Below are 57,671 nucleotides of genomic sequence, written 5' to 3'. Positions count from 1 at the left end.
TTCAAAAAGGCCGTTACCCACTTTTTCCTGTGAGTAAAAGTAGTGAATTTCCAGCCGATCCGGATGTTGATTCGCCAATTCTTCCAATTCATTTTTAAAAGCGACCTGTTTTTTATTTTTATTTCCGTAGAAAAGGAAAAGACGCGTTCTGGGTTCGGTGTGCAGTATATTTTTGAAATGACTTAAAATCGGTGTAATTCCGATTCCGCCGGCAAAACCTACGATCGTGCGAAATTCATGTGGCTTGGAACTTAATGTAAATCTTCCTCTCGGCTCTGAAACTTCAATAAAATCACCAGTTTTTAAATCTTTAAATAAAGAATTCGCAAAACTTTCTTCGCTGCTTATCTTGATTCCCAACGTTATTTTCTCTTCATAAGGTGCCGAAGTCATTGAAAAGTCCTTCTCTACAACCTTTCCGTTTACGGGAAATTGAAGGGTTACATATTGGCCGGCCTCAAAATGATATTGGGAAGATAATGCTGACGGGATTTCGAATTCGAGCGCAAAGGTACTTTTGGTCAGTTCTTGCTTTTTCGCTAATTTTAGCGGGTGAAATTCTATTGGTCTTGCTTTAGGTAAGAGATTTTCCATAATTATTAAGAATTCAAAAATAATAAAAATAAAATGAAAAAATTGATTTTGGGTGTCGTGTTATGCACTGCACTTTCGGCTTGTAAAAAAGAAGCGAAAGTAAATGAAACGACCGATACAACCGTAACGGACTCTGCCGGCGCAGATCATTCAGCAGCTGCAACGGAAACCGCCTTTCCTTTTAAACATGTTGAATTAAGTGCGGAGGAAAGCACCAAACTGCTGGGCAAAAAAGATAATGATACCTTATATGTAACCAATTTCTTCGCAACCTGGTGTGGTCCGTGTATGAGAGAAATCCCTCATTTTAAAGAAAAAATGGCGGAACTGAAATCGCAGCCGGTTAAATTTACCTTCGTAAGTCTAGATGAAAAAGGCGACTGGGACACGAAAGTGAAAAAGTTTTCAGAGGAGCAAGGTCTGTCGCAAAATGTAGTTTTACTGGACGGATCATTATTAACTCCCGAATTTTTTAAAGCAAACTTTAAAGAATGGGACGGCGGTTCAATTCCTTTCACCTTCATGAGAAAAGGCGATAAAACCGACGAAACCGTTGGAATGATGAGCGCTGAAGCTTTAACTGAAAAGATTAATTCTTTTAAATAATTTCAACCGAAAGTCGCAAAGATTGCTGTAAAACTAAGTAAAATGTATTTTGAAAAGCAGAGGATTTTTATCCTGAACCAGCTTTCAATTCCACATTTCTCTTTTGATAAAAACAGAATTTTTGTGATTTTTTTGTATCTCTAAAAATGTCGGAAAACTTTAAAATCACCGGAATATTCATCATCATCGGAATTCTTATTTCGGTACTTATCAATTTGAATATCGGTTTTATGAATTTAAGTTTTTCAGATTTCCTTTTTTCCGGTTCCGAAAACTCACAGATTGCGCAACTTCGCATCAATCGGGTTTTAGTAATGCTTTTGGCCGGAATTTCCATACCGACTTCGGGATTTTTACTGCAGGAATATTTTCAAAATCCTTTGGCCGGACCATCGGTTTTGGGAATTACTTCTGTGGCGAGCTTGAGTGTTGCTTTTTATATTTTCTTTTCTAAAGATTTTATCTTACCGGAATTTTTGCACAACAGTTTTTTAAGTTTTTCAGCAATTGCCGGGAGTTTATTATTAATGGTAATTCTTTTAGCGTTTTCGGGAAAATTTCAGGATAAATCGTTTCTCATTATTTTCGGCTTTTTAATTTCAGCTTTAGCTGGCGCAGTGGTTTCTATCCTTCAGTTTTATGCTGAAAATCAAAGTCTTAAAAATTATATTCTGTGGAGTTTCGGGGCGAATAACCAGGTTTCTACGAATCAGATTTTAGTTTTAACAATTATCGTAATCATCGGTTTACTGTTAAGTTTTAAAACCATTAAACCATTAATCGGAAATTCTCTGGGAACGGCTTATGCACAAAGTTTGGGCGTCAATTTAAAGCACTTAAAGTTTTTAGTCATTATTTCCTCGTCACTTTTGTCAGCTTCTGTCACAGCGTTTTTAGGTCCTGTTCTATTTATCGGGATTGTGGTTCCGCATTTTTGCAGAATGCTTTTTAATCCTGCGAAACTGTGGCAACAGTGGATTTTAAATATGCTTTTAGGAATATTAATTATGGAATTTTTCTCGATTATATCAGAATCTACGCAATTTCCTTTGAATGTAATTACCTCGTTATTCGGGATACCGGTGATTTTAATGATGATGATGAATAGTAAAAGAGCCAATTCTAAATGATTTAAAATAATCCCACCAATCTTTCATGAAATTAAAAATTACTTTAAAACAAATTATCTTAGCAAATCTTTTATTATTTGTTATAAGTTTTGCGTTTTTAAAATTATCTGATAGTTTCAGATTGACAATTCATTGGATCTACTCATTAGCAAATCTTTGGTGGTTATTTTTTGCATTTCCCTGTACAATGATTTTATCAATAAATAATGTAATTAATTCAGTTTTAAAACGAAATAAAAATCTCAAATATTCATTTTTTAGTTTGCTGCCAATTTTATTATTTACAAGTATTCATATTTATAATTTATGGAAGACAAATTAAAATCTGTGAAATCCGTGAAATCTGTGAGAAATAAATGTTTCTAGAATTAAAAAATACAACAATCGGTTACCAAACTCCTTTAATTAAAGAAGTTAACACTTCTCTGGGCTTAGGTGAAATCTGTCTTTTGATCGGAAACAATGGCGTGGGAAAAACCACTTTAATCAAAAGCATTCTCAATCAAATCGAATTGATAGAAGGCGCTGTTTTAATCAATGAAAAACAAACTCAAACACTTACCTACAAAGAAATTGCCGAGCAGATTGCCGTGGTTTTTTCCAAGTCGCAAATTCCGGCAAATTATACTTTATGGGATTTAATATCTTTCGGGAAATACATTCATTATCCCTATTATTTTGAATTAAACCATACAGACAAACTGGAAATTGAAGAAATCATTGAAAGCCTGAATTTAACGCAATACCGCGACTTTCAGCTAAGTCAGCTGTCGGACGGCAATCTTCAGAAAGCGTTTATCGGAAGAGCTTTAGCGCAAAATTCGCCGATGATTATTTTGGACGAACCTACCACTCATCTGGATGAAGAAAATAAAATCATCATTCTTAAGTTACTGCGGAATTTAGCTAAAACGCAAAACAAACTTATCCTGTTTTCTTCCCACGACTGGCGGCTGGCAAAAGAGTTTGCCGATAAAATATGGCTTATCAGTAACGAAAAACTGCACGCCGGAATTACGGAAGAGATTCTTTTGAAGCATAACGAACTGCTTAATCCTCATATTTTTCATTTCAACGAAGGATTTGTTGCGCCGCAAATTTTCGCTCCGGAATTACACAAAGAAATGCTCTACTCTTTTCTTCAAAAAAACTTCAAAAAAAACCTTTCTGAGTTTAAATTTGTTTTCAGCAATCCTTTCTGGGAGATTTCAACCCATCAAATTCAACAAAAATGCGATTCTTTTGAGGAAATCGCTGAATTTGTTCAAAACCTTCATTAAATCCTTATTTATTCGGTGTTTTCAAAGTACTATGCATGCATAGTATTATGCTTTTCATACCTTTTAACTGACTGATTTCTAGTTATTAACAAAGTTTTAACAGAAAAAATATACTATGCATGCATAATATTATTTATATTTGGATAACCACATTATCTCAATATTATGAACAAAACAAACAATGAAAAGGTTGAGAATATCGATCTTATCTTAAAGTCGACCTGGCTCGCTGTTTCTAAAATGTATTCAGAATTAGCACAGGACCATGATGCCACAGCAGTTCAGGCCTTAACTCTTCTAAAAATTGATCCCAAAGATGGAACCAGAAGTACCAATCTGGGACCTAAAATGGCCATCGAACCTACTTCTTTAACGAGAATTATTAAACTTCTGGAAGATAACGGCTATATCTACAAAGAAAAAACTACCAACGACAAACGCGAAGTCATCATCAAGCTTACCGACAAAGGTCTGAACAGCAGAAATTTATCCAAAGAAGTGGTGGTCAATTTCAACAAAAAAGTAATCGATAAAATCCCTGCTGAAAAAATGGAAATTTTCAAAGAGGTGATGACCGACATTTTGAAAATCGCCAACGAATTAAATAATAAAAAATAAATAGCAATGAAACGAAGAATTAAACACGTAACGGTTCTCGGTTCAGGAATTATGGGTTCCGGTATCGCTGCACACTTTGCCAATATTGGCGTAGAAGTACTATTGCTCGATATCGTTCCTTTTGAACTGACAGAAGCCGAACAGAAAAAAGGTCTTACAAAAGAAGACAAAACCGTACGGAACAGAATTGCAACGGAGAATTTTGTGAAATTACAGAAAGCAAGCCCGGCACTTTTATATTCACCGAAATTTGCCGACAGAATTACCGTTGGAAATTTTGATGATGATTTAGAAAAAATTAAAAAAACCGACTGGATTATTGAGGTTGTAGTTGAAAGACTCGACATTAAAAAATCGGTTTATGAAAAGATTGAACAACACAGAAAACCGGGAACATTGGTTTCTTCCAATACGTCCGGGATTCCGATTCATTTCCTGATTGAAGGAAGAAGCGATGATTTCAAAAAATATTTTGCGGGAACACATTTCTTTAATCCTGTAAGATATTTACCGCTTTTAGAAATTATTCCTACACCGGAAACCGATCCTGAGATCGTTAAATTCTATATGGAATATGGCGCGAAATTCTTAGGAAAAGCTACGGTAGAAGCAAAAGATACTCCAGCATTTATCGCCAACAGAATCGGGGTTTTCTCGATGATGAACCTGCTTCATGAAGTTAAAAATTTAGGCTTAAATGTTTCCGACATCGATAAATTAACCGGTCCGGTAATCGGCCGTCCGAAATCTGCGACGTTCAGAACGGCTGATGTTGTTGGTTTGGATACTTTGGTGATGGTTGCCAATGGCGTTCGTCAAAGCGGAGCCGAAGCCAACGATTTCAACGACGTTTTCAAACTTCCGGATTACATTCAGAAGATGATGGACAACAAATGGTTGGGCTCTAAAACGGAACAGGGTTTCTATAAAAAAGTAAAGAACGCCGAAGGTAAATCTGAAATCCAGGGATTGAATTTAGATACCTTCGAATATGAACTTCAGGGAAAATCGGACTTCCCTACTCTGGAATTAACAAAAAGCATCGATAAACCTATCGACCGTTTCAAAGTTTTGGTTGGTGGCAAAGACAAAGCCGGCGAATTGTACAGAAAATCTTTAGGCGCATTGTTCGCTTATATTTCTCATAAAGTTCCGGAAATTTCGGATGAACTGTACAAAATCGACGATGCCATGCGTGCAGGTTTCGGTTGGGAAAACGGACCGTTCGAAATTTGGGATGCTATTGGAGTTCAAAAAGGAATTGAACTAGCAAAAGAAGCCGGTTATGAAGTTTCTGATTGGGTGAAAAACGTAGAAACGTTCTATAAAGTAAACGAAGATGGTCAAAGTATTTACTTCGATAAAAACTCAGGAAACTATAACAATATTCCAGGTCAGGAATCTTTCATCATTCTTGATAATATCAGAAAAAACAAAACCCTTTGGAGTAATTCCGGATCCTCAATTCAGGATTTGGGCGATGGAATTATCAACTTTGAAATCCATTCTAAAATGAACTCTTTAGGAGGCGAAGTTTTAGATGGTTTGAACAGAGCCATCGACTTAGCCGAAAAAGATTATGATGGTTTGGTGATCGGAAATCAAGGTGCCAATTTCTCCGTCGGAGCGAATTTAGCCATGATTTTAATGATGGCGATCGATCAGGATTGGGATGATTTGAATATGGCCATTGCCTATTTCCAAAAATCAATGATGCGCGTTCGTTACTCTTCAATTCCTGTCGTTGTTGCGCCCCACGGAATGACTTTAGGCGGAGGTTGCGAAATGACAATGCACGCCGATCGAGTTGTTGCCGCAGCAGAAACGTATATCGGATTGGTAGAAACCGGAGTTGGTGTAATTCCTGGCGGTGGTGGTACCAAAGAAATGGCGTTGAGGGTTTCCCGCGAATTCCATGCTGATGATGTAAAAAACAACAGACTTCGGGATATGTTCATGAACATCGCGATGGGTAAAGTGGCCACTTCAGCTTATGAAGCGTATGATATGGGGATTCTTGAAAACCATAAAGATATCGTGGTCGTGAATAAAAACCGTCAGATCGCTGAAGCGAAAAAAGTGGCAAAACTAACCGCAGAATTGGGTTACACGCAACCGATCCAGCAAAAAGTAAAAGTTTTGGGCCGTGACGCATTGGGAATGTTCTTAGTAGGAACCGATCAGATGCTCACCGGAAAATATATTTCTGAACACGATAAACTGATCGCTGACAAATTAGCCAACGTTTTAGTGGGTGGAAATCTATCAGAACCAACCGTTGTTACCGAACAGTATTTATTAAATCTTGAAAGAGAAACCTTCTTACAATTATGTGGAGAAAGAAAAACTTTGGAAAGAATTCAATTCATGTTGACGAAAGGAAAACCGTTGAGAAATTAATTTTCAATTCCTCCGCCACGAAGTGGCAAGATCATAAGCATTGGGTGAAGCCCAATGAAATTAAAAAGTTTTTTTTGAAGCTACGAAGTAGCGTAATCAAATTTAAAAAAATTAAAAAATGTCAAAACAAGCATACATAATTAAAGGATTTAGAACTGCCGTTGGTAAAGCGCCAAAAGGAAGTTTAAGATTTACAAGACCCGATGTCATGGCAGCAACCGTTATCGAAAAATTAATGGCTGCCGTTCCGCAACTCGATAAAAACAGAATCGACGATCTCATCGTTGGAAACGCAATGCCGGAAGCCGAACAGGGCTTAAATGTTGCCCGTTTAATTTCATTAATGGGATTAAACACCGATCAGGTTCCCGGCGTGACGGTGAACAGATATTGCGCTTCAGGATCTGAGGCGATTGCAATTGCCTCTGCAAAAATTCAGGCAGGAATGGCCGACTGTATCATCGCAGGCGGAACAGAATCAATGTCCTACATTCCGATGGGTGGTTACAAACCCGTGCCGGAAAGCGATATGGCAAAATCCAATCCCGATTATTATTGGGGAATGGGTTATACTGCCGAAGAAGTGGCGAATCAGTTTAAAATCTCCCGTGAAGAACAGGATCAGTTTGCTTTTGAATCTCATCAAAAAGCATTGAAAGCAAATGAAACTGGTAGATTTAAAGATCAGATCGTTCCTATTCCGGTAGAATACAATTATCTGGATGAAAACCAAAAAATGCAGACCAGGAAATACGATTTCACGGTCGATGAAGGGCCGAGAAAAGATACGAGTCTGGAAGGTTTGGCAAAATTACGTCCGGTCTTTGCCAACGGCGGATCTGTAACGGCAGGAAACTCTTCTCAGATGAGCGACGGTGCCGCATTCGTAATTGTAATGTCAGAGGAAATGGTGAAAGAACTGGGTCTGGAACCGGAAGCAAGATTAGTGGCTTATGCAGCCGCAGGCTTAGAACCGAGAATCATGGGAATGGGTCCATTGTACGCCGTTCCAAAAGCATTAAAACAGGCAGGTTTAGAATTAAAAGACATCGACCTCATCGAATTGAATGAAGCCTTTGCTTCTCAATCAGTGGCTCTGAAAAAAGAACTCAATCTGAATCCGCATATCCTAAACGTCAACGGCGGCGCCATCGCGCTCGGACATCCACTCGGGTGTACCGGAACAAAACTAACCGTTCAACTCCTCGATGAAATGCGCAAACGCGGCAACATGAAATACGGAATGGTAACCATGTGCGTAGGAACCGGACAGGGAGCGGCTTCGATCTTTGAAATTCTTTAAGTAGACGGATAGATAATAGATGGATAGATAATAGACGGATAGATGATAGATGGATAGATGGATAGATGATAGATTAAAACTTTAAAAAATTTAATTATGAGTGATTTTAAAAGACACAATTTTAAGAAGTTGAAAATTTGGCAAATGGGGATGGAGATCGCAAAAGACGTTTCAGATATTACTGTTTCCTTTCCTTCCTTTGAAAATTTTGGTATGCGGGGTCAAATGGATAGATGCTCTGTCTCGATTCCATCAAATATTGCAGAAGGTTCAAGTAGGACAAATAAATCTTTCAGTCATTATTTAGACATCTCATTAGGTTCCTCATTCGAATTGCAGACTCAACTGTTATTGGCAAATTATAAAAAATATGTTTCAGATGAAAGCACTGCTGTAATTGAGTCTAAAATAGAGGAATTTCAACGGGCAACAATAGTATTTCAAAATACATTAAATCAATAAAAAAGACAAAAAGAAAATAGACGAATAGATAATAGACAAAACAATCAAAATCTATTATCTATCAGTCTATCATCTATTATCTCTAAAAAAAACAAAACAATGAGCGATACAAAAACAACATTAAAAGGCGGCGAATTCATCATCAAAGATATTCCTGCAGCAGAATTATTCAGTCTTGAAGAACTGAACGACGAACAAAAAATGCTTCGTGAATCCCTTCATGAATTTATGGAAAGAGAAGTCATTCCAAACAGAGAACGTTTTGAGCAGAAAGATTATGCTTTGACAGAAGCAACAATGCGCAAACTGGGCGAACTGGGAACGCTGGGAATCGCAGTTCCCGAGTCTTACGGCGGCCTTGGAATGGGCTTCGTGAGCACCATGCTGGCGTGTGACGTTGTTTCCGGCGCCAATGGTTCTCTCGCTACAGCGTACGGCGCACATACCGGAATCGGAACCCTTCCTATCCTTCTTTACGGAACGGAAGAGCAAAAACAAAAATACCTTCCCGCTTTAGCAACGGGTGAAAAATTCGGAGCCTATTGCCTGACCGAACCCGATGCAGGTTCCGATGCCAACTCCGGAAAAACACGAGCAGTCCTGTCCGAAGACGGAAAACATTACATCATCAACGGACAGAAAATGTGGATTTCCAATGCGGGTTTTGCCGATACTTTCACTCTGTTTGCACGGATTGAAGATGATAAAAACATCACCGGTTTCGTGATCAACCGTTCAGAACTGGAAGATCCAAACAGCATGACTTTCGGTGAAGAAGAGCACAAATTGGGGATCCGCTCCTCTTCTACCCGTCAGGTTTTCTTTAATGATATGAAGATTCCGGTTGGAAATCTTTTAGGCGAAAGAAACAACGGTTTCAAAATCGCATTAAATGCATTGAACGCCGGCCGTATCAAATTAGCAGCTGCAAACGTAGACGGACAAAGAAGAATCACCTCGCTTGCCATTAATTATGCGAACGAAAGAAAACAGTTCGGTGTTTCTATTTCAACTTTCGGGGCGATCCGTAAGAAGATTGCAGAAATGTCAACAGGAATATTTGTTTCTGAATCCGGCGCGTACAGAGCAGCAAAAAATGTAGAAGATAAAATTGAAGAATTGGTTACTGGCGGAATGTCACCCGAAAACGCAGAAATGAATGCTTTGGCAGAATATGCGGTTGAATGTTCAATTTTGAAAGTGTACGTTTCCGATTTAACGCAACACATCGCCGATGAAGGAATCCAGATTTACGGCGGCATGGGATTCTCGGAAGACGCTCCAATGGAAGCCGCCTGGAGAGATTCCAGAATAGGCAGAATCTACGAAGGGACCAACGAAATCAACCGCTTGTTAGCCGTAGGAATGCTGATCAAGAAAACCATGAAAGGCGAACTGGATCTGTTGAAACCAGCCATGGCCATCGGAAAAGAACTGATGGGAATTCCCTCATTTGAAGTTCCGTATTATTCAGAATATATGTCTGAAGAAAGAGCGATCCTTCACAACCTGAAGAAAGTATTCTTAATGGTTGCCGGAGCCGCGCTTCAGAAATACATGATGGATATTGAGAAACAACAACATTTATTATTGAATGCCTCTGAAATTCTGAACCAGATCTATATGGCAGAATCTGCAGTTTTAAGAGCAGAAAAACATTTCGACACCGATTCTGTTCAGGCAGCAATGGCGAGACTCAACCTTTACAAAGCCGTGGAAGCCATTACCACCGCAGCGAAAGAAGGAATCGTCTCCTTTGCAGAAGGCGACGAACAGCGCATGATGCTTTCCGGTTTAAGAAGATTTACCAAATACACCAATATGCCAAATGTGGTCGCACTTACCGAAAAAGTAGCTGCTCATTTCGTGGAAAAAGGATCTTACTAGCAATAGTTTGATATGTGGTTTGAACGCTCTGAGAAATCGGGGCGTTCTTTTTTATTTTTAATTAAAGAAAATCAATAATGAATTTTAAATCTGAAGTATTGAATTTACAACAAATAAAAAGTCCTTTTTGATGATTTATAGGAAATTATTCCTATTTTAGCGAAGCAACAATGGATGATGATAACCATACCTATACGGCCAGATTTGGGCGGCTTTGTATGATTGGGTCATACATATAAACAAGTTATAGCCAATGCTAAAAAAGACATCCATACAATACTTACTCGGACTTGGACTGGCACTTTTGACAATACCAATTGTCGAAGGGACGCTTACTGTGCTTCCTGACATTGGTTGGCATTTTATAACAGTTATCTACGTGACAATATTCGTTTTGCAAATCACTTTTTACTACCTGACAACAAACTACAAGTTTGGCTGGACAGCTTTAAGTTTTATTGTGAATTTCATTCTGTGGACATTTGAGCAAGTAGTTATTGAAAAGACTTTTTACGACTCCATTATCTATCCAGGTGAAAACTGGAAAATTGGCGCTTACGTTCTTGGCGGACTGCTTTGGGTGACAAATAAAATTCTTATCGACCAACTCTTAAACCTTAATAAATCTATCAATAGACAGACCAGCAAAATACATGTATAACGTATTTCTCATATTGCTTTTAGCCTCTCCATTGCTACTACTTGCGACATATTATTCACACATTGGTACTAATTGCATACATGACATTTGTGGTTAACTATTCCACGATGAATCAAGCTATTGACAGGACACGATGAATATGGACTTGGGCAACTTGGACTTGGAATTCTATTTATGATAGGACAAGTAATAATTGGCTTTGCTCACGGACTTTTTGTAACACTTAAAAGACGACAAACACAATGACGATTGAAAGAAGCACTGGCTATAACAGGCGTTTGGCTCAATGGCGGGTGACGTGGTTAATTGAACATTTTACCTCGCATCAACTTTTGTGGTGTATTGACAGTTTTGTGCTCCGAAATCCGCCACTGCGCCAAGCGCCAAACCGTTATCTGCAATTCCCCGCTGCGCAAAGTCTCCGACTTTGAGCCATAATACTCTCACTCATCATAATTATTATACTTCCAAAATTCACTTGTTTTCGTAGTATCTATAACCGGATGATCTGCCAATTCTATTTCCAGTAATCCTTTTCCAGTAACGTAATTGCTTGCCCCTCGCTGCGCAAAGTCTCCGACTTTGAGCCACCACAATCTCACCCCTCATCATTATTATATTTCTAAAACTCACTTGTTTCAGTGGTCTCTATAATCGGACAATCTGCCAATTCTATTTCCAGTAATCCTCCCGCTGCGCAAAGCCTCCGACTTTGAGCCACAATACTCTCACTCCTCATAATTATTATACTTCCAAAATTCATTTGTTTTCGTAGTATCTATAACCGGATGATCCGGTCTTGCGCCCCAATAATTCTGCAAATCACACATGCTTTGCCGTACTATAAATGTACCTCACTACTTTTTCAGTTTCATTAAATTCATTATTATCAGCGTTTTTTTTCTGCAGTAAGGTATTTAGCCTCGTGCGCTGATCAAATTTATTTTTTGAAATTTCCCGTTGCAATGTCCCTTAAAATCAGTAATTTGCATCTACCTATTTTCTAAATATAGTTCTCCGCATGTCTAAAGAAATACAACAGTGGTTCACCCAGTCTGTCCCGGAAACTTTAAATAAACTTTCCCTGGATTCAGACAATGGCCTGTCGGAAGCGGAAGCTCTGAAAAGGAAAGAACTTTTCGGGCCAAATGCATTAAAAGCGAAGACGAAAAAACCAGTCTATAAAGTTTTCCTTTCGCAATTAAAAGACTGGCTTATCTATATTCTTTTTGCGGCGGTAATCATCACTGTTTTCATGGGGGAATATATTGATTCCGGCATTATCATGTTGGTTATTCTCCTCAATGCCGCCATTGGAACTTATCAGGAAGTTAAGGCAGGCAAAGCCATTGAGGCGCTTTTGAAAATGTCATCTCCCAAAGCTTTAGTAAAGAGAAATGGACAAACGAAAGAAATCGACAGTGCAGAACTTGTTCCCGGTGATCTTATTATTTTAGATGCCGGTCGGATTATCCCGGCAGATTTGCGTTTGCTGGAAACGGTGAATTTACAGATTGAAGAATCGTCACTCACCGGTGAAGCGGTTCCTGTACTTAAAAATGCGGCCGCCACTTTTACAGATCCCAATTTACCAATCGCTGACCGGGAGAATATGGCTTTTATGTCAACGGTGGTTACGGCAGGTCGTGGCAGTGGAATCGTAGTAGAGACAGGAATGAATACCGAAGTCGGGAAAATTGCTGATCTTCTTGATAACGATTTTCAGATGAAGACTCCGTTGGAAAAAAAATTAAGCGATCTAGGGAAAACTCTGGGGAAAATTGCGGTAGGAATCTGTATCGTCATCTTTGGGATTTCCTGGTTTCAGGGACGGGATCCGGCCGAAATGTTCCTGATATCCGTTTCGCTGGCGGTTGCTTCTATTCCCGAAGGTTTGGCCGCAATTGTAGCGGTGGTACTTTCCATTGGTGTTACCGCCATGTCTAAAAAAAATGCGATTATCCGTAAACTGCCGGCGGTGGAAACTTTAGGTTCCGTGAATATCATCTGCTCGGATAAAACAGGAACATTTACGCTTAATAAAATGACCGTAACCGAACTCTATACCGCAGACGGTTTAGTCCTGTTGGATTTACTTAAAAAAAATACTGTTTCTGATTCCCACCGAAAATTATCTGAAGGGATGATTCTATGTTCAGATGCAACCTTGGAAAATGATGAGGCCACTGGTGACCCGACAGAAATTGCGCTGCTCATTCTGGGCGATCAGATCGGTCTTGACAGAACAGGATTAATAAAAAAAAATGAACGGATTGCTGAGAACCCTTTTGAAAGCAGCCGAAAAATGATGTCGGTTTTGATCAAATCAGGAAATGAGGTTACGGTTTATACGAAAGGTGCCTTAGACAATTTATTAAAACGGGTAACGAAGGTGTATGATAAAGATGAAATAAGAAACATCACCCCGGAGGATATTAAAAACTTTCGGCATGCGGCCAGAAAAATGTCGGACAATGCGTTACGAACACTCGCTCTCGCCTATAAATCTGCTGAAGTGAGCACTCCACGTGATCAAATGGAAAAAGATTTGGTTTTAATCGGTTTGGTGGGAATGATCGATCCGGCGCGTGAAGAAGTAAAACCGGCGGTTAAATTGGCAAAACAGGCGGGTATAAAAACCGTTATGATTACAGGAGATCACAAAAATACGGCTTTAGCCATCGCGAAAAATCTTGAAGTTGCCGATAATATGGATCAGGTGTTGACAGGTCCCGAACTGGATGAATTAAGTGATGAGGAACTACAGCAGAAAGTTGGAAACTACCGGGTATTTGCAAGGGTTTCACCACAGCATAAAGTAAAAATCGTTCAGGCGTTTCAGGCCAACGGAAATGTCGTTTCCATGACGGGTGACGGTGTTAATGACGGTCCGTCGCTTCAGATTGCAGACATCGGCGTCGCTATGGGTATTACGGGAACCGATGTAGCAAAAAACGCGGCAGACATGATTCTCACCGACGATAATTTTACTACCATCGTGGTTGCCATTGAACAGGGAAGAAACATTTTTAATAACATTAAAAAATCGGTCCTGTTTCTGTTGACCTGTAACCTGGGTGAAGTCCTCGCCATGTTTATCCCGCTTTCTTTAGGATGGCCTGCCCCCTTAATGGCTACACAGCTTTTATGGATTAATTTATTAACGGATTCGCTTCCTGCAATTGCTCTTGGAATGGATGCGGGTGATTCTGACGTAATGAACGATAAACCCAGAAAATTCAATGATAATTTCTTTTCTAATGGTGCCGGAATTCAGGTATTTTTAGGTGGACTTTTGATTGGGGCGATAACCATTTTCGCGTTCTGGTATGGATTTTATGAAATGGGATACTCCCCTTTTGATAAAAACATTCCGGAAGAGGTACTTAAAAATTCACGAACTTTAACATTCCTGGTTTTGGTATTTGCCCAACTCTTCTATTCGTTCGGTTTGCGAAACAGTAAAAAACCTTTTTATCAATTTAATATTCTTGGCAACAAATTTTTAAACAGTACACTTCTTTTAGGAATATTCCTGCAGCTGATATTGTTATTTATTCCTGTTTTACGTACTGCGTTCAAGCTCCACATCCCAGACGCAAAAGGTTGGATAGTCGCTTTATCACTCGGTATAATACCATTTATTGTCTTAGAAATTTCTAAAATATTTACACTGAAAAAAAACTAAGTCCATCATTTCATCTCAGATCCCAACAGGTAAGATTTGCAACTTCATTTATGTATATTTGATTAATAAATAAAAAGTGGTGAAAAATGTCTTTCAAAAAACAACAATTCAGCAAACACTTATCGTGCTGGCGCTTGTAATATTAGCGGTTGATGTTTTTGTTTTGCAATATTTTGTGTCGGGTCTTTTTGCCGCTATTACCTTTTATTTTCTAACACGTAAATTATACCGTAAACTGGTCGATCAGAAAAAGTGGAACAGCAATCTAGCGGTTACTTTTATTTTCACCCTGCTCATCATCAGCTTTGGCATTCCCCTCTGGATCTTAATTGATATTTTGGTGCCCCAAATAAATGAGCTGATAAATGATCGGAATACCATTATAGAAAAATTTCAGTCGATACAGGTCTTTCTTGAAAATAATGAATTTCTGCAGCGCTTTGATTTTAAAGTTACACATGAGCAGATCGTACAGCTCATTAATAAAGCGATCTCTGTCATTCCTTCCACCCTCAATGCAGTGGGTCAAATTTTCGCTAATATTTTCGTAGCTCTTTTCATACTGTACTATATGCTGTTGAACACCAGAAGCATGGAAGCTGATTTTAGGGAAATGCTGCCCTTATCGGAGCGGAGTAAAAATTATTTTATAAAAGAAAATGCAGGACTCATCACATCCAATGCGTATGGTATTCCTATCATCGCTTTTGCGCAGGCAGTGGTTGCGATTATTGGTTATTTTATTTTTGATGTAAACAACGCTATTTTTTGGGGGTTACTTACCGGAGCGGCCTCTATATTACCGGTAATCGGCACCATGTTTATCTGGATTCCCATCTGTATATATCAGTTGGCAACCGGCGATATTCACAACGGATTGTTTCTGGGACTGTACTGTCTGATATTTGTGGGTTCTATTGATAATATTTTAAGGTTTACCGTACTTAAAAAAATGGCAGATATCCATCCTCTGATTACCGTCTTCGGGGTTTTGTTAGGTCTTAAACTTTTTGGAATGATGGGTCTGGTTTTTGGACCGGTGCTACTTTCCTTACCGGGTATTCTCTATAAAATTTTTAAAATGGAAACAGGCCAAAGCGAAAATATTAAGCTCACACCCAAAACGGATATTTTGCAAGAAGCATCAACAGATGAAGACCCTACTGCCCTTTAAATGGCAGTCTATTGCCATTATCATCTTCATCCCGCTGACAAAGTCTCTTGCATTAAGCCCCAATAATCTCGCTCATCACCTGCGGACAAAATCTGCGGATACCGAAAAGATTCATAGAAAATTTTTCCTATTTTAGCGAAGCAGTAATCGATCATTATTATCATACAATACGCCCAAATGGGTGGCTTTATATGACTTGACCCCATACCTATAAATAAAGTTTTAATTTTATAAAAGCATTCGCCCAATGAAAAACATTATCCCTTTTCTGCTTTTATTCTCTGTGAACTTTCTGTTTTCGCAAACAACCAGAGTTTATTATCAGTTTACGTATAAACCAAATAAAACTGATACTTTAAAACAAACTGAATTGCAAGTTCTTCTTTTTAATAATGAAAGATCATCATTTCAGTCCTATAAGCAACTCCAGCGGGATTCATTAATTTCTGTTTCTTTAGAATATAAAAACAAAAGTGGAGAATTTTCACACAACGATCAAAATTTTACCAAATCCATTATCAACCAATACATCATTGAAACCAACATAAAGGAAAAATCCTTACAATTCACAGATATTTTAGGAAATCAAATTTCTGCAAGTTATCAGGAAAACCTAAATCTGAAATGGAATCTTGAAAACGATAAAATGGATATTCTAAATATTCCGTGTCAAAAAGCATATACAAATTTTGGCGGAAGAAAATGGACAGCATGGTTTGCATCAGATTATCATTCCAGTTTTGGACCTTACAAATTTTTTGGGTTACCCGGGTTAATTTTGAAACTTTACGATTCGGAAAAAAACTTCGACTGGGAAGTTTACGGAATAAAAAATTACCATGATTCTCAATTGTATGAAAAAAATTATTTTGAACTGCAAGCCTTTCCCACAACTAAAATAGAAAAGAATAAATTTCTAAAAATGGAGCAACAGTTTAAAGAACATCCGATGGGAAATGTAAAAGAATCATTTCCAGATCTTTCAGGGGAAATGTTAAAAGATATTTTAGAACGTGAAAAGAAGGAAATTGAAAAAAACAATTATTACAACAATCCAATCGAAATATAAAAATTACAGCTAATCGACTTTGAGTCATAAATATTTCACTCCTTTTGATTTTTACATTTTCAAAAGTCACTTGTTTTCGAAGTATCTTAATCGGATAATCAGCAAATTGTATTTCCGATCATCCTTTTTCACGTAATGATCTGAACCTGCTGTTAAATAAGTCAGGATAGTCACGGCAATACGGCTGCAAATACATGTTGGTAAAGCAATTTAACCATATCTTTGATTCAGCGACAGCATTGATGCTTAAATATAAAATTTTAATTAAAAATCTATTATAAAATGTATAAACTGTTCTATACCGCTGCTTTTCTCATCTCCTTTCCTACTTTATTTCTAGCCCAGATGGACACCTTATATGTGTATGGTCCGGGCGGTCCTTTTGCTCCCATCAATGAATCTGCCCAGATTTTCGGTAAGAAACATCAACTTTCTGTAAAGGTAGTTGCCGGTCCGGAAGACCATTGGATCGCGCAGGCAAAACAAAATGCAGACCTCATCTACGGCGGCGCCGAATATATGCTGACTTCTTTTGCCATGAAACATCCTGATCTTGTCGATCCTACAACCAGACAGGAACTGTACAAAAGAGGCGCAGCTATCCTTGTAAAACCGGGAAACCCTAAAAATATAAGATCACTGAAAGATCTTACCAAAAACGGTATTGCGGTTTTGGATGTAAATGGTGCCGGACAATTGGGATTGTGGGAAGATCTTGCGGGAAAGCAAAACGCGATTGAAGGAATACAAAAAAACATCAAAAATTCTTTTGCCAATACGGCACTCGGAATTGCAGCCTGGAAAGCGGACCCGACCTATGACGCCTGGATCAATTATGAATCGTGGCATTATCTGTTACAAGACTTTACGCAGGTAGTGAAAATTCCAAAATTTAAAAATGTCTATCGCGGAACGCCCATTGCGCTCACAACCATTTCCAGACAAAGAACAATGGCGGTGCAGTTCATCGATTTTATGCGTTCCACAGAAGGTCACAGCATTTTTAAAAAATGGGGATGGGAATAAGTTCCTATTGGGTTTTCCCTAAAGTTTAACCGCCACAACGGACGCTCCCAAATTTCATCCTCTGGCAAAGCCTTTGAGCTACTATACCTCAATTATCATCATTACCACGAAGCCCCTCATTTATCTATAAACCCACACTCCCCTTTTGTTCGGTCTTTGCTCCACAATCCTTCCTCCTTCGTTCCATATAACGTCCTTTTTTCCGAAGGTCATACGAAGAAGGCAGGACAATGGCAGGACAGACCCAGAAGAGTCTATGCCGAAAGTACGGAACAACTACGGGTTAACCTCAGAAGATTACCATCGATAAAGGGATTAGAAAGAATTAACGGATGAAATAAGGACCTTTCAAATTAAAAACAGTAAAGTTAAGACACTGCTTATCAGTAGATTGTAAAGATAATAAAAATATTTCAATGAAATAAACTGACAGGATTAAACTCATTAAAATAAATACTTTGTCCAATCTCAAAGGGATACCGTCATTATAAAAAAAAGGATTTTTCCCACGGTATAAAGTCCAGAAAGTGGATAGCGGTAACCCCAAAATAATATGCTTTACTGAAGGTCATTGAGAAGAATGTACAGAAATTCTGCACTCCCGGCATTCCTGTGGGTTTTCAACATTTTAAGGAGCAACCTCTTCAATCTTCTTATTTTTTTATAAATTTGAAATGATTCTTAGTAAAAACACGATCATGGGAAAAGTACATTCTTTATTTGAGATCAGTGGAAAAGTAGGTGATTATGTATTTTATGAGCTTAACGGGCAGCAGGTGATACGCAAAGCTCCTTCGAAAAAGAAAGGCCCTAAAACAGAGGCGCAAAAAAGCGTTGCACTGCAAAATACCGAATTCGGAAAGGCCTCTTCTGCGGGAAAAATGCTGCGTGTCGCTTTAGCTGAAGAATGCAGCCAATTACACGACAGATACCTTTATCAGCGGGTTTCGAAACTCATGTTGCGCCTGAAATCCTGCGACGGTGCTCCTATTGGATCGCGTACCGTGCAGGGCGGGCTCACAACGGCAGAGGGTCAAGCTGCGCTGGCAAATTTCCACTTCCAGAAGGTGCAGAAGAATTTTCCCCAACTACTGAATGCGGTTTACAGACAAGGGAATCTTTGTCTCTCTCTTTTCTTTGCTAAGGACGCCGATTTTGCAATCACAGAACTTCAGATCAATTTTGAGACACGAAAGTTCCGGCGCTATAAGCATGGTTTACCCGAAGTTGAAAAGGGTACTCCGTTCAGTCTTAAAAAAGGGTTTCGCCACAAAAAGGGATTTACGGATTTGCTTATGATCTCGGGAGCAGGTTTTTTGCAGGGAGTGGTGGTTACGGCAGACCGTAATAAATAGGAACGCCAGCGGATTGCCAGTCTTTGGTATCGGGCCACACCGGTCTAAGCACGGATTTGATTAGAAATCCCCGCCAACAGATTCGTTATCGTATGATTATTAAAAACAGGAAAGTAGCTTAATCAGCCTTTTCTATAAAAGTAATAGATAAGCGATCCCAAAAACGGCATGAAAAGGCAAACAGCAATCCACAGTAATTTTGCCGACTTCGAATAAGAAGGGTTTTTCAGAATTGCTATAATGCTGATGATAAAAACTACAAGAAACAGAATCAGAAACAGGGAATAATAGACTTGAGTGCTCATGGTGAATTTTTGTCTTCTCCTTTTTTGTTAAAAAACAGAAGGATTGAGAAGCTCTTTTTTAAATCCAACTATTTTAAGATCTTTTTCTCACTTTTTTAATTTTTTCTTATTATTAATACTCAAAATTAAAGCTTTTTTGGTAATATTTATGATATCTGCTGAAGAATTTAATATTTAATCCGGTGCGTAAAGTTCGTCGGCTTTGCCCGTGCAAAAATTCAATCCATTATAAAAGTTTGCAGTGCGTCAATTATAAAAATCTGGATTACTGCAAATTGGAGGCATTTTTGCATTCAGAAAAAGGTATATTAATCAACTAAAACATCACATCATGTGGAAAGAAACCGATGGAAAACTGCAGCAGACTTTTAAGTTTAAAGATTTTTCCGAAGCATTTGCTTTTATGACCAGAGTGGCCTTGGCTGCAGAGAGTATGCAGCATCATCCCGACTGGTCCAACGAATACAATAAAGTAAACATCAGTTTATGCACGCACGACGCAGGAGATATTATTACCGAAAAAGACCACAAACTGGCCAAAGCGATTGACAAGATAATGGCGTAAATTTCTGGTATCTTCTATTTGCAATGAGAATTATTATTGCCTTTAGATTGAATAATGGTAATTTTCCACAGTATAATTTTTGTGGATTCAGGTGAATATTGTTTTAAAGAAAATGATTACTTTTAATAAAATTTAAATCGATGCAGCAAAATATATTTAGTATATTGGGTATTCTGATTTCATTCTTCTCCTATGCACAGAAAATGCCCTATAAAACCATACCCAATCAAAAGGCAGACTCTTTAAATATTTTGAAATTTAAAAACAATTCTACATCCGATAGCCTGTCTTTTCTTTCAAAAAATAAGCGGTCACTTCCCGTTATCAAAATGCCTAATGCAAAACCTAAAGACAGCTCAACCTATTCGGCACTAAAAGGAAAAGCAAGAAATGATCAACCTTACAAAATTTTAAATGCGGTTTCAGAAAATGAAAAAGCAGTTAAAAAGTAAATTTTTATTCCTCTTTGCCCTGATTAATCAATTTCTTTGCTTGCCCAGCAGTCTGTAAATTATCACCACCTAAACATTCGGAAATTACAATAAAATAGGTTTCGCTTCAACTTTCAACAATTTCTAGGTTTTGCTTCCGGTCTAAAACCACCTCTCTTTTTCTAAAAAAAGGAAATTTATTACCTGTTTTGATATTCTAAGGTTCCCTCTAAATCTGCCTATCCCGCACACTTTATTTTCTTTTATCTTTGAAAATCAACAATTTACAATTTCGCCCTTTTTATATTTTCACTATTACCAATTAAATATTTTTTCAAAATTAACTTGGTTTACTATGCGAAACATTGTAACTTCGTATAAGTTTTCTTGAAAAAATAATCCAAGTTTAAAATAATAAGAAATTATTTTTAAATGTAACCTGAAGGATCATTTGAATTTAATATCGAATCATATATTAACTTAAATCATGAAAAAATGAAAACTCTAAAAAGCCTGGCTTTGTCCGGAACAATGCTTTTGTCTGTATTGTTATTTTCCACTCATGTTTCTGCACAGGAACAGAAAACACCGCAGCTTACCGACCCCGAAATTGCCTCTGTAGCGGTAACGGCAAATCAAATTGACGTAGATTATGCTACGATAGCACTGAAAAAGTCTCATAATAAAGACATTACAAACTTTGCTGCTACGATGAAAAGAGACCATAATGCTGTGATTAAAATGGCTGTAGATCTTGTGACGAAATTAAAAGTGACTCCCAAAACGAATGCCGTCACAAAATCTTTATTAGAAACGGCAGCGAAAGAAAAAGCAATCTTAAATGCAAAAAATGGGAGAGCTTTTGATAAAGCATATGTAGACAACGAGGTTTCCTATCATGAATCCACTATCAAAGCAGTAGAAACCATCCTGATACCCCAGTCTAAAAACGCAGAACTAAAAGCTTTGCTTGAAAAAGCAGTGCCTATTTTTAAAACGCACCTTGAGCATGCAAAAATGATTCAGAAAAAATTCAAATAAATGAAAAATGATTTCGAAAAAGAATATTTTCAGAACAGGATCTTCTTTCGTTGCAATCGTTTGTTTACTAAATATAATCAGTTGCAACCCGGGATCCAAAGATACGATACCTGCGGTAAATGATAATTCCATGAGTACCGAAAAAAGCGGAAGCCCAACGTCAGCACCGGCTCCCAAAATGGATTCTGCCGCAGCGAATATGAACACGAATACAGCAGACAGCAATCCTGCATCTGCTCATGTGGTGACCATAGAAAACATGAAATTTAATCCGGCAACGATAACCGTTAAAAAAGGAGATCAGGTAACATTCACCAACAAAGATGTCGTGGCCCACAATGCCACAGAAATACATAACGCATGGGCTTCTCCGATGTTACAGACCGGCCAGTCCTGGACGTTCACTCCCGAAAAGACTTCAGATTATTACTGCACCGTACATCTGGTGATGAAGGGTAAAATTATTGTAAAGTAAGAACCTTTTTACAGGTATTGCAAAAACCGAAGATTAGCTTAAAATCAATAAAAAAATCTCAACATTCAAGGACTTTTCATAATTTCTGGAATCTTTAAAAATACCCATATCAGATTTTATAACAAAAACCAATTTTAATGAAATTGGTTTTTGATTTTTATTGAAGACGAATAGTGATATTGATGCACGAACTAAAAAAAGGTGGTAAGATATTTATTTTCCTTTTAAGAAAGGTCTGGAAGAAAATCGGCTTCAATTCCAAAAACACGTTGAAAGAAAATTAACAATCCTGTTCATATCCTGTCTCATGGAAAAAGCCAGCAGATATTTCAGCTGAAAAAGAATGGGTTCAAAACCATTGGCCAGTTTCAGGAATTCACGCTCCGGAATAATGCCGTAACATTTTTCCTGATGCATAATATTTAGCGCGCGGTCTCCCAACGAAATAGTGATACTTCCTATTTTTTTATAAAAAGTATGCTCGCTGATCTTCACAAAACCATCTTCTAACATTTCAGAAGTCAGTTTATTAAAGAGTTTTTGGCCTTCAGGAGATAAATTCATGATGAGATTTTGAACACTGTAAAATTAGCAAAAACGAAATTAATTAAAACGAAAAATGCATGTCCGTTTTTAAACATCATTAATATTTTTAATTTCGTTGCGATCGAGACAAAGATTACATTTACAAACAAGCTGTTTTCTCCCTTTTTTAGGCGCAAACAGAATATTCAACAACTCCTTAAAAAAAATAAGAACACGTTGGTGAAGTCGTCAAACTTAACAAAAGTACAGAAAAAAAATATTTGTATTGTGGCTACACCTTAAACGAAATTATCATTAAAATTAAATGCTCATTATCCCTGAAATAAAAATCTGGAATTCAAAAATCATCTCTTTCAATTTTAACTAAATTTTAAGGTAAAAAAAAGAGATGAATTTCAATACTTATTTATCTTTGATTATAATTTACAAGAAGATGGCGGAGAAATCAAGACAGGTATTTCAAACCAACAGCGGCAAACGGTACAAAGCTACCCAATGGACTTTACGCATCTTGCTGACTGTTCTTTTATTCATTACTGTGGTTGTAATGATCGCTGTATTAAGGGGAAAAAATCCATCGATGCCGCAACTGAATTCCGTCGGAAAACTGTTTGAATCCAAGATCAATCCTGACAATAAATTTACTTTAGCGACGCCTCTGAACAAAAAATTTAAAGGTTTTAAAGATTTCCTGCAGAAAAAAATTATGGATGAAAAAACAGCAGCCCGAACAATCAATACCAAATTGATCCGGGCGGCATTTTACGTTCCATGGTCGCCTACTTCTCTCTCGGATCTGCGGGCCAATGGAAGCAGACTGAACACCATCTATCCAGAATGGTTTTTCATCAATCCCAAAACATTTCAGTTGGATTCCCGCATCGACAAAGAGGCGCTTTCTGTAATGAAACATTATGGATTAAGCATTCAGCCGATCCTCAACAATTTTATTTCTGTACCCGGGAAACAGGGGAATTTTAGTGGAGAACTGCTGCATACTGTACTGCACGACCAAAGAATCCAAAACCAACTGATTGCCCAAATTATAGCCACTTTGAAAGCCAATCAACTTCATGGCATCAACATCGATTTCGAGGAACTGAAAGAAAATTCTGATGAGCATCTTAACGCTTTCATGAAAAATCTGTATACCCAGTTCAAAAAAAACGGTCTCATCGTCTCCATCGATATTATGCCGGATAATAACGACTATAGCAGTAAATATTTAAAGGATTATACCGATTATTTTATCGTGATGGCGTACGATCAGTTCAATGACAACTCGCAGGCAGGTCCCATCAGCGACCAGAAATGGATTGAAAAACAAATCGACCAGATTGCAAAGGATGTTCCTTCAGAAAAATTGATTCTTGGTCTGGGGGCTTACGGACGACAGTGGATTACCGATGAAAACGGAACCCGGACAGAAGACATTACTTATGGACAGGCGATTGACCGGGCAAAAATTTCCAGATCCGCTATTGCTTTTGATAACAATTCCTACAACCTTCATTATGCTTATAATTTCTCCGGAAGCAGCGATGAACCTGCCTCTAAAAACAGTGTCTGGTTTACCGATGCAGCGACCACTTTTAACATCCTTAGATTTTCTGATGACTCCCGGAATGCGGGAACAGCAATATGGAGATTAGGCAGTGAAGATCCCAGAATATGGTCTTTTTACCCGAGGGATTTAAGTTCTGAAAGTTTGCAAAAAAATCCTTTTAATTATTCTGTCTTAGAACTAATTCCGCCAAATTTCAATTCAAAACCCACCTCCATCGGCAGTGGCGAAATCATCAATATCCTGTTTTCTCCGCAACAGGGCCGTACAAAAATAGACATCGATAAAAATGAAAACCTGATTGCCGAAGAGCAATATTCCCAGCTTCCTTCCGGGTTTTTATATGAGAAATTCGCAGAGGACAGCACTAAAATCGGCCCGGGTCATAAAATTATTTTAACATTCGATGATGGTCCCAGTGCAGAATTCACCCCTAAAATACTGGATATTCTGGAGCGGGAGAAAGTCCCGGCTACCTTTTTTTTGATTGGAGAAAATGCTGAGGCCAATATTCCTCTGGTTCAAAGAATCAAGCACAACGGTTTTGAAATAGGAAACCACACTTTCACTCACGGAAATCTTGCCAAAATGTCTCCCCAAAGAGCGGCACTGGAACTGAAAACTACCCGGGCGCTCATCGAATGCATTACCGGAAAATCTACGGTTTTATTTCGGGCACCTTATAATGCCGATTCCGAACCACAGACGTATGAAGAACTGGAACCTTTGGCCCAAAGTAAAAAAGACAATTATATCGCCATCGGAGAAAGTATAGATCCCAATGACTGGGATCCTAAGATGAATGCCGATTCTATTGTGAACAGAACCATCCGTTTTGCTAATCTAAATAATGCAAGTATTATTCTGCTGCACGACGCTGGCGGCGATACCCGACAGCCCACCGTAGATGCGCTCCCAAGAATTATTAAATATTTCAAAAGCAAAGGATGTAAATTTACTACCGTTGCAGATTTGATGAATGTGCCCGAATCCGAATTGATGCCGCCCATAAAAAGAAGCTGGAAAAATGACCTCAATTTCTTTTTTGCCTCAGCAAGTTACTGGATCGGTCAGATGATTTACGCCCTGTTTTTAATCGGCATTATTCTATCGATTTCAAGAATGATTTTAATGGCAATTTTAGCTTATCTCCAAACTAAAAAAGAGAAAAAACTATTATCGGAATTCACGGGAATGCCAGATTATCCAAAAGCCAGCATCATCGTACCGGCCTATAATGAAGAGGTAAATGCTATACGAACTGTAGAATCATTACTCAACCAGGATTATCCCAATATCAATATTGTTTTTGTAGATGATGGCAGCAAAGATCAAACTTTTGAAAATGTAGTAAAGGCTTTCGAAGGAAATCCAAAGGTAAAAGTTTTTACCAAACCCAACGGAGGAAAAGCCTCTGCATTAAATTTTGGAATAGCAGAAACCGATGCCGAATTCGTAGTGTGTATCGATGCCGATACTCAGTTGAAAACCGATGCCGTTTCTCAACTGATGATGACTTTTTATCTGGAAGGAAAACCTCTCGAAGTCGGTGCAGTGGCCGGAAATGTAAAGGTGGGAAATGAAATTAATATGATTACCAAATGGCAAAGTATTGAGTATATCACTTCTCAGAATTTTGACCGCCGTGCATTTTCATTATTAAATTGTATTACCGTAGTTCCCGGAGCACTGGGCGGATTCCGCAGAAAAGCAGTCCTGGAAGCCGGCGGATTTACCACCGATACTTTAGCTGAAGATTGCGACTTAACCATGCGGTTGCACAAGTTGGGCTATCTCGTTGAAAACTGCAACAATGCCATTTCCTATACCGAAGCGCCTGAAACCATGAGTCAGTTTCTGAAACAGCGTTTCCGGTGGAGTTTTGGGATTCTGCAGAGTTTCTGGAAACACCGCGATGCTATTTTCAGAAAACAGTATAAAAACTTTGGAAAGGTGGCTTTGCCCAACATATTACTGTATCAGCTTTTATTGCCATTTCTGGCTCCGTTGGCAGATTTGCTGTTGGTAGTAAGTTTAATATTATCGGGATTTGGATTGATCGTTGCAGATCCTACCCATATTATTCTGTACTACATTATCTTCTCTCTGGTAGATATCGTAGGAGCAGCTCTGGCTTTTGCTTTCGAAAAGGAAAAATTCAGCAAACTGATCTGGATGATTCCCCAACGGTTGGTTTACCGCCAATTGATGTATTACATCCTGTTCAAATCCGTTAGAAAAGCAGTGAAGGGAGAAATTCAAAACTGGGGTGTTTTGAAAAGAACCGGGAATGTAAAAACAGCGTAACATATTGATTATAAATATTGAAAAGTTGATACTAAAAATGTAACTTTGGTTTAAGTTTTTTTTAAAAGGTGGTTAATTTCATGTTAAAGTAGATTCACCACTGTTCTTTGGATTAATATTTTCTGTTGAAAAATCTTAAATGAAAGACCATGAAACCAAGAATTATTATTTTGATATTTCTCAATATCGTTTATCTTCCTGTTGATGGTCAAAATTTAAATTATCCTGAAGTATGGACTTTAGAAAACTGTATCATTTACGCTAAGAATAATAATATTTCAATCTCCTCCCTGCGTCTTTCCAAAAGCGCTGCAAATCAGGATTTATTACAGGCAAAAGCAGCCAAATACCCGAATCTGAACGGCAACGTTTCCCAGGGACTTTTCGCGGTGAATGGAAATGATGGTCTACACATCCAGGGACTGAATACCCAAAGCATTGGAGCCAGTTCTTCGATGACGCTGTACCACGACAATTACCTTAAAAACAATGTTATTTCAAAAGACCTGTCAACACAGTTGGCAGATTTATCGGTGCAGGAAAGTGAAAATAATATTACACTGAGCGTCACCCAGGCGTTTTTAAATATTTTGATGGCTCAGGAAAATATAGTAGCTCTGCAAAATCTATTAACGACGACGAAGATTCAGTTAAAACAGGGAACACAACTATATAACGCAGGAAGCATTTCTAAATTGAATTTCCTGCAGCTTCAGTCGCAACATTCGCAGGACGAATACAATTTAATCGCCGCCCAAAATAATCTGAGAACTGATCTGGTCAATTTAAAGCAGCTGCTGCAGTTGCCGACTTCGTACAATTTCCAGATCTCTCCTCCTCTGGAGATCATTGTAAGCAATGATGTTAAACCTCTGGAAATTGTTCAAAGTATTGCCCAAAACCAACGACCGGAAGTGAAGTATGGCGAACTCAATATCGAAAACTCAGCACTTTTACTGAAAATGGCAAAATCGTTCATTAAACCTACGCTGAGCATTTCCGGAAATATTTCAACAGGTTATTCTCAGGGAAACGGAAGTTATTTCAGCCAGCTGGCAAATCAGTTTTACCTGCCAGTGGGCTTAAGTCTGGGAATTCCCATTTACAACAACCGCATATATAAAACGGCTGTAGAAAAATCTAAAATTGAAATTCAACAGGCTCAGTTAGCTTTGGAAAATACCAAAACCATACTGAACCAACAGATTGAACAAGCCTATATCAACCTTCAGAATTCGCTTTCACAATACGAATCTGCAGAAAAACAAATGCGTATCAATGAACAGACTTACGCGATAGTAAACGCGCAAATGAAGTTAGGTGCCATCGATTATGTTCAGCTGCAGCAACAAAAACTGATTTATATTCAGGCACTGCAAAATTATTTGCAGGCAAAATATACCGCAGTTTTCAATAAGCAGATTTATGAATTTTATATGGGACAGCAAATTAATTTATAAAACACTTATAATGAAAAATAAAAAATGGCTGCTTGGGGGAATCCTTTTTTTACTTTTAGGAATTGGTTTTTGGTACTATTTCAAAAAAAGTGAAGCAGTGAAAATCCAGCTCAACACTGTGAAACCTATCATTGGCGATATTACAGAAACGATCACTGCGACAGGAACGATTCAACCTGTCGATACGGTCGCTGTCGGAACTCAGGTTTCGGGAACCATCAATAAAATTTATGTTGATTTTAATTCTCAAGTTAAAAAAGGGCAGCTTTTAGCGACTTTAGATCCTTCTCTATTGCGGGATCAGTCTCTACAAATTGCGGGAACTCTGGCCAGCGCCAAAAGCAATCTGGTTTTCAATCAAACGGCTTACAACCGCCAGGCAGCGTTGTACAAGGTAGGTGCGATCAGCAAAGCAGATTTTCAGTCTGCACTCAACCAATATAATGCGGCAAAGGCACAAATATCTGCCATTACTGCTCAGTTGTCTGCGGCGAACACCAATTTATCATATACCAAAATTTACTCCCCGATTGACGGCACGATCTTATCCAGAAATGTGAGCGAAGGCCAAACCGTGGCAGCGAGTTTCAGTACGCCAACATTATTCAGCATTGCGAAGGATTTAACAAAAATGCAGGTGCGTGCCTCCATTGATGAAGCGGATATAGGAAATGTAAAAACCGGACAGAATGTAACGTTTACCGTAGATGCTTTTCCGGATCTTAATTTTAAAGGAAAAATTGTCGAAATCCGTTTACATCCAACCGTTTCCGCCAATGTGGTCAATTACATAACGATCATCAATACCGAAAATTCTGAACTAAAATTAAAACCAGGAATGACGGCGAATATTGCTGTAATTACGAGCGATGTGCCGAAAGTAATGAAGATCCCGGTACAGGCGATTACCTTTAAACCAGATTCTTTAGTAGCAAAAAATTATAAAATTAATACTCCGTACCCTTCAGTAAAGAAAAAACAATGGAATGGTCAGAAACCTGCGGCCAATAAAAATAAGTCTAAAGAGGAAGCAACAGTGTGGGTTTTAGCCGCCGATCAGTCTCTTACTATGAAAAAAATTAAAACAGGAACCTCTAATGATACCGATTTGCAGGTTATTTCAGGTTTAAGTTTAAACGATAATGTTATTACCGGTTATAAAACATTGACCAAAAAATCAGGCAGTGCCGCCAAAAGTCCGTTTTTGCCACAACGATCCGGAGGCAACAGACCTGGCAGTGGTGGCGGACCAAGATAAACTATAATAAAATGGCAAAAACATTAGAAATTATCGATGTTAAAAGAGATTTTGAAATGGGTGAAGAAACCGTTCATGCTTTACGGGGCGTAAGTTTCAGCATAGAAGAAGGTGAATTTGTAACCATCATGGGCCACAGCGGTTCGGGAAAAACTACGATGCTCAATATTTTAGGCTGTCTGGATAAACCTACGGAAGGAGATTATTTTCTGGATGGCGTGAATGTGAAAAATTTAGACAAAGACCAGCTCGCCCGCTTAAGAAACGAAAAAATAGGTTTTGTTTTTCAATCTTACAATTTACTGGCCAGAACTTCAGCATTGCAAAACGTGGAACTTCCGCTTCTGTACAATCCAAAAATATCCAGTCAGGAAAGATATGAGCGTTCTGTAAAATCCCTGGAAACCGTAAAATTATCAGACCGGATCCATTATCTTCCGAACCAGATGTCGGGTGGGCAGCAACAGCGGGTTGCCATTGCCAGAGCTTTAGTGAACCAACCTGTAATGATTTTAGCCGATGAAGCCACCGGAAATCTGGATACCAGAACGTCCTATGAAATTTTGACTTTGATACAGGAACTTAACCAACAGGGGAAAACCATCGTCTTCGTTACGCATGAACCTGATATTGCGGTATTCAGTTCAAGAACGATTACTTTGAAAGACGGAAAAGTGATTAAAGATCTGAAAAATGAAAATATTAAAAATGCAAAAGAAGCACTGAACAGTCTGCCGGTAGAAATGGATGATAAAACGTAAAAGATGAAACTTTCAAATTTATTTAAAATTGCCTGGAAAGCCATTCTTCGAAATAAACTTCGGGCTTTTCTGACCATGCTCGGAATTATCATCGGTGTAGCTTCTGTAATTGCGATGACCGCGATTGGTGAAGGTTCCAAAAGAAGCATCAGCAGTCAGCTTTCTTCCATGGGATCCAACATGATCAACATCCGGCCTACCAGTAACGTGAATGTTTCCGGTGGTGCGAGAATCGGTGCATCAGGATTGCAAAGTTTAAAAACGACCGATATAGAAGCCATAATAAAGGGAGCTCCAGATGTTTCCTACGTTTCTCCGGCAGTACAAACGAACGGGCAGTCGATTAACGGATCCAATAACTGGCCTACCCAACTTCAGGGCGTGAATGCAGATTATTTTAAAATCCGCGACTGGAATCTGTCAGAAGGTGCTTTTTTCACTGCTAAAGATGTTGTGGCTTCTAATAAAGTTTGTTTAATTGGCCAAACCATATTATCCAATTTATTTCCAGGTGGGGACGATCCTATCGGGAAAGTGATTCGGTTTAATAAAATTCCGATGACCATTATCGGTGTGCTGGAAACCAAAGGTGCCAATACTTTTGGCCAGGATCAGGACGATATTATCATAGCGCCTTTCAATACGGTGCAGCGCAGATTTTTGGGAATTGATTATGTTCAGACCATTTATGCCTCTTCGACCAGCGAAAGCACTTCTTCACAAGCATCTGATGAGATTTCACAGATTCTCCGGAAACAACACCATCTTTCTGCTGACGGAAGTAATGATGACTTTTCGGTGAGAACACAGGCCGAACTGATTGCAACCATGAGTTCTACAAGCCAGCTCTTAACCGTTCTGTTATCCGCAATTGCAGGAATCTCGCTTTTGGTCGGCGGAATCGGGATTATGAACATTATGTACGTTTCCGTAACAGAAAGAACCAAAGAAATTGGTTTGCGGATGTCCATTGGTGCGCGCGGTAAAGATATTTTATTTCAGTTTCTCATCGAAGCCATTATGATCAGCGTGACGGGCGGCGTCATCGGCGTAATGCTGGGAATTTCTGTCACGAAAATGGTGACTGCATTTCTGGGCTGGCCTACTTTTATCACCGAATCCTCTATTATCCTTTCCTTTTTTGTCTGTGCCATAACGGGCGTATTCTTCGGGTATTATCCTGCATTGAAAGCCTCAAAAATGGATCCGATCGAAGCTTTGAGATACGAATAAAAAGTCCTGAATCATCTAGAGCACTATTTTGATATTACGAATACCGTTTTTGGCCGCAATATTTTTGACCTTTTTTAATGAGAAAACTTTTTCAAAGCGAAACGATAAAGATTATTTTTACAAATAGAATATGGATCATTTTTGTCGCAGTAATTACGGCAATCAGCTGTATGACTAAATTAAAAAGCCGAACCGAAAACACAGCTCATGACTAAACTCAAGAAAATACCTTTCCCTAAAATAATTTCAAAAATTCGTTGGCAGGAGCTCCTTGCTGTTCTGATTCTTTTTCTTGCTTTTGTATTTTTCAGAAGCGAAAGAAAAGAAATGGCCGCGATCATTCCTCAGATTCAACATGCAAAACCGCTGTGGATTCTGGCCGGAGTGTTTCTTACCTTCATCTACGTTCTTCTGCAAGCGCTGATGTACGTTACCAGTTTCCGCGCGGTTGGCGTGCGGTTGAAACTTGCTGATGCCATAGAATTATTTTTAAAAAGAAACTTCCTGAGTGTTTTCCTTCCGGCAGGCGGAATCAGTTCTCTTGCTTATACGCCGCGACAGATGAAACGGCAAAACTTTGATAAAAACAGCATTCATAAAGCCAGTGCTGTTTATGGATTTGTAGGAATACTTACCGTTTTTGTGGTCGGTATTCCGGTGGTAGGATATGCTGCGGTGGTCAATAAAGATTTCGGGGAATCCGGATTCTGGTTAATTGCAGTGGGGATTTTTATCGGTTCCGTTTTTTGGCTGGTCAATTCACTGCGTACAAAAGGGATATTCTATCAGTTTCTAAAAAAGCGTTTCCCCAAAAAAATCAGTAGTATTGATGAAATTTTCGGCGGCGAAATCTATACAAAACACTTTATTGTAACCATCTTCATTTCCATTTTAATTGAATTTTGCGGGATATTTCATTTGCTGATCGCCATGTTTGCTTTTGGCGCAACCGGTTCGTTTTCTGCAGCAGCGGTAGGTTATACGATTTCAGTTTTGCTGATGTTGGTTTCTCCATTTTTAAGGGGTTTGGGCGCTGTAGAATTTACTTTGATTTACATTTTGGCAAACTTCGGCTTTTCTCACAGTCAGGGTTTAGGAATCACCTTACTGTACAGGGTTTTCGAGTTTTGGCTGCCTTTGTTACTGGGTCTTTTTGCATTCGTTTGGAAAGGCAGAAAAATAGTGGCCAGAATTCTTCCTGCCCTTGCCATCTTTGTATTGGGACTGATCAATATTATTTCGGTGATTACTCCACCACTTGCAGAGCGTTTGAAAATCGGGAAAATGTATCTTCCTGCCGAATTAATGCATTTTTCTAAAATATTGACGTTAATCGCAGGAATCCTTTTGGTGGTTACTTCTGCTTATCTTTTTCGGGGTTTAAAACGGGGCTGGTATTTTGCACTCGCCCTGGCCATTATTTCCTTTTTTGGAAACATCTTCAAAGCTCTCGATTATGAAGAATCGATTGTCGCTCTGGTTATTATATTTATGCTGATCATCAGCAGAAAAGAATATGTTTTAAAGACGAACAGAAAATATTTAAGACTCGGTTTTTCCTGGTTTTTAGGACTTTTTGCTGCCGTGATCGTGTTTAATTTTCTGAGCTTTTACTTTATTGACAAACAGCATTTCGGGGTAGATTTCACCTGGGAGGAATCTCTTTATTACACGCTGAACAGTTTTCTGCTTTTTAAGGATACAGGACTGAGTCCGAGAACCGGATTTGCCAGAGATTTTGAATACATTAATTATTTTCTCGGCATCATTTCCTGGCTGCTCCTCTTTTTTTCTGTCTTTAATGTTCGGAGACTGGTCAGCGACAAAGAAAGTTTCAGCGATGTTGAGGAAGCACAAAATCTGGTACAGATGTATGGAACTTCATCCCTGGATTTCTTTAAAACAGCAAAAGAAAAGCAGTTCTACTTTTCTGATGAGGTTGAAGGTTTTGTTTCATACAGCGCTGCAAACCCGTTTGCTTTCGTACTCGAAGAGCCGGTTTGTACCGAAGAAAATAAAGAAAAAATGATACAGGAATTTGAAGATTTCTGTACAAAGAACGGTTTAAAATCCGTTTATTATAGAATTGATGAACAAAGTTTATACCTCTTTAAACCTTTAAAAAAACAGCAACTGTTTATTGGTCAGGAAGCGATTATGAATACCGAAACCTTCAGACTGGAAGGAAAAGACCGAAAATCATTAAGAAACGGCCTTAATTCTTTAACCAAAAAAGGCTACACCTCAGAATTTCTTCACTGCCCGCAAAGTGAAGAAATTCTCAATGAAATTCAAAGTATTTCAGATGAATGGCTTAAGGAATTCGACAAGGAAGAAATGGTATTTTCGCAGGGAATGTTCGACCGCGCTGAAATCGAAAAACAGGATTTAATCGTCATTAAAAATGAAGCGGGAAAAATCGAAGCCTTTCTTAATATTATTCCGGATTTCGCACCCGAAGAATGCACCTATGATCTGATCCGCAAAACAACCACCGCTCCTAACGGAAGTATGGATGCGATGATTGTAAAATTAACAGAATATGCCAAATCTAAAAAACTGATGTACATCAACCTTGGCCTAACGCCTTTGGCTGGAATGAAACAACCCGATAATACGGCAGAGGAAATCCTGAAGTTTGTTTATAACCGGATCGGAAGTTTCAAACATTATCAGAGCCTGCGCGATTTCAAGGAAAAATATGCCGATCAATGGGAAAATAAATATTTGATTTATGGCAGCGATTTTGATTTACTGCAAATACCGGCTGCTTTAAATAAAATCACAAAACCCAAATGAAAAATTTAGCAAAAATCCTTACTGTCTTTTCGCTGTTGGTTTTATTTTCCTGCCAAAACAGCTCCAGTTTTCCCGTATTTGAATGGAACAGCAAAAGTGATAAGCCGATTGTCTTCTATATCAGCGGTGACGCGGGATTCAATACTTTTTCGAAAACGTTTTCGCAGGAACTTCACCGAAATGGTTACGATGTTTTTGCGCTGAATACCAAAAAATATTTCTGGACCAAAAAGACGCCTTCAAGAGCTTCGAAAGACACCGAAAATTATCTGAAACAAGCCATAAAAGACCGGACCAATAAAAAGATCATCATCATTGGCTATTCCTACGGCGCAGATGTAGCTCCGTTTATCTATAACCGTTTCGACCGTGATTTTCAGAAAAACATTCAGGATTTAATTATCATCGGCCCCTCTAAAGTCAATGATTTTGAAATTCATCTTGAAGAATATGTCACCGGCCATATGCAACATGGATTCAGCGTGGTCAATGAAATCAATCAGCTGAAAAATGTGCCTTTCACTTTAGTAGTAAGCGACCTGGAGAGAGCATATTTCCCTAAAAATGAAATAACGCTAAAGAATTACCAATTTCTACACCTTCCCGGCGACCATCACTTTGGCGGCAATACCAAAATGCTGGCAGATGCTATTATCAAATATTTTTAGATACCAAAACCATTAGATATTTCTTAAATTTTAGTGATTGCGTTATAATAAATTTAAAAAAATCAACTTATATTTGATCTGTTAACTGCTTTAATTTAGATTAAAATGACCAAAGACGAACTGCTCAGCAAAGCCATTAAACTGGCTCAAAAAGCCCATAAAGGACAAACCGATAAATTTGGAAGTCCCTATATCGGTCATGTGATGCGCGTAATGAATGCCGGAAAAACCTATGACGAAAAAATCGTTGGCGCATTGCATGATATCATCGAAGACTGCCCCGAAATCACCTACGAAACTTTAACTGACGAAGGATTTACAGAAGAGTTGATTTTTGCCGTAAAATGTCTTACCAAACACCCAACCGATATCGACTATATGGAATTTATCAAAAAAACAGAACAATCAAGACTTGCTGTTTCGGTAAAGTTAAATGACCTGCAGGATAATATGAGTTTAACAAGATTTAATCATCCTATCACCGAACGGGACATGAAACGGCTGAATAAATACTTAACGGCTTATCTTTATTTAAAGGAAAAATATTAGTCAACCGTTTTATCAGAATCCGAAACAAGCGCTTTCAGTTCGTTGACTTCCGCGTCGGTTAAATCCCGCCACTTGCCGATCGGAAGATCGAGTTTGATATTCAGAACGCGGATTCTCTTCAGTTTTTTCACTTCATAACCGCAATACTCGCACATCCGGCGAATCTGGCGGTTTAAGCCCTGAGTAAGAACAATACGGAACGATAAATTATCGATCTGTTCGACCTCACATTTATTGGTAACCGTTCCCAAAATCGGAATTCCGCCGCGCATCTGCATTAGGAATTTCGGGGTGATGGGTTTGTCAACTCTTACAATATATTCTTTACCGTGGTTATTTCTTGAGCGGAGGATTTTGTTGACGATATCTCCGTCGTTGGTCAAAAGAATCAAACCTTCACTCGGTTTATCTAATCTGCCGATCGGGAAAATCCTTTTCGGATGATTCACGAATTCGATGATATTGTCTCTTTCCCTTTTGGTATCGGTGGTACAGACAATGCCAACCGGTTTATTCAAAGCGATATAAATGGGTTTTTCTTCTGTTTTTCTAATATTAATTCCGTCAACCAAAATTTCATCGTCGTCAGAAACCTTAGTTCCCATTTCCGGAACTGCTCCGTTAATGGTGATTCTCCCCTGTTCTAAAAGTCGGTCTGCTTCTCTTCGTGAACAGAAGCCAACTTCTGAAAGGTATTTATTTATTCTAGTCTTTTCCATACTCATTATAATTTTTGTTGCTGAAAACCGTCAACCCGTAAAATACACCCACAAAGGTCACTCCGGTATTTCCCAATTGCTGGCCTTCCAAATAAAAGCCACCCTGCTGGCTTAATCTTTTACTGTGAGAAACCAATTTCCCCACTTTAATTCCGTATAAATCCGAATTGTCAACCACCGATTTATTCAGCTGAAATCCGTAAGTTAAATCAATAAAAACAGGTTCACCATCATCCACATTAAAAAGGATTTTCGGTTGAATAATTCCATACAAAATATGAAAATTATCTACAGTATAAGTGTATTTTAATCCGCCACCTAAAGACAGATTCGGAATAAAATTAAATCCTGCTACCGCTGAAATTCCGTAAGAAAAATCATTGGGGTAATTGTTATTATTCAAATAATTTGGATCATTTTCTCTGTCTCTGTTGCTTTTAATCATATTCGACAAATTAAATCCTGCACTCAATTCCGGGCTGAAATAAAAACCTTGAATGGGTCTTTTCTGCTTTTGGCCAAATCCAGAAATGGAAACCAATAAAAGTAGAAGATATTTTTTTTTCATTGATCGAAATTCGGTATTTTATAATGTAAAGTTAAACACAAACCGCACAAATTACCCTACTAAAAATTAACCTTTAAGATGAAAATTAAGAAGTAATATTAATGAAGATTTCCATCGAAAACAAAGCACCTTCTCTTTTTTTATCTTTTGATTCACTTCAATAAACAGTTAACTTTTGTGCCTTTTGTGGTTTAAAACTCACAGTTCAAATTTTTCTCTATTTATTAAAGTCTTCAAAACGATATTCATTTTCCAGATATTCTGAACTTCCATTTTCGATAGAATATTCACCGATCTTTGTTCGGCGAAGATTAGTGAGATACGCTCCAACTACTAAATCCTGACCAATATCGTGCGCCAGACTCCGGATATAAGTTCCTTTGGAACAACCGACGGTGAAACGAACAAAAGGCAATTCGATTTCAACATCTTTGATATAATGAATAGTCGTTTTACGGGATTTCATTTCGACTTCTTTTCCGGCTCTGGCTAAATCGTAAGCACGGTTTCCCTCAATTTTAATGGCGGAGAAAACAGGAGGTTTCTGATCGATTTCGCCCAGAAATTTATTTAAAGTTTCGTTGATCTGAACTTCTGTAATATTTGAAATATCTTGTTGCAGAATTTCGGGTTTTTCGGTATCGTAAGATTCTGTCTGCACGCCGATTTTTATTTCCGTAAAATACTCTTTCGGAGCATCTTGAATTTCCGGAATTATTTTGGTGAATTTCCCCGTGCAAACGATTAAAAGCCCTGTCGCCCGCGGATCCAAAGTTCCGGCGTGCCCAATCTTGAATTTCTTCGGAAGATTAAATTCACTTTTGAGTTTGTATTTCAGTTTGTTCACGGCTTGAAAGCTCGTCCAATCCAGAGGTTTGTCAAGGAGTATTATTTGTCCTTCTAAGAAATCGGTATCGGTCATTTTTAAAAACTAAATTGGTAAAGAGTTCTGCTTTGCAGCCCGACCTGAGTGGAGCTCTTTTTGTCGCAACATAGTGGAGGCAAAAAAGCGGGAACGGAGGGCGGAAATGTCTGCCATAAAAAACATATAGACATTCGGTATCATAAAATATTTGCTCAAGTAAGATTATTGAAACCAATAAAAGTAAATCAACAAGCCGATTCCCACGATAATCCGGTACCAACCCCAAGGTTTAAAACCGTATTTATTCAGCAATCCGATGAACGATTTTATAGCGATTAAAGCAACGATGAACGCCACAATATTTCCTACAATAAAAGCAATAATATTATCGGAAGACGATAGAATCATCTCATAACCTTTCATGGGAGTTGCGGTTTCTTTCCCCCAGGTTTTTACAAAAACAGAATACACGGTCACGGCTAACATGGTCGGAACCGCCAGGAAAAATGAAAATTCTGCGGCGGCTTTACGCGTCAAACCCTGTGACATACCTCCGATGATGGAAGCCGCACTCCTACTCGTTCCCGGCATCATCGCGAGACATTGCCAAAAACCTACGATCACCGCTTTCCTGACCGACATGTCTTTCTCATCGTCGATGGTTGGATTTTTAAACCAGGAATCAGAGAAGAGTAAAACAACTCCGCCTAATACCAATACCGCTGAAATGGCAATTTGATTCCCCAGAATCGCTTCAATTTTATCGTCAAAAAGATAGCCTAAAACCAAGGCCGGAATTACCGCAAAAGCCAATTTATAGTAAAATTTCAAATGTTTAAAATCAAAAAACTTTTTCCAATAGGCAAAAACAACGGCTAAAATGGCTCCGAACTGAATGGAGACCTGAAACATTTTTAGGAATTCTGTTTCTTCCATACCCATTATGGCTGCGGTAAAACCCATGTGCGCGGTTGATGAAACGGGAAGAAACTCGGTAAGTCCTTCAATAATTGCAATGATGATTGCTTTGAATAAATCCATTATTTATGATATTAAAAAACTCTTCAGCTGGCTCAGAGTAACATGATTGTTAAAAAAAACTTTGTCAAAGTTTAGAACTTTGACAAAGTGGGTATTTATTGGTGAATTATTTAATTCTTATTTCTTTTCAGAATGGCATACACTTCCACGACAAAACCGGCAATGACCAACATGGGCGCAATACGGATTCTGCGGATAGAGAAAATACCTTCATTCCAGACATTGGGATCGTATTTCCCATCAACGGTATTGGCATCAGCTCCCATCATTAAAAGAAATCCGGCGATAATTAAAGCCAAACCAATTAACATGAATCTGTAGTTTTCTTTACCGAAATAGAAAGAATTACTTTCTGAAACTTCGACGGATTTACCGATTGAATCTGCGGAGAATTTTTTATTTTTTGTGCTCATTTTTTTAAGAATAATAAAGATCATCAACATTGGATCTCAAGAAACGCCATGTTGCGAAAATCGTACTGAAAACGGTGATGAATACGCCCAGTAAAAAAATACCGATCACCAGAATAATTAACTGATTATTGTCCTGCGCAAACGGGGTCCCGATTTGGGTAATGAAATAATACCACGCTCCAAACAAAACAGCTAAACCGATTAAAGCGCCGATCACGCCAAGAATAATGGCTTCTTTAATAAACGGTTTTAAAATAAAACGGCGTTTGGCACCCACCAACTGCATCGTCTTAATAATGAACCTTTTAGAGAAAATTTTCAAACGGATCGAATTGTTGATCAAGACAATCGCTAAGATTAAAAACAATATTGAAAATCCTAAAATCCATTTCAGAATATTGTTCAGGTTGTTATAAACTTCAACCATCAAAGTACTGTTGTTCTTCACATCGATGATCCCGGGCGTGGATTTTATCTGTTTTATCGCTTCATCAATTTTTGCAGGATCTACAAATTCGGGTTTCAAAGCGACTTCGATCGATGAAGGGAAAATATTGGCATCGAACAAAGCGCTGCTTTCAATCCCCATACTTTTCTTTGCTTCTTCCGCAGCCATCTCTCTCGAAATGTAAGTAGCCCGTTTTACCGGTGCCAACACTTGAATTTTTTTGAAGGTTTCTGCTTCTAATTTTGCAATTTTCACAGAATCTTTCGCATCATAATTCTCGTCAAAATAGGCATTCACTACCAATTGCTCCTTGATGTAATCTGAGTATTTTTGAGCATTGATAAGGATCAACCCCATCAAGCCTAATAAAAATAGCACCAGTGCAATACTGATCACAACGGTGATATTGCTGGAGCGAAGTCGCTTTTTGTTAAAATCTTCAACTGTCTTAGCCATTAAATAAAAAATTTCTGCTAAAATAGAAAAAAACTTCCGTAATTTGCGGACAAACGCAGAAAATCGCTGTTAAAAAAAACATAAAAGAAATGAAGAGCAACCTTTAAAAATGGGTTTTCAGCCTTCGTTTTTAACAAATAAAATTAAATTTCTGAATGAGCGTAAGAGCCAAAAAACATCTGGGTCAACATTTTTTAACGGATGAAAATATTGCCAAAAACATTGTAGACGGACTGAGTTATGAAAATAAAAATCAGGTATTGGAAATCGGTCCCGGAATGGGCGTGCTCACCAAATATCTTCTGGAGAAAGATGCCGAGATCTTTGTAGCAGAAATTGATACCGAATCGATCGCCTATTTAAAAAGTCATTATCCGAAATTAGAAGAAAAACACTTCATCGGTGATTTTCTGAAATTAAATCTTGAGGAATCTTTTGACGGTCAAGTCTCCGTTATCGGTAATTTCCCTTATAATATTTCTTCACAGATTTTATTTAAAATTATTGATTATTACGACCGTGTCCCCGAAATGGTTGGCATGTTTCAAAAGGAAGTTGCAGAAAGAACGGCGGCGGTTCCCCGAACGAAAGACTACGGAATCCTGTCCGTTTTGGTACAGGCGTTATATGATGTTAAATATCTGTTTACTGTTCATGAAAACGTCTTTAATCCGCCTCCAAAGGTAAAATCCGGTGTTATTCGTTTAACCCGAAATCCGAAACCGGGTTTGGCTGGCAATGAAGTTCTGTTTAAAAAAATTGTAAAGGCAGGTTTTGGTCAGCGCCGGAAAAAATTATCGAATTCGCTAAAAGCTTTGGATATTCCTGAAGAATTGAAAGCCCACGAATTTATGGATAAAAGGGCGGAAGAATTATCGGTCGCAGATTTCATAGCATTTACGCAGCTTTGGAAGGAGCATTCTTAAAAAAAACAAAAAAAAACCATTTCAGCTTTGAAATGGTTTTTTCGTTTGAAAACATTTTGTTTTTTTTAAACCACAAAAGTTTTATATTTTTAAAATATTTAAAAGCGTAAAAAAGAAAAGGTCGAAAGTTTATAACTCCACCTTCGCAAGGTTTTTCGAAAGTTAGTTTTCCGGAGGAAGATTTGCATTTTCTTCTTCAGTTTTTAAATCTTCCAACCGCTTCTGAAGATTGGCAATTACTTCTCTCATTGCTTTGATATCACTTTTGTTAGAAGAAACATTGCTTTTTAACATTACATTTCTGGCGCGCTCGTTATGATCTTCATCATCATCGTCTTCAGCAATATCTTCGATATCTTCCTGAATATCATCAATATCTTCACTAATTTCTTCAATATCTTCCTGGATATCTTCAATATCTTCCTGAATTTCGTTCACGTCTTCTTTCAAATCTTCGATATGTTCGTTGCTTCTGTTTACCGACATCTGAATGAAAATGGCCAGATAAATCGCTTCCAACGAAAGTACCGTTGTAAGCACCAAAAGCATCTTATCAAATTCAACAATGCCAAAAATCGGAAGTAAAAACGCAGTTAAAAATATAATTGAATGTACAATTAACGAAGGAATAGAACCAATCCACCACATCACACCATCGGTAACGCGAACTAGAAATTCGATTTTTTCTTTGGTTTTTTCTTCTCTGTTTTTCATTTTTTTATTTTCCTCAAATTATTAGGTAACTGTTTCAGCTTTTTAAACCACCAATGCGCGGATTTCCCGCTTTATAATTATTTAATTTTATTTCACCAATAAAAATCCAATGGATTTATTTACAACAAATTCGTGAATTCGCAGCAAAAAAAATGTATTCTTTTCTAATTCAAGCGATTACATCTTCACAATTTTACTTTTGTTACTTTATGGTTTATAAGTCTAAAACTCTTTATCAATTCCTAAACCAAAAAGTGCGAAATCATACTTCGCGGGGTCTTTATCATCGAATTTCCTTAAAACCAAATCCATCTCTTCCACTGTTTTCCAGTCGTTTTGTTTTCTTTGAATCAGATTGAGTTTTCGGGAAATATTTCCGGTGTGCACATCCAGTGGAATGGATAAATGTTTCTGATCAATATTTTCCCAAATTCCAAAATCCACTCCTTTCCGGTCTTTGCGAACCATCCAGCGCAGAAACATGATTAAGCGTTTTGCCGAGGAATTTTTGTAAGTTGAACTTACGTGCTTTGTACTTCGGTGAATTTGATTTTCTTTAAAGAATTCTGTTCTGAAGCGTTGGAGGCTGTGGTAAAAATTGGTTTCATCTTCTTGCACTAAAAACAAATTTTCCAACGAGTCATTTTTTTTATAAAGTCTGCTTAAATTTCGGATGAACTCATTGAGATCTTCTTTGTTAAAAGTACGGTGGACAGAATTATGATGAAACAAATCCATATCTTTTTCCTGAAAATTCAGCACGAAATCATAAGGCGAGTTTCCCATCCAGGCCAATATTTTCTCTGTATCACTGATGATTGACTTTCGGGTTCCCCAGGAAATCGTTGCGGCTAAAAATCCTGTAATTTCAATATCCTGCTTTAAAGAAAACCGATGGGGAATCTGAATGGGATCATTTTCAATAAAATCGGTATGGTTATAAAAATCAGCTTTTTCATCGAGAAAATCTTTTAGAAATTCAGGATCAGGAAATGGGGTAAGATTATTCACTTTTCCTGCTATTTAATTTCTACCGGAACCAAAGCTTTGGGTAAATCGGTGTTGGAAAAAACCTCGCGTGCTTCATTCAGGAAGACATTCAGGTCGTTATAGCGGTTAGAAAAATGCCCGATAATCAGTTTGCCGACGTTTGCCTTTCTGGCAATTCTTGCAGCTTCCAAAGCGGTCGTATGTCCTGTGTAATCGGCCATTTCTTTTAAGTCATGCAAAAAAGTCGCTTCGTGATACAATAAATCCACTCCGTTAATCAAAGGTAAAATAGATTCGGTATATCTGGTGTCGCTGCAAAAAGCGTAAGAAACCGATTTTGTCGGATCTTTAGTTAACAGTTCGTTTTTCAAAACGTAACCGTCACTCAGCACGAAATCTTTTCCGTTTTTTATATTCTGGTAATCGCAGGTTTCTATTTCTGGATATTTCGAAACCTCCTGCATGTTGAGATGCCTTTCTTTTGGTTTTTCACGGAACAAATAACCGTTGCAGTAAATGCGGTGGTTTAAGGGAATGGTAAAAACTTCCAGTTTATGATCTTCATATATTTTCTCTGATTTTTTACTTTGCAGCTCGTGGTAAACGACTTCAAACCCTTTGTGTGTTTCTGTTAATCTGAATATGGTTTCCAGCATTTCTTTAATTCCTTTCGGACCGTAAACATGCAGAGGGGTTTCGCGGCCTAACAACCGGAAAGAGGCAATTAATCCAGGCAAACCGAAACAGTGATCGCCATGTAGATGCGAAATAAAGATATGATTGATTTTTGAAAACCGTGCTTTTGCTTTTCTTAACTGAACCTGGGTTCCTTCGCCGCAATCGATAAGGAAACACCGCTCTTCCATCTCCAGGAATTGTGCTGTAGGAGACGAATTCACCGTAGGAATTGCTGAGTTGAAGCCGAGAATAGTTAAGTGTGCGCTCAAAAGTGTTGGATGTTTGGTGTTGGATGTTTAATGCTGGATGTTGGATGTTGAGTTGCTGGAAGTTTTTAAATTTAAACAAATTTACTAATTATTTCGGGGATTTTGAAAAGAAAAGCGCGTCTTGATTTTAGCCCCGATTGCAGCGACATCCTTTTTTTGAGGAGGAACGACGAAAAAAAGATACAGCGGAAAGCGGACCGAAATTTCTAAAAAAGCGAAAATCTTGTTGCTCCTAAAAAAAAAAATCCCGAAAATAAATTTCGGGATTTAAAAATTTTATAATTATTTCGTATTTAATTTTTTAAATTTTATATAAGAAACAATGGCCAAAGTAAACATGAAAGCAATGCCGATGTATACCCAAATTGGTACTGGCACAGGATCTCCCGCTGCGTAAGAATGCAATCCGCTTAAGTAATAATTTACACCGAAATAAGTCATTACAATGGTACTGATTGCGAACAGTGAAGCCACGTGGAAAGCCCATCTTCCTCTCAGTCCCGGTACTAATCGCATGTGTAAAACGAAGGCATAAACCATGACGGAAATGAAGGCCCAGGTTTCTTTTGGATCCCAGCTCCAGTATCTTCCCCACGATTCGTTTGCCCAAATTCCACCAAGGAAAGTTCCTACGGTTAAGGCGTATAATCCTATGGTTAAAGACATTTCTGAAACGACCGTTAATTCTTTGATTGTGGTATCATGGTGAATTTTATAGATCTTTTTGTTGGAGAAAATATAGAAAAATAACGTGATGATCGCAATAACCATCGAGAGACCGAAGAATCCGTAACTGGAAGTAATAATCGCCACGTGGATAATTAACCAGTATGATTTCAATACAGGTACCAACGGTGTGATTTGCGGATCCAATGCTGAACCACCGTGTGCAAAGCCCATCATGATTACCGCTACCATAAATCCGGCTGCAGGAATTAAGGCGTTCGAGTTGCGGTATAATAACAATCCAGCTGTTATCCCAACCCACGAGATGAAGATAATGGCTTCGTAACCGTTACTCCAAGGAGCGTGACCTGAAATATACCATCTTCCGACTAAACCTAAGAATTGTAGGAAATAACCAACCAATCCAACAAGAATTAACCCTTTGATTATTTTATTTACAATCTTATTCGGTTTGAATAATTCGATGAATCCTAACAGTAATAATAAACCACCGATTACTGAGTAGAACATCAATAAATAAAAGTTGATGTTTGCTTTGTTCATCAATACTTCCAGGTTAATTTTTGATTCACTCGGCACCACATTTTTACCCCAGGTTTTTTGATACTGCTCTAATTTTGCCAATTCTGCATCGGCTTTGCTCCAGTCTCCTGATTTTTGAGCGGCAAGTATTTCTGCGAAATAAGGTCCCATCACTTCCTGCGATGCGGTATCGGGTTCGAAATTTTGATCTAACCAGGAATGCCAGGTATTATTCGGGTCATTTTTCACCGGTACAATTCTCATAAACTGTCCGCTGAAGAACTCGTTAAATGCCTGAACACGGTCATTCACGGCAATTACTTCTTTATCATAATTGGTCTGATCTGCCGGTTTTTTCCGGAAAGCTTCCTGATAATCCTCTTCCAAAACGTAATGCAGTGCGCCGGTTTCATCTGCCGGGAAAAGACTCATTAAAGAGGTATAATACTGATCACCTAATGATTTATGATCTTTATAAACAGCTTTGGTTTTTTTCCTTAGTTCTTCTCCACCTTTAGAACCAACTCTAATGATCGGAACCATCGTCCAGCTTGCAGTATCGGTATTGATGGACAAAAACCATTGGTCAGCTGTCAGTGATTTTCCGTCTGTGCCATTAAATGTATCATGTTTGTATAATTTTCTAAGAACATCTAAAGCCTGAGTATTCATTGGAACAATACGGCCTTCGTAGTTTTGAACCAATAAATAACCGAATTTTTCTGCGTGCTCTTTTGAAATTCTATTTTTGGCAATAATCTCGTCAGCAGTAATCGGCTTTGGAGATTTTAACATTCGGGCGCCCTTCGGTTTTTGCGGAGCAGGCTCTGTAGTTAACAGATCTGCTGCACCGTGGCCATGACCGTCATCTGCAGAATGAACTTGCTGACCAGAACCATCAGTATTACCATGGGTTTCAATTTTTTGTGCGTTGAAGTTTAAAGTCAACAGAATTAATAACAGCGTGGCTGCTTTCTTTTTGCTTACATTTTTTAACATTTGGTTCAGTTTCCAGAAGTGTGTTCCTTTCCAGAAGAAGATGACAAACATGCCACCGAACAGAAAGAAATAACCGATATAGGTGATTAACGTTCCCCAGAAATCGTGGTTCACAGAAAGCACGGTTCCTTTCCTATCGGGGTCAAAACTAGCTTGGAAAAACCGGTATCCACTATGATTAAGAACGTGGTTCATATAAATTTTATAAGGGGTTTGTTTTCCTTGATCGATAATCTGGACGTGACTTTCATAAGCACTCGGCGACGAACTTCCAGGATAAGTTTCCATCACAAATTTTTCAAGTTTTAAAGAAAACGGCGTGGTGTATACTTTCGGTCCGAACCCAAGAATGATATTCATACCATCCACTGAGATTTGTTTAAAGGCGTTTGGATTTCCTTTTTCAACAGAAAGATCAACGATTACTTTTGATTTTGGTCCCTGAACTTCGACTTTTAAATTATCCGAAACATCTTTATCTTTTTTACGGTCCCCTTCGTAGGCAATAAGTTTTCCTTTCATCAAACCTTCAGGAACAACCAGTTTCAAATCGTTTACAGTATAAAGACTTCTTAAGACCAAAGGTTCGTATTCATCTTTTTTAGTCGTCCCTTTTGCCTGGGTTGCCATGGTCATATATTCCGATTCCACTGGAGTTTTAATGAGCAACGTTCCATTGGTATTGTTAAATTCCACCGCGCCCTCAATCGCTCTGTTGAATGAAACCAAAGTTCCGTTCACCAATTTGGAGTCGCCTGGTTTGATGTAGATATTTTCCCGTCCAGACTGTCCTGTAGAAACCAAATGAAGATATTCTGTTCCCGCTGGATCAACAACCAGACTGTCTTTTTTCCGCTGAATAAAATCAAGCGCTTTTACCGAAACCTTTTTCCCGTGATAGTCATAACTTGCTTTAAAATTTTTGTGAAGTGGCGACATCAGATAAGGAACATCCTGATAATTCAAAATATCACCTTTTTCTTCGATTTGAATTTTAAAGAAATTTTTATCGGTAATAATTTCGTTGGATGTTTCACCTTCACGGATGTGCATAATTCCTTCAAAACTAATATATCGGGTGACTGCACCACCGAGGAATATCAAAATAAATGATAAGTGAAAAACCAAAACCGGCCATTTTTCCCGTCTCCAAAGTCGGTATCGTGAAATATTTCCCACGAAGTTTAACATCAGTAAAAGCATAACGAGCTCAAACCATTTTGCTTCGTAAATTAGTGCTTTCGCGGTAGGAGTTCCGTAATCATTTTCCAGAAAAGTAGCATAACCCATTGAAGCGGCGTACACTAACAACAAAACCGCCATGGTTCTGGTCGAAATAAGAATGTTTTGAATTTTTTTCATGAGAATCTAAAACTTTACTTTTAACTGAAAAAAAGTTTATTCTTGATTTCAGGTATTTTAATTTAGAATAAATTGAATGCTTGCAAAAATACAATCTATATATTGAATGAGCGAATTTACAGGATGATTTTTATTAGGTTCAGGAAAAGGGAAATCCGTTAAAAAAGAGCGGGTTTAACAAATGAATTTATATATAAAGATTTTTTATTTATTTTCACAGAAGTCAAATCCTCATTCTAATTAATGGTTGGTATCATTCAACATCGGTACAAATTTATAAGCACCAAATTCTTCCCGTTCAAATTCTCTTTCTGATCTTTTAGTAAACCGTGTCAGGATTTGCTCATCGGTTTTTCCTAAAGGGATGACCATTTTTCCGCCCACTTTTAACTGATGAAGTAATTCTGTGGGTAAAATTTCGGCGCCGCAGGTGACCAATATTTTATCAAAAGGAGCAAAAGTTGGCAGTCCCAGAAAACCATCACCAAAACTTTGAAATTTCGGACGGAGATGCAGTTCTCTAAATTTTTTCTGCGAAAAATCATGCAGATCCTTTTGTCTTTCAATGGTGTAAACCCAAGCCTTCATCGCCATTAAAACTGCCGTTTGATAACCACATCCTGTACCGATTTCCAGCACTTTATCCTTTTCTTCAATCTTCAGAAGAGCGGTTTGCTCAGCAACGGTTGATGGATGCGAAATAGTTTGTTTTGCTAAAATCGGAAAAGCCCGGTCTTCATAGGCATAATCTTCAAAAACACTTTCTAAAAAAAGATGGCGCGGCACTCTGTTGATCGCTGCCAACACATTCTCGTCGGCGATATCCATTTTTTGCCTCAGATAATCCACCAAAATTTTCCTTTTCCCTTTATGTACGTACGAATCCTGCATGTCACAAAAATAGGAATTAGATTTGAGATTTGAAGACTTAAGATTTGAGTTTTTAATTTAAGATTATATGGTCTTTCATCTATCATCTATTCCTCTATCATCTATTCGTCTATTATCTCTTCCTCTCTTGCCTCAAAATTATTATCTTTGAAAAAATTAATTTTCTATGCTTAAAGCAGGTTTAGTTGGCGCAGGTCATTTGGGAAAAATCCATTTAAAATTATTAAATCAATCCGAAAAATACGAATTAGTCGGCTTTCACGATGCGGATAAAGAAAACGGTAAAAAACTGGAAAGCGAATTCGGTTATAAATATTTTGAAAATTTCGGGGATCTTTTAAATGAAATCGACATGCTCGATATTGTGACTCCCACTCTTTATCACTACGATTATGCGATGAAAGCCATCGAAAACCGTAAACATTTTTTCATCGAAAAACCGGTGACGCAGACTTTAAAACAGGCCGAAGAAATCCTGTACAAATGCCGTGAATTCGGGATTAAAGCGCAGGTTGGTCATGTTGAAAGGTATAATCCGGCATTTATTGGTTCTAAAGATTATATTAAAGATCCAATGTTTATTGAGATTCACCGTTTGGCAGAATTTAATCCCAGAGGAACTGATGTTTCGGTGGTTTTAGATTTAATGATCCACGATTTGGATATTTTATTGTCGATTGTAAAATCAAAAGTGAAAGCCATTCATGCGAGCGGCGTTTCGGTCGTTTCGAAATCTCCGGATATCTGTAATGCCAGAATTGAGTTTGAAAATGGTTGTGTGGCGAATTTGACGACTTCCAGAATTTCGATGAAAGCAATGCGTAAGTCCCGTTTCTTCCAGAAAGACGCTTATATTTCCGTTGACTTTTTAGAGAAAAAAGCAGAAGTAATCCGCATGAAACCGGCGCCGGAACACCCAAGTGATTTCGATATGATCATTGAAAATGCGGAAGGTGAAAAAAATCAGATTATTTTTGAATATCCGAATATTCAGCCTAATAATGCTATTTTAGATGAACTGGAAAGTTTTGCCGATGCAATTACTGAAAATAAAAAGGTAGAAGTTTCTTTGGAAGATGGAACGGAAGCGTTAAAAGTGGCGCTGGAAATTGTGAGGTTGATTTCTTAATTAGTCGAATATTTACGTAGTAACTGAATTTCACAAATGGAAAGAACTTTTTTTTTATTTTTTTTATTTATTCAGACTTTTCTTTTCTCCCAGGAGAAATGGAATATTCAGTTTTACAATGAAGTCAGCAACCGCGAGATTTCCATCTTTGCGGATAATAATGAGCTGATGCCGATGTCTGCACAGTTTACTTTTAAACTGACCAATTTAACATGTACACTGCCAAATGACGACATCGTGGTTATTCCGCCTCAAACCAAAAAATTTCTGATTGCAAAACTGGTTCCCATTAAACCCAATGAAGCCAACTCTTTCTCTTACACCAATTCCTATAACTTTGGAAATGCACGGCAGGAAAGTTTTGATGAGGATTATATCTACGCACTGCCTTTTGAAAAAGGAAAAACACAGACCATCTTTCAGGGTTATAACGGCAAATTTTCACATCAGAATGAATTTGCACTGGATTTCGACTTAAAATTGGGAAGTCCGATTTTGGCTGCCCGGGAAGGAATTGTTGTGGAAGTGGTGAACAACAATACCCGGAATTGTCCTGATAATTCCTGCGCAAAATTCAACAACAGAATACTCATCCTGCACAGCGACGGCACTTTTGCCGATTATTCTCATTTAAAATATCAGGGAGCAGTCGTGAAAAAAGGCGGTCTTGTAAAAAAAGACCAACTTCTCGGTTACAGCGGAAGTACGGGATTTGCAAGTGGTCCCCATTTACATTTCGTCGTTTTCATTAATCGGATAGACGGAAAAAGAACTTTTATAAAAACAAAATTTAAAACTTCTGAAAGTGAAGCAACGCTTTTAGAAGAAGGAAAAAATTATACTAAAAATTATTAAAAATTTAAATATGAATAGGAATATTGTTGTTATCGGAGCCGGAACCATGGGAAACGGAATTGCACATACTTTTGCACAAACCGGTTTTAAGGTAAATTTAGTTGATGTCTCCCAGGAAGCATTAGACAAAGGTTTGGCAACGATCACTAAAAATTTGGAGAGAATTATTTCAAAAGGCAACCTTACCGAAGAACAGAAATCTGAAACTTTAAATAATATTTCGACTTTCACGAATTTGGCAGATTGTGCTTCAAACGCGGATTTAATCGTTGAAGCGGCAACAGAAAATCTGGATTTGAAACTGAAAATTTTCAAACAAATGGATGAATTAGCTCCCGCGAACTGTATTCTTGCGACCAATACTTCTTCGATTTCGATTACCAAAATTGCGTCGGTTACCAACCGTGCAGACAAAGTGATCGGTATGCATTTCATGAATCCGGTTCCCATTATGAAATTGGTTGAAATCATCAAAGGCTACTCTACTTCGAAGGAAACTTTTGACACGATTTACGAAATGTCGAAAACTTTAGGAAAAGTTCCGACAGAGGTTAATGATTATCCGGGATTTGTGGCAAACAGAATTTTGATGCCGATGATCAATGAAGCCATTGAAACTTTATACAACGGCGTTGCGGGAGTGGAAGAAATCGATACGGTGATGAAACTGGGAATGGCACATCCGATGGGACCTTTGCAACTGGCAGATTTCATTGGACTGGATGTTTGTTTGGCAATTCTGAATGTGATGTACGACGGTTTCAAAAATCCAAAATATGCCCCGAATCCTCTACTGGTGAATATGGTTACGGCAGGAAAATTAGGGGTGAAATCCGGTGAAGGTTTTTATGATTATTCTGAAAGCAGAAAAGCGGAGAACGTTTCGAAAATGTTTTTGAAATAATTTTAGATGCTTAAACTTTTCCTCCAAATTAAAAACAGAGATAATTCCGTTCGAAAATTTCAGGAAAATATAAAATTCGCAGGAATCAATTTCAATAAATAATTATTATCTTTGACCCAGTTATAAACATTAAGAAAATGAAATTACCAAAGTTTTTATTAGCAGACAATTCAGATTTTCCTGAAGATTTATTCGTAGTTCACACCGAATACCCAAGATTTGTTTTGAATGTTGAGGAAGAGGAAGTAGAATGGTTCGATGACCTGGAAGGAGATGACGAAGAAACTGTAGCAGATGAAGCTACAAAAGTAGTCGAAGCAGCTTTCAAATGGTGCGACGAAGAACTCGCTAAATATGACGAGGAAGAAGAAGACTAAATAGCAAAACAAAAAGGAACTCCACAAAGAGTTCCTTTTTTTATATAGAATTGTGATGAAGTAAAGTTTATAACTTATTAAATTTCAACAACAAAAGGTTCCCTTTATACAATTCTAAAGTAGATCCGTTCACCACATATTTCGTAGCAGCGCCCAACATACTGAAGAAGTTGGTTTCTTCGCTCATATTGTCACACATCATTTTGGTAGAACCGATATTTTTTGTAGAAAAATTCCCTACGGTCCGGTCCAGCATTACCTCTCCAAAATAACTGTTACAGCCGCCGTTTCCGGTAATTTTTGCAGTTTCTATCACCAAAGTCGGTTTTTTGCCTTTTACGTTATCAGCCAAAGTCCACTGGGTATTTGCGATATTGGGTTGTGGCGTTCCAACTTTTGATTTGGAAGTCGCCATGGTTGAACACGAAACAACCGTCGCAGCGGTAAAAATGGCTAAGAAAATATTTCTAAAAATATTCTTCTGTGGAAAGTGAATTGCTTTCATTTTTAAATTTTTAATACTTCAAATTTAAGTAATAATATTGATTTAAAGGATAACAGCAGGCTTGAATGTTTCTGAGAAAACAAAAAAGCACCTCTTTTCAGAAATGCTTTTAAGGTTTTATTTGAATTTTAAATTAAGATCTCAACTCCGCAGAAAATTCTTTCTGGAAAGTTTTGATTAAAGAATTCATTACTTCAGTAATATCTTTGTCCTCCAAAGTTTTTTCTTCATTTAAAAGTTCAAAACTCATGGCGTAAGATTTCTTGCCTTCCGGAAGATTCTTGCCTTCATAAACATCAAATAAATTAATGTTTTTTAAATATTTTGAAGGATTGCTTCTCGCCGCTTTATAGAGTTCGGCGTAGGTAATATTTTTGTCAATCAGTAAAGCAAGGTCTTTTCTCGTTTTATTGAATTTTGGAATATCTTTAAATTTCACATTTTCTGTAGTTCTGAAACGCTGTGCAACTTCCAGTTCAATTTCCGCATAGAAACATTCCTGTTCAATATCCGCATCTTTCAATAATTGAGGAGCAACTTTTCCTAATCTGGCAACGGTTTTTCCGTTCACCGTTAATTCAATTGCATCCGAAAAACGGGAATCTTCGAGATATTTTTCTTCGACCGAAACCGGAAGTGAATCCAAAAGAACTTTCACATACGATTTCAATCGGTAAAAATCAGTAACCGACTTTGGCTGCAACCAGTTTTCTGCTTCGTCTCTTCCTGAAACCAAAATTGCCAGTTGTTTTCTTTCCAGATAAGTTTGTTTTTTGTGATAGATTTTGCCCAACTCAAAAAACTTAATATTCTGATTTTTTCTTTTAATATTATAATCAGCATTTTCCAAAAGTCCTTCTAATAAAGACTTTCTCATAAATGCTAAATCTCCGCTTAAAGGATTTAAAAGTCGCACCGCCTCTGTTTCATCTTTCACCGATGTTAAAGAATTGTTCATCACTTCATTGAAGCCGTTGCTTTGCAAAGTTCTCGCCCAAGAATTTTCCAGAGCATCCTGGTCATCAAAACTTAATTTTACTGGCGTGAAAGAAATCTTTTGTGGAGAATCAATTTTGTTGTATCCGTAAATTCTTAAAATTTCCTCAATCACATCAATTTCTCTGGTAACATCGGCTCTGTAAGCAGGAACAGAAATTTCCAAGCCGTTTTGAATTTCATTTAAAACCGTAATTTCGAGTGATTTTAAAATCTCTTTGATTTTCTCTTTATGAATTTTCGTTCCTAAGATTTGCTCCACTTTAGAAAAACGAAGAATAATATAATGGTCTTCGATTTTTGCCGGATAATGTTCCAAAAGTTCGCCCACCATTTTACCACCCGCAATTTCTGCGATCATAGCGATTGCGTGTGTCAGCGCGGTTCTGGTCATATTGGGATCTACTCCCCGTTCGAAACGGAAAGAGGCATCGGTATTTAAACTATGAAATTTCGCTCCTTTTCTCACACCAACCGGATTGAAATAAGCACTTTCTAAAAAGATGGTTTTGGTATTTTCTGACACGCCGGAATTTTGACCACCGAAAACGCCCGCAATACACATTGGGTTATTTTCGCCGTCTTTGATCATGATTTCGGTTCCGTTCAGGGTTCGTTCAACGCCATCTAAAGTGGTGAATTTTGTTCCTTTTTCATTCACACCGACTTTCACTTTTTTACCAGCGATTTTATCACCGTCAAAGGCATGAAGCGGTTGACCCAAACCGTGAAGGATATAATTCGTGATGTCAACAATATTATTAATCGGACTTAATCCAATTGCTTTCAAACGGTTTTTCAACCAATCCGGAGAAGCCTTCACTTTTACATTTTCGATTACCGCACCGATATATCTTGGACATAATTCCGAATCTTCAACTTCAATTTGAAAATCAGTCGTTCCTTCAATATTTAAAGGTTTTGAAACTAATTTTTCAAAATTAGAATCATTTTGATGAGTACTTAAATAAGCGTTTAGATCACGGGCAACACCGTAATGTGCCATTGCATCCGTTCGGTTAGGCGTTAAACCAATTTCATAAACCAGATCATTGGTCAGCTCAAAATAATCTGCGAAATTTTTACCGACTTCAAATTTAGTTTCATCCAAAATCATGATTCCGCCGTGATCATCGCTCAAACCCATTTCATCTTCAGCACAGATCATTCCCTGAGAAACTTCACCACGGATTTTTGCTTCTTTAATGTCAAAAGAACTTCCGTCTTTTCCGTAAATTTTGGTTCCAACTACGGCGACAGGAACGGTTTGTCCCGCAGCAACATTGGGCGCACCGCAAACGATATTTAAGATTTTTCCGGATCCTACATCTACCGTCGTTACTTTTAATTTATCAGCATTTGAATGTTGCTCACAAGTCAAAATTTTCCCGACAACAATTCCCTCCAAACTGCCTTTCACAGATTCAAACGGATCAATTCCCTCCACTTCCAGACCAATATCAGTCAGGTATTCGCCAATCTTTTCGGATTTTAAATCGGTGTTAATGTATTCTTTCAGCCAGTTGTTTGAGATTTTCATTTCTGTCGTAAATTTCAGATGTTAAATTTCCTATTTCTTTAATAAATGTATTAAAATAAGAAAGGTGCAAATATCGTGATTTTGAAGGTTAAAAAAAAATTGAGATTCAAAAAGTTTTGAATCTCAATTAATATGGTGTACAATTATTTAAAAGCGCTTTCTTACATCCCGATCACCGGCATCGAAAGCATCAGTAATTTTTCCTGATCTTCTAAACCATCTACCGGTTCGATGATTCCCGGTCGGTTGGGTTGTGACATTTTCATGGTGATATCGTCTGCTGAAAGCACCGATAACATTTCCGTTAAAAACTTAGAACTGAAACCGATATTGATGTCTTCTCCGTTGTAATCGCAGGGAATCTGCATATCTGCTTTGTTGGCAAATTCTGTATCTTCGGCATGCAAATGAAGAATATTTCCTGATAATTTGAAACGGACCTGGTTTGTGGATTTATTAGACATAATCGAAGCTCTTCTAATTGAATTCAATAAAAGACTCCTGTTAATCGTCAAAACATTTGGATTTTCTTTTGGAATAACCGCTGAATAATTGGGATATTTGCCATCGATCAAACGACAGATCCAGATATTATTTCCGAAAGTGAATTTCGCCATATTTTCATTAAACTCAATAGAAACTTCGTCGTTAGAAGATGCTAAAATGCTTTTGAAAATCGCCAGAGGTTTCTTCGGCATAATGAATTCTACCGGTTCAGCGTTCATCAAATCGGTTCTTTTGTAAACGACCAAACGGTGCGAATCTGTAGAAACGAAATTGGTTTCATCTTCTTTGAACTGGAACAAAACTCCGGTCATCACCGGGCGCAAGGAATCGTTGCTGGTTGCAAATAAAGTATTGTTTAAAGCTTCAGATAAAATACCCGCAGAAATGGTTACGCTTTGCGCTGCATCAAATTCAGGGATTTCCGGATAATCTTCTGCGTGATCCAGTGCCACAGCGAAGTTATCTTTCTCATCCAGTATTTCGAGCAGTTTTCCGTTTCCGTCTTCGGCATCTTTCACAGAAAGAGTCAGGGGTTGGTCGCCATAAGTTTTCACAAATTCCTGAAATATTTTAGCGGGAACTGCAATCTTTCCTTCTGCATCAGACTTCACCTCCAAAGAAGTAATCAAAGTCGTCTCCCCATCCGAAGCGGTAATTTTTAGGTTCTCTTTTTCAATTTCAAACAAAAAGTTTTCTAAAATCGGCCGCGACTGAGAATTGGAGATTACTCCGCTTACGGTTTGCAGAGCTTTCTGTAATTCACTACTTGAAACAATAAATTTCATAAAATCAATTATTATTAATTTCACAAATATATAAATTAAACCCTAAAAAATGCAATATTTGGCAGGATAAAAAAAGTTTCGGTGAAAAAGTTACCAACATTAATCTGTTTTCAAAACAGGACCATTTTTCCGCTTAGAAGGATCAATATTAATTTTCAGATTCAGATAAATAAGGTGTAAATTCTTATTTCCGGAATTTGAAAACTCTCTTTGCCAAAGATATCCCGATCCTACCCCAAAAGTTTGGTCAATCTGATAACTAAAACCAGCATAAACACGGTTTCTGGCAAACCCCGGATTATCGTTTAAAATAAAAAAGACTTCGTCGTAGGCATTTGCAGAAACAGTTCCCGGCTCCACCGTTTCTGAATTCAGCGGAACCGAAACATTCAGCCTATACCTGAATCTTATCCTGTCTGAATGCAAATCGGTAACAGGTTCGTAAAACCAACTTTTTTCAACTCTGAAACGGTTTTCAAATTTAAACTTTCCCGATTTTAACTCGATGATGTCCTGCAGCCATATCCTAAATTCTTCCTTACTAAAACGATGATTTTTGTAAGTGCCGTAGCGGCCGGCGCCAATGAGGATCTTCTGATTTTTAGATAAATTATACCCCAGTCCTCCTTTGATTTCATAATAATCCGGATAAGAATAGTCTTCTATTCCCCATAACTGGGCTTCTGCATCAATGTAAAATTTGGGATGAAATTTATAGGTCACCGTCAACACATCAAGACTTGAGATATGCTCGCGTTGCGCATTAACTACAGAAAAAAATGCTAAAAATAAAATCAGAAAAACCTGTTTTTTCATGGCATAAAGATAATTTATTTAGGCAATGTGAAAAAATAAATTTTTCTGATTAACTTTATTTTATGATGGTTTCAGAATTTAATGAAACGGTATTTTATAAGAAAACAAAAAATGCAGTACCGAAGTATTGCATTTTCTGTTTAGAAGGTTTAAGTAAAAACTTATCTTTTTCTCATCAAATGTGTAATTAAATCATTCAAAATTCTTCTCATGATATTACTACATTTTGGTTTCAACAAATATTGTGAATTTTATCGAAACATGCAAATAATTCCGATAAATTTTCTCTTAAAAAATCCGTAATTTTGTAGCCTTAAATTTTACAATGATTACACCGACAGATATTGATATTAAGAAACAGCTTTTCGTAAAAAATGCGCACCTTAATAATCTGAAACATATTGACGTTCTGATTCCTAAAAACAAATTGATTGTGATAACGGGAGTTTCAGGAAGCGGCAAATCGTCACTTGCTTTTGACACGATTTATGCGGAAGGACAGCGCCGATATGTCGAGAGTTTGAGTTCCTATGCACGGCAATTCTTAGGGAAATTAGAAAAGCCAAAAGTAGATGATATCAAGGGATTGGCTCCCTCAATTGCGATTCAGCAAAAAGTAATTTCATCGAATCCGCGTTCGACCGTTGGGACTTCCACCGAGGTTTATGACTATTTAAAATTATTATTTGCGAGAGTTGGGCATACTTTTTCCCCAATTTCCGGCCGGGAAGTCAAAAAAGATTCGGTGACCGACGTTATTAATTTCATTCAGAAAAATGAAAGCCAGACTTTTCTATTGCGGACTCCTTTAGATTTTGATGTAGCTAAATTTACCGAGCAGGCCAACACTTTAAAACTTTCAGGTTTTACAAGATTAGAAGTCAACGGAAATGTCGCAGGAATCGAAGATCTGGAAAGTTTCGGTTTTGTACCGGAAGCCGATATGGAAATTCAACTGGTGATTGACCGTTTCAGCTACGAAGAAGACGAAAGCTTTTTACAAAGGCTGGCAGATTCCATTCAGATGGCTTTTTATGAAGGCCACGGATACTGTTCTCTGAAAAATATAGAGACCGGAAAAATCACCGAATTCTCCAATAAATTCGAATTGGATGGCATGGAATTTATGGAACCTAACGTTCATTTTTTCAGTTTCAATAATCCTTACGGTGCCTGTCCGGAATGCGAAGGTTACGGAAAAGTAATCGGCATCGATGAAGATTTGGTGATTCCCAACAAAAACTTATCCGTTTTTGAAGAAACAGTTGCCAGCTGGAAAGGCGACAGCATGAGCGAATGGAAAAGAGATTTCATTAAAAAAGCCAAAGATTTCCCTATTCATAAACCTTATCATCAATTAACGAAAGAGCAGAAAAACTATTTATGGAAAGGCGACGGCACTGCAACCTTCCCTTCCATTAATAATTTTTTCAAAATGCTGGAAGAAAATTTATACAAAATCCAGTACCGTGTAATGCTGTCGAGATACCGCGG

Annotated in this window: 51 protein-coding genes (2 of these 51 cut by a window edge); 32 read left to right on the top strand and 19 right to left on the bottom strand. The window is 37.9% G+C overall.

Going from position 1 to position 57,671, the window contains the following annotated elements; all coding sequences use genetic code 11:
- Nucleotides 1-594, bottom strand: the 5' portion of a protein-coding gene (locus QF004_RS00535; RefSeq protein WP_133440403.1) for a ferredoxin--NADP reductase. Its footprint begins 531 nt before the window's first position; 594 of the gene's 1,125 nt are visible here — the first part of the coding sequence; the start codon lies at nucleotides 592-594; its stop codon lies off the left edge, out of view.
- 33 nt (nucleotides 595-627) lie between these two features.
- Here QF004_RS00535 and QF004_RS00530 point away from each other — a divergent pair, with 33 nt between their 5' ends.
- The 9 genes from QF004_RS00530 (at nucleotide 628) to QF004_RS00490 (ending at nucleotide 10,941) form a co-directional block, all read left to right on the top strand.
- On the top strand, nucleotides 628-1,200 hold the full coding sequence (locus QF004_RS00530; RefSeq protein ID WP_133440402.1) for a TlpA disulfide reductase family protein: 573 nt from the start codon (nucleotides 628-630) through the stop codon (nucleotides 1,198-1,200).
- Between the two features lie 146 nt (nucleotides 1,201-1,346).
- Nucleotides 1,347-2,330: an iron ABC transporter permease gene (locus QF004_RS00525; protein WP_307421797.1), complete on the top strand. Its 984-nt coding sequence runs from the start codon at nucleotides 1,347-1,349 to the stop codon at nucleotides 2,328-2,330.
- Nucleotides 2,331-2,686: 356 nt separating this feature from the next.
- Nucleotides 2,687-3,610 carry an ABC transporter ATP-binding protein gene (locus QF004_RS00520; protein ID WP_133440400.1) on the top strand — a complete coding sequence of 308 codons (924 nt, stop codon included), beginning with the start codon at nucleotides 2,687-2,689 and terminating at the stop codon, nucleotides 3,608-3,610.
- Between the two features lie 165 nt (nucleotides 3,611-3,775).
- Nucleotides 3,776-4,228: a MarR family winged helix-turn-helix transcriptional regulator gene (locus tag QF004_RS00515; protein ID WP_133440399.1), complete on the top strand. Its 453-nt coding sequence runs from the start codon at nucleotides 3,776-3,778 to the stop codon at nucleotides 4,226-4,228.
- Between the two features lie 6 nt (nucleotides 4,229-4,234).
- Nucleotides 4,235-6,628 carry a 3-hydroxyacyl-CoA dehydrogenase/enoyl-CoA hydratase family protein gene (locus QF004_RS00510; RefSeq protein ID WP_307421794.1) on the top strand — a complete coding sequence of 798 codons (2,394 nt, stop codon included), beginning with the start codon at nucleotides 4,235-4,237 and terminating at the stop codon, nucleotides 6,626-6,628.
- A 118-nt stretch (nucleotides 6,629-6,746) separates the two neighbouring features.
- The gene (locus QF004_RS00505; RefSeq protein WP_307421792.1) at nucleotides 6,747-7,931 is read left to right on the top strand and encodes an acetyl-CoA C-acyltransferase; all 1,185 of its coding nucleotides are present in this window, start codon (nucleotides 6,747-6,749) and stop codon (nucleotides 7,929-7,931) included.
- 96 nt (nucleotides 7,932-8,027) lie between these two features.
- The gene (locus QF004_RS00500) at nucleotides 8,028-8,393 is read left to right on the top strand and encodes a four helix bundle protein (protein WP_307421790.1); all 366 of its coding nucleotides are present in this window, start codon (nucleotides 8,028-8,030) and stop codon (nucleotides 8,391-8,393) included.
- A 99-nt stretch (nucleotides 8,394-8,492) separates the two neighbouring features.
- Nucleotides 8,493-10,280, top strand: coding sequence for an acyl-CoA dehydrogenase family protein (locus QF004_RS00495; RefSeq protein ID WP_307421788.1), 1,788 nt, complete (start codon nucleotides 8,493-8,495; stop codon nucleotides 10,278-10,280).
- Nucleotides 10,281-10,533: 253 nt separating this feature from the next.
- Nucleotides 10,534-10,941, top strand: coding sequence for a hypothetical protein (locus tag QF004_RS00490; RefSeq protein WP_307421786.1), 408 nt, complete (start codon nucleotides 10,534-10,536; stop codon nucleotides 10,939-10,941).
- A gap of 315 nt (nucleotides 10,942-11,256) precedes the next feature.
- Here QF004_RS00490 and QF004_RS00485 read toward each other — a convergent pair whose 3' ends face one another.
- Nucleotides 11,257-11,388, bottom strand: a complete 132-nt coding sequence (locus QF004_RS00485; protein ID WP_307421785.1) for a hypothetical protein — start codon at nucleotides 11,386-11,388, stop codon at nucleotides 11,257-11,259.
- Nucleotides 11,389-11,962: 574 nt separating this feature from the next.
- Here QF004_RS00485 and QF004_RS00480 point away from each other — a divergent pair.
- The 5 genes from QF004_RS00480 (at nucleotide 11,963) to QF004_RS00460 (ending at nucleotide 19,253) form a co-directional block, all read left to right on the top strand.
- Nucleotides 11,963-14,629, top strand: coding sequence for a cation-translocating P-type ATPase (locus tag QF004_RS00480; protein ID WP_307421784.1), 2,667 nt, complete (start codon nucleotides 11,963-11,965; stop codon nucleotides 14,627-14,629).
- A gap of 79 nt (nucleotides 14,630-14,708) precedes the next feature.
- Nucleotides 14,709-15,803 (top strand): AI-2E family transporter, encoded by a 1,095-nt coding sequence (locus QF004_RS00475; protein WP_307421782.1) that lies wholly within the window; start codon nucleotides 14,709-14,711, stop codon nucleotides 15,801-15,803.
- A gap of 247 nt (nucleotides 15,804-16,050) precedes the next feature.
- The gene (locus QF004_RS00470) at nucleotides 16,051-16,872 is read left to right on the top strand and encodes a GLPGLI family protein (RefSeq protein ID WP_307421780.1); all 822 of its coding nucleotides are present in this window, start codon (nucleotides 16,051-16,053) and stop codon (nucleotides 16,870-16,872) included.
- Nucleotides 16,873-17,154: 282 nt separating this feature from the next.
- Complete coding sequence (locus tag QF004_RS00465; protein ID WP_307421778.1) at nucleotides 17,155-17,898, top strand: substrate-binding domain-containing protein; 744 nt, start codon at nucleotides 17,155-17,157, stop codon at nucleotides 17,896-17,898.
- Between the two features lie 698 nt (nucleotides 17,899-18,596).
- Entirely contained in the window at nucleotides 18,597-19,253 is a 657-nt protein-coding gene (locus QF004_RS00460) for a hypothetical protein (protein WP_307421776.1), read from the top strand.
- Between the two features lie 122 nt (nucleotides 19,254-19,375).
- Here QF004_RS00460 and QF004_RS13950 read toward each other — a convergent pair whose 3' ends face one another.
- Entirely contained in the window at nucleotides 19,376-19,558 is a 183-nt protein-coding gene (locus tag QF004_RS13950; RefSeq protein ID WP_133440388.1) for a PLDc N-terminal domain-containing protein, read from the bottom strand.
- Between the two features lie 268 nt (nucleotides 19,559-19,826).
- On the opposite strand from QF004_RS13950, the gene QF004_RS00455 reads away from it, so the two are divergent.
- The 4 genes from QF004_RS00455 (at nucleotide 19,827) to QF004_RS00440 (ending at nucleotide 22,070) form a co-directional block, all read left to right on the top strand.
- A complete protein-coding gene (locus tag QF004_RS00455) occupies nucleotides 19,827-20,123 on the top strand; it encodes a 4a-hydroxytetrahydrobiopterin dehydratase (protein ID WP_307422164.1) in 297 nt (98 codons plus the stop codon).
- A gap of 140 nt (nucleotides 20,124-20,263) precedes the next feature.
- Nucleotides 20,264-20,575, top strand: coding sequence for a hypothetical protein (locus QF004_RS00450; protein ID WP_307421775.1), 312 nt, complete (start codon nucleotides 20,264-20,266; stop codon nucleotides 20,573-20,575).
- A 474-nt stretch (nucleotides 20,576-21,049) separates the two neighbouring features.
- Nucleotides 21,050-21,595, top strand: coding sequence for a DUF4142 domain-containing protein (locus QF004_RS00445; protein WP_307421773.1), 546 nt, complete (start codon nucleotides 21,050-21,052; stop codon nucleotides 21,593-21,595).
- Between the two features lie 7 nt (nucleotides 21,596-21,602).
- A complete protein-coding gene (locus tag QF004_RS00440; RefSeq protein WP_307421770.1) occupies nucleotides 21,603-22,070 on the top strand; it encodes a cupredoxin family copper-binding protein in 468 nt (155 codons plus the stop codon).
- A gap of 252 nt (nucleotides 22,071-22,322) precedes the next feature.
- On the opposite strand, the gene QF004_RS00435 is transcribed toward QF004_RS00440, so the two are convergent.
- A complete protein-coding gene (locus QF004_RS00435) occupies nucleotides 22,323-22,634 on the bottom strand; it encodes a hypothetical protein (RefSeq protein ID WP_133440383.1) in 312 nt (103 codons plus the stop codon).
- 370 nt (nucleotides 22,635-23,004) lie between these two features.
- On the opposite strand from QF004_RS00435, the gene QF004_RS00430 reads away from it, so the two are divergent.
- From QF004_RS00430 to QF004_RS00395, 8 genes are all read left to right on the top strand, one after another.
- A complete protein-coding gene (locus QF004_RS00430) occupies nucleotides 23,005-26,487 on the top strand; it encodes a polysaccharide deacetylase family protein (protein ID WP_307421767.1) in 3,483 nt (1,160 codons plus the stop codon).
- 149 nt (nucleotides 26,488-26,636) lie between these two features.
- Nucleotides 26,637-27,947, top strand: a complete 1,311-nt coding sequence (locus QF004_RS00425) for a TolC family protein (RefSeq protein ID WP_307421765.1) — start codon at nucleotides 26,637-26,639, stop codon at nucleotides 27,945-27,947.
- A gap of 10 nt (nucleotides 27,948-27,957) precedes the next feature.
- Nucleotides 27,958-29,205, top strand: coding sequence for an efflux RND transporter periplasmic adaptor subunit (locus QF004_RS00420; RefSeq protein WP_307421763.1), 1,248 nt, complete (start codon nucleotides 27,958-27,960; stop codon nucleotides 29,203-29,205).
- Nucleotides 29,206-29,216: 11 nt separating this feature from the next.
- Complete coding sequence (locus QF004_RS00415; RefSeq protein WP_307421762.1) at nucleotides 29,217-29,966, top strand: ABC transporter ATP-binding protein; 750 nt, start codon at nucleotides 29,217-29,219, stop codon at nucleotides 29,964-29,966.
- 3 nt (nucleotides 29,967-29,969) lie between these two features.
- Complete coding sequence (locus QF004_RS00410) at nucleotides 29,970-31,199, top strand: ABC transporter permease (RefSeq protein ID WP_307421760.1); 1,230 nt, start codon at nucleotides 29,970-29,972, stop codon at nucleotides 31,197-31,199.
- Nucleotides 31,200-31,406: 207 nt separating this feature from the next.
- On the top strand, nucleotides 31,407-33,998 hold the full coding sequence (locus QF004_RS00405; protein WP_307421758.1) for a phosphatidylglycerol lysyltransferase domain-containing protein: 2,592 nt from the start codon (nucleotides 31,407-31,409) through the stop codon (nucleotides 33,996-33,998).
- A complete protein-coding gene (locus QF004_RS00400) occupies nucleotides 33,995-34,666 on the top strand; it encodes an AcvB/VirJ family lysyl-phosphatidylglycerol hydrolase (RefSeq protein ID WP_307421756.1) in 672 nt (223 codons plus the stop codon). The genes QF004_RS00405 and QF004_RS00400 overlap by 4 nt, the downstream gene beginning before the upstream one ends.
- 105 nt (nucleotides 34,667-34,771) lie before the next feature.
- The gene (locus QF004_RS00395; RefSeq protein WP_307421754.1) at nucleotides 34,772-35,215 is read left to right on the top strand and encodes a phosphohydrolase; all 444 of its coding nucleotides are present in this window, start codon (nucleotides 34,772-34,774) and stop codon (nucleotides 35,213-35,215) included.
- Here the strand turns inward: QF004_RS00395 and rluF are convergent.
- The 6 genes from rluF to QF004_RS00365 all read right to left on the bottom strand — a co-directional run bounded on the left by rluF (nucleotide 35,212) and on the right by QF004_RS00365 (nucleotide 39,725).
- Nucleotides 35,212-35,934 carry a 23S rRNA pseudouridine(2604) synthase RluF gene (gene rluF, locus QF004_RS00390; RefSeq protein ID WP_133440375.1) on the bottom strand — a complete coding sequence of 241 codons (723 nt, stop codon included), beginning with the start codon at nucleotides 35,932-35,934 and terminating at the stop codon, nucleotides 35,212-35,214. The genes QF004_RS00395 and rluF overlap by 4 nt on opposite strands.
- Nucleotides 35,921-36,502 (bottom strand): hypothetical protein, encoded by a 582-nt coding sequence (locus QF004_RS00385; protein WP_307421751.1) that lies wholly within the window; start codon nucleotides 36,500-36,502, stop codon nucleotides 35,921-35,923. Before QF004_RS00385 ends, rluF begins: the two co-directional genes overlap by 14 nt.
- Before the next feature lie 217 nt (nucleotides 36,503-36,719).
- The gene (gene truB, locus QF004_RS00380) at nucleotides 36,720-37,424 is read right to left on the bottom strand and encodes a tRNA pseudouridine(55) synthase TruB (RefSeq protein WP_307421749.1); all 705 of its coding nucleotides are present in this window, start codon (nucleotides 37,422-37,424) and stop codon (nucleotides 36,720-36,722) included.
- Between the two features lie 165 nt (nucleotides 37,425-37,589).
- Nucleotides 37,590-38,408 (bottom strand): undecaprenyl-diphosphate phosphatase, encoded by an 819-nt coding sequence (locus QF004_RS00375; protein WP_133440372.1) that lies wholly within the window; start codon nucleotides 38,406-38,408, stop codon nucleotides 37,590-37,592.
- Nucleotides 38,409-38,518: 110 nt separating this feature from the next.
- Nucleotides 38,519-38,821 (bottom strand): DUF3098 domain-containing protein, encoded by a 303-nt coding sequence (locus tag QF004_RS00370; protein WP_133440371.1) that lies wholly within the window; start codon nucleotides 38,819-38,821, stop codon nucleotides 38,519-38,521.
- Nucleotides 38,822-38,825: 4 nt separating this feature from the next.
- Complete coding sequence (locus QF004_RS00365) at nucleotides 38,826-39,725, bottom strand: ABC transporter permease (RefSeq protein WP_133440370.1); 900 nt, start codon at nucleotides 39,723-39,725, stop codon at nucleotides 38,826-38,828.
- A gap of 155 nt (nucleotides 39,726-39,880) precedes the next feature.
- Here QF004_RS00365 and rsmA point away from each other — a divergent pair, with 155 nt between their 5' ends.
- Complete coding sequence (rsmA, locus tag QF004_RS00360) at nucleotides 39,881-40,651, top strand: 16S rRNA (adenine(1518)-N(6)/adenine(1519)-N(6))-dimethyltransferase RsmA (protein ID WP_133440369.1); 771 nt, start codon at nucleotides 39,881-39,883, stop codon at nucleotides 40,649-40,651.
- 162 nt (nucleotides 40,652-40,813) lie between these two features.
- On the opposite strand, the gene QF004_RS00355 is transcribed toward rsmA, so the two are convergent.
- The 5 genes from QF004_RS00355 to QF004_RS00335 form a co-directional block, all read right to left on the bottom strand.
- On the bottom strand, nucleotides 40,814-41,365 hold the full coding sequence (locus QF004_RS00355; RefSeq protein WP_133440368.1) for a DUF1003 domain-containing protein: 552 nt from the start codon (nucleotides 41,363-41,365) through the stop codon (nucleotides 40,814-40,816).
- A gap of 222 nt (nucleotides 41,366-41,587) precedes the next feature.
- Complete coding sequence (locus QF004_RS00350; RefSeq protein WP_307421742.1) at nucleotides 41,588-42,376, bottom strand: TIGR02757 family protein; 789 nt, start codon at nucleotides 42,374-42,376, stop codon at nucleotides 41,588-41,590.
- An 8-nt stretch (nucleotides 42,377-42,384) separates the two neighbouring features.
- Complete coding sequence (locus QF004_RS00345; protein WP_307421740.1) at nucleotides 42,385-43,302, bottom strand: ribonuclease Z; 918 nt, start codon at nucleotides 43,300-43,302, stop codon at nucleotides 42,385-42,387.
- A gap of 282 nt (nucleotides 43,303-43,584) precedes the next feature.
- Nucleotides 43,585-46,872 carry a cytochrome c biogenesis protein CcsA gene (gene ccsA / locus QF004_RS00340; protein ID WP_307421739.1) on the bottom strand — a complete coding sequence of 1,096 codons (3,288 nt, stop codon included), beginning with the start codon at nucleotides 46,870-46,872 and terminating at the stop codon, nucleotides 43,585-43,587.
- Nucleotides 46,873-47,112: 240 nt separating this feature from the next.
- Nucleotides 47,113-47,763: a protein-L-isoaspartate(D-aspartate) O-methyltransferase gene (locus tag QF004_RS00335; protein ID WP_307421737.1), complete on the bottom strand. Its 651-nt coding sequence runs from the start codon at nucleotides 47,761-47,763 to the stop codon at nucleotides 47,113-47,115.
- Between the two features lie 166 nt (nucleotides 47,764-47,929).
- Here QF004_RS00335 and QF004_RS00330 point away from each other — a divergent pair, with 166 nt between their 5' ends.
- The 4 genes from QF004_RS00330 (at nucleotide 47,930) to QF004_RS00315 (ending at nucleotide 51,028) form a co-directional block, all read left to right on the top strand.
- Nucleotides 47,930-48,892: a Gfo/Idh/MocA family protein gene (locus QF004_RS00330; protein ID WP_307421736.1), complete on the top strand. Its 963-nt coding sequence runs from the start codon at nucleotides 47,930-47,932 to the stop codon at nucleotides 48,890-48,892.
- A 36-nt stretch (nucleotides 48,893-48,928) separates the two neighbouring features.
- Entirely contained in the window at nucleotides 48,929-49,747 is an 819-nt protein-coding gene (locus QF004_RS00325; protein ID WP_307421734.1) for a M23 family metallopeptidase, read from the top strand.
- Between the two features lie 10 nt (nucleotides 49,748-49,757).
- Entirely contained in the window at nucleotides 49,758-50,651 is an 894-nt protein-coding gene (locus QF004_RS00320; protein ID WP_307421733.1) for a 3-hydroxybutyryl-CoA dehydrogenase, read from the top strand.
- Nucleotides 50,652-50,788: 137 nt separating this feature from the next.
- Nucleotides 50,789-51,028: a hypothetical protein gene (locus QF004_RS00315; RefSeq protein WP_133440359.1), complete on the top strand. Its 240-nt coding sequence runs from the start codon at nucleotides 50,789-50,791 to the stop codon at nucleotides 51,026-51,028.
- Between the two features lie 67 nt (nucleotides 51,029-51,095).
- Here QF004_RS00315 and QF004_RS00310 read toward each other — a convergent pair whose 3' ends face one another.
- The 4 genes from QF004_RS00310 to QF004_RS00295 all read right to left on the bottom strand — a co-directional run bounded on the left by QF004_RS00310 (nucleotide 51,096) and on the right by QF004_RS00295 (nucleotide 56,177).
- Complete coding sequence (locus QF004_RS00310; RefSeq protein WP_133440358.1) at nucleotides 51,096-51,533, bottom strand: META domain-containing protein; 438 nt, start codon at nucleotides 51,531-51,533, stop codon at nucleotides 51,096-51,098.
- A 133-nt stretch (nucleotides 51,534-51,666) separates the two neighbouring features.
- Nucleotides 51,667-54,069: a phenylalanine--tRNA ligase subunit beta gene (pheT, locus tag QF004_RS00305; RefSeq protein ID WP_307421729.1), complete on the bottom strand. Its 2,403-nt coding sequence runs from the start codon at nucleotides 54,067-54,069 to the stop codon at nucleotides 51,667-51,669.
- Between the two features lie 161 nt (nucleotides 54,070-54,230).
- Nucleotides 54,231-55,361, bottom strand: coding sequence for a DNA polymerase III subunit beta (gene dnaN, locus QF004_RS00300; RefSeq protein ID WP_307421727.1), 1,131 nt, complete (start codon nucleotides 55,359-55,361; stop codon nucleotides 54,231-54,233).
- Between the two features lie 99 nt (nucleotides 55,362-55,460).
- On the bottom strand, nucleotides 55,461-56,177 hold the full coding sequence (locus tag QF004_RS00295; RefSeq protein ID WP_307421725.1) for a DUF2490 domain-containing protein: 717 nt from the start codon (nucleotides 56,175-56,177) through the stop codon (nucleotides 55,461-55,463).
- Between the two features lie 325 nt (nucleotides 56,178-56,502).
- On the opposite strand from QF004_RS00295, the gene uvrA reads away from it, so the two are divergent.
- Nucleotides 56,503-57,671, top strand: the beginning of a protein-coding gene (gene uvrA / locus QF004_RS00290; RefSeq protein ID WP_307421723.1) for an excinuclease ABC subunit UvrA. It continues 1,618 nt past the right edge of the window; only the first 1,169 of its 2,787 coding nucleotides appear in the window; its start codon is at nucleotides 56,503-56,505; the stop codon falls past the right edge of the window.

Origin of the sequence: Chryseobacterium sp. MDT2-18, from assembly GCF_030815285.1 — a bacterium.
In the GTDB taxonomy this organism is placed as follows: Bacteria; Bacteroidota; Bacteroidia; order Flavobacteriales; family Weeksellaceae; genus Kaistella; species Kaistella salivictor.
This window is presented reverse-complemented; position numbering and strand designations above follow the sequence as displayed.

Coding starts and splice junctions, on each gene's coding strand:
- QF004_RS00415 (WP_307421762.1), top strand. CDS start 29,217: ATGGCAAAAACATTAGAAATTATCGATGTTAAAAGAGATTTTGAAATG.
- QF004_RS00450 (WP_307421775.1), top strand. CDS start 20,264: ATGCAGCAAAATATATTTAGTATATTGGGTATTCTGATTTCATTCTTC.
- QF004_RS00500 (WP_307421790.1), top strand. CDS start 8,028: ATGAGTGATTTTAAAAGACACAATTTTAAGAAGTTGAAAATTTGGCAA.
- QF004_RS00460 (WP_307421776.1), top strand. CDS start 18,597: ATGGGAAAAGTACATTCTTTATTTGAGATCAGTGGAAAAGTAGGTGAT.
- QF004_RS00480 (WP_307421784.1), top strand. CDS start 11,963: ATGTCTAAAGAAATACAACAGTGGTTCACCCAGTCTGTCCCGGAAACT.
- QF004_RS00315 (WP_133440359.1), top strand. CDS start 50,789: ATGAAATTACCAAAGTTTTTATTAGCAGACAATTCAGATTTTCCTGAA.
- truB (WP_307421749.1), bottom strand. CDS start 37,424: ATGACCGATACCGATTTCTTAGAAGGACAAATAATACTCCTTGACAAA.
- QF004_RS00400 (WP_307421756.1), top strand. CDS start 33,995: ATGAAAAATTTAGCAAAAATCCTTACTGTCTTTTCGCTGTTGGTTTTA.
- QF004_RS00325 (WP_307421734.1), top strand. CDS start 48,929: ATGGAAAGAACTTTTTTTTTATTTTTTTTATTTATTCAGACTTTTCTT.
- QF004_RS00490 (WP_307421786.1), top strand. CDS start 10,534: ATGCTAAAAAAGACATCCATACAATACTTACTCGGACTTGGACTGGCA.
- QF004_RS13950 (WP_133440388.1), bottom strand. CDS start 19,558: ATGAGCACTCAAGTCTATTATTCCCTGTTTCTGATTCTGTTTCTTGTA.
- QF004_RS00445 (WP_307421773.1), top strand. CDS start 21,050: ATGAAAACTCTAAAAAGCCTGGCTTTGTCCGGAACAATGCTTTTGTCT.
- QF004_RS00515 (WP_133440399.1), top strand. CDS start 3,776: ATGAACAAAACAAACAATGAAAAGGTTGAGAATATCGATCTTATCTTA.
- QF004_RS00525 (WP_307421797.1), top strand. CDS start 1,347: ATGTCGGAAAACTTTAAAATCACCGGAATATTCATCATCATCGGAATT.
- QF004_RS00430 (WP_307421767.1), top strand. CDS start 23,005: ATGAATTTCAATACTTATTTATCTTTGATTATAATTTACAAGAAGATG.
- QF004_RS00335 (WP_307421737.1), bottom strand. CDS start 47,763: ATGCAGGATTCGTACGTACATAAAGGGAAAAGGAAAATTTTGGTGGAT.
- QF004_RS00435 (WP_133440383.1), bottom strand. CDS start 22,634: ATGAATTTATCTCCTGAAGGCCAAAAACTCTTTAATAAACTGACTTCT.
- pheT (WP_307421729.1), bottom strand. CDS start 54,069: ATGAAAATCTCAAACAACTGGCTGAAAGAATACATTAACACCGATTTA.
- QF004_RS00465 (WP_307421778.1), top strand. CDS start 17,155: ATGTATAAACTGTTCTATACCGCTGCTTTTCTCATCTCCTTTCCTACT.
- QF004_RS00510 (WP_307421794.1), top strand. CDS start 4,235: ATGAAACGAAGAATTAAACACGTAACGGTTCTCGGTTCAGGAATTATG.
- QF004_RS00365 (WP_133440370.1), bottom strand. CDS start 39,725: ATGGCTAAGACAGTTGAAGATTTTAACAAAAAGCGACTTCGCTCCAGC.
- ccsA (WP_307421739.1), bottom strand. CDS start 46,872: ATGAAAAAAATTCAAAACATTCTTATTTCGACCAGAACCATGGCGGTT.
- dnaN (WP_307421727.1), bottom strand. CDS start 55,361: ATGAAATTTATTGTTTCAAGTAGTGAATTACAGAAAGCTCTGCAAACC.
- QF004_RS00405 (WP_307421758.1), top strand. CDS start 31,407: ATGACTAAACTCAAGAAAATACCTTTCCCTAAAATAATTTCAAAAATT.
- rsmA (WP_133440369.1), top strand. CDS start 39,881: ATGAGCGTAAGAGCCAAAAAACATCTGGGTCAACATTTTTTAACGGAT.
- QF004_RS00495 (WP_307421788.1), top strand. CDS start 8,493: ATGAGCGATACAAAAACAACATTAAAAGGCGGCGAATTCATCATCAAA.
- QF004_RS00420 (WP_307421763.1), top strand. CDS start 27,958: ATGAAAAATAAAAAATGGCTGCTTGGGGGAATCCTTTTTTTACTTTTA.
- QF004_RS00385 (WP_307421751.1), bottom strand. CDS start 36,502: ATGAAAAAAAAATATCTTCTACTTTTATTGGTTTCCATTTCTGGATTT.
- QF004_RS00330 (WP_307421736.1), top strand. CDS start 47,930: ATGCTTAAAGCAGGTTTAGTTGGCGCAGGTCATTTGGGAAAAATCCAT.
- QF004_RS00440 (WP_307421770.1), top strand. CDS start 21,603: ATGATTTCGAAAAAGAATATTTTCAGAACAGGATCTTCTTTCGTTGCA.
- QF004_RS00470 (WP_307421780.1), top strand. CDS start 16,051: ATGAAAAACATTATCCCTTTTCTGCTTTTATTCTCTGTGAACTTTCTG.
- QF004_RS00375 (WP_133440372.1), bottom strand. CDS start 38,408: ATGGATTTATTCAAAGCAATCATCATTGCAATTATTGAAGGACTTACC.
- QF004_RS00295 (WP_307421725.1), bottom strand. CDS start 56,177: ATGAAAAAACAGGTTTTTCTGATTTTATTTTTAGCATTTTTTTCTGTA.
- QF004_RS00355 (WP_133440368.1), bottom strand. CDS start 41,365: ATGAAAAACAGAGAAGAAAAAACCAAAGAAAAAATCGAATTTCTAGTT.
- QF004_RS00410 (WP_307421760.1), top strand. CDS start 29,970: ATGAAACTTTCAAATTTATTTAAAATTGCCTGGAAAGCCATTCTTCGA.
- QF004_RS00425 (WP_307421765.1), top strand. CDS start 26,637: ATGAAACCAAGAATTATTATTTTGATATTTCTCAATATCGTTTATCTT.
- QF004_RS00520 (WP_133440400.1), top strand. CDS start 2,687: ATGTTTCTAGAATTAAAAAATACAACAATCGGTTACCAAACTCCTTTA.
- QF004_RS00370 (WP_133440371.1), bottom strand. CDS start 38,821: ATGAGCACAAAAAATAAAAAATTCTCCGCAGATTCAATCGGTAAATCC.
- QF004_RS00395 (WP_307421754.1), top strand. CDS start 34,772: ATGACCAAAGACGAACTGCTCAGCAAAGCCATTAAACTGGCTCAAAAA.
- QF004_RS00530 (WP_133440402.1), top strand. CDS start 628: ATGAAAAAATTGATTTTGGGTGTCGTGTTATGCACTGCACTTTCGGCT.
- QF004_RS00505 (WP_307421792.1), top strand. CDS start 6,747: ATGTCAAAACAAGCATACATAATTAAAGGATTTAGAACTGCCGTTGGT.
- QF004_RS00310 (WP_133440358.1), bottom strand. CDS start 51,533: ATGAAAGCAATTCACTTTCCACAGAAGAATATTTTTAGAAATATTTTC.
- rluF (WP_133440375.1), bottom strand. CDS start 35,934: ATGGAAAAGACTAGAATAAATAAATACCTTTCAGAAGTTGGCTTCTGT.
- QF004_RS00320 (WP_307421733.1), top strand. CDS start 49,758: ATGAATAGGAATATTGTTGTTATCGGAGCCGGAACCATGGGAAACGGA.